This is a genomic window from Brenneria alni, assembly GCF_003666245.1.
In the GTDB taxonomy this organism is placed as follows: domain Bacteria; phylum Pseudomonadota; class Gammaproteobacteria; order Enterobacterales; family Enterobacteriaceae; genus Brenneria; species Brenneria alni.
The window spans coordinates 1-50,790 of sequence record NZ_MJLZ01000031.1 but is presented as its reverse complement, the minus strand read 5'-3'; the positions used below and the strand labels follow the sequence as shown (position 1 = coordinate 50,790).

General features: G+C 52.2%; 49 protein-coding genes, 4 tRNA genes and 1 pseudogene. 41 read left to right on the top strand and 13 right to left on the bottom strand.

The window, feature by feature from the left end:
* The first annotated feature begins 144 nt into the window (after positions 1 to 144).
* The 12 genes from BIY29_RS13780 (at position 145) to BIY29_RS13725 (ending at position 13,667) form a co-directional block, all read left to right on the top strand.
* Positions 145 to 759, top strand: coding sequence for a response regulator transcription factor (locus BIY29_RS13780; protein WP_121575682.1), 615 nt, complete (start codon positions 145 to 147; stop codon positions 757 to 759).
* Between the two features lie 640 nt (positions 760 to 1,399).
* Positions 1,400 to 1,476, top strand: a tRNA-Met gene (locus BIY29_RS13775).
* Positions 1,477 to 1,697: 221 nt separating this feature from the next.
* Positions 1,698 to 2,150 (top strand): ribosome maturation factor RimP, encoded by a 453-nt coding sequence (gene rimP / locus BIY29_RS13770; RefSeq protein WP_121575681.1) that lies wholly within the window; start codon positions 1,698 to 1,700, stop codon positions 2,148 to 2,150.
* Between the two features lie 21 nt (positions 2,151 to 2,171).
* A complete protein-coding gene (nusA, locus tag BIY29_RS13765) occupies positions 2,172 to 3,683 on the top strand; it encodes a transcription termination factor NusA (protein WP_121575680.1) in 1,512 nt (503 codons plus the stop codon).
* Between the two features lie 25 nt (positions 3,684 to 3,708).
* Positions 3,709 to 6,417 carry a translation initiation factor IF-2 gene (gene infB / locus BIY29_RS13760; RefSeq protein WP_121575679.1) on the top strand — a complete coding sequence of 903 codons (2,709 nt, stop codon included), beginning with the start codon at positions 3,709 to 3,711 and terminating at the stop codon, positions 6,415 to 6,417.
* A gap of 74 nt (positions 6,418 to 6,491) precedes the next feature.
* Positions 6,492 to 6,890 carry a 30S ribosome-binding factor RbfA gene (rbfA, locus tag BIY29_RS13755; RefSeq protein ID WP_121575678.1) on the top strand — a complete coding sequence of 133 codons (399 nt, stop codon included), beginning with the start codon at positions 6,492 to 6,494 and terminating at the stop codon, positions 6,888 to 6,890.
* The gene (gene truB / locus BIY29_RS13750; RefSeq protein WP_121575677.1) at positions 6,890 to 7,834 is read left to right on the top strand and encodes a tRNA pseudouridine(55) synthase TruB; all 945 of its coding nucleotides are present in this window, start codon (positions 6,890 to 6,892) and stop codon (positions 7,832 to 7,834) included. The genes rbfA and truB overlap by 1 nt, the downstream gene beginning before the upstream one ends.
* Before the next feature lie 122 nt (positions 7,835 to 7,956).
* Complete coding sequence (gene rpsO, locus BIY29_RS13745) at positions 7,957 to 8,226, top strand: 30S ribosomal protein S15 (protein ID WP_048636268.1); 270 nt, start codon at positions 7,957 to 7,959, stop codon at positions 8,224 to 8,226.
* Positions 8,227 to 8,478: 252 nt separating this feature from the next.
* On the top strand, positions 8,479 to 10,602 hold the full coding sequence (gene pnp / locus BIY29_RS13740) for a polyribonucleotide nucleotidyltransferase (RefSeq protein WP_121575676.1): 2,124 nt from the start codon (positions 8,479 to 8,481) through the stop codon (positions 10,600 to 10,602).
* A 122-nt stretch (positions 10,603 to 10,724) separates the two neighbouring features.
* Positions 10,725 to 11,609, top strand: a complete 885-nt coding sequence (gene nlpI, locus BIY29_RS13735) for a lipoprotein NlpI (protein WP_121575675.1) — start codon at positions 10,725 to 10,727, stop codon at positions 11,607 to 11,609.
* A gap of 104 nt (positions 11,610 to 11,713) precedes the next feature.
* A complete protein-coding gene (gene yrbN, locus BIY29_RS21010) occupies positions 11,714 to 11,788 on the top strand; it encodes a protein YrbN (protein WP_099049240.1) in 75 nt (24 codons plus the stop codon).
* The gene (locus BIY29_RS13725; RefSeq protein ID WP_121575674.1) at positions 11,781 to 13,667 is read left to right on the top strand and encodes a DEAD/DEAH family ATP-dependent RNA helicase; all 1,887 of its coding nucleotides are present in this window, start codon (positions 11,781 to 11,783) and stop codon (positions 13,665 to 13,667) included. The genes yrbN and BIY29_RS13725 overlap by 8 nt, the downstream gene beginning before the upstream one ends.
* A gap of 89 nt (positions 13,668 to 13,756) precedes the next feature.
* Here the strand turns inward: BIY29_RS13725 and BIY29_RS13720 are convergent, their stop codons facing one another.
* Positions 13,757 to 14,770, bottom strand: a complete 1,014-nt coding sequence (locus BIY29_RS13720) for a luciferase-like monooxygenase (protein ID WP_121575673.1) — start codon at positions 14,768 to 14,770, stop codon at positions 13,757 to 13,759.
* A 288-nt stretch (positions 14,771 to 15,058) separates the two neighbouring features.
* Between BIY29_RS13720 and BIY29_RS13715 the strand changes: the two genes are divergently transcribed.
* From BIY29_RS13715 to BIY29_RS13705, 3 genes are read left to right on the top strand one after another with little or no spacing between them, the layout of a single operon-like run.
* Entirely contained in the window at positions 15,059 to 16,030 is a 972-nt protein-coding gene (locus tag BIY29_RS13715; RefSeq protein ID WP_121575672.1) for an HlyD family secretion protein, read from the top strand.
* A complete protein-coding gene (locus BIY29_RS13710) occupies positions 16,012 to 17,166 on the top strand; it encodes an ABC transporter permease (protein WP_121575671.1) in 1,155 nt (384 codons plus the stop codon). The genes BIY29_RS13715 and BIY29_RS13710 overlap by 19 nt, the downstream gene beginning before the upstream one ends.
* Positions 17,163 to 18,299, top strand: a complete 1,137-nt coding sequence (locus BIY29_RS13705) for an ABC transporter permease (protein ID WP_121575670.1) — start codon at positions 17,163 to 17,165, stop codon at positions 18,297 to 18,299. The genes BIY29_RS13710 and BIY29_RS13705 overlap by 4 nt, the downstream gene beginning before the upstream one ends.
* A gap of 83 nt (positions 18,300 to 18,382) precedes the next feature.
* Here BIY29_RS13705 and BIY29_RS13700 read toward each other — a convergent pair whose 3' ends face one another.
* Positions 18,383 to 19,261 carry a U32 family peptidase gene (locus BIY29_RS13700; RefSeq protein ID WP_121575669.1) on the bottom strand — a complete coding sequence of 293 codons (879 nt, stop codon included), beginning with the start codon at positions 19,259 to 19,261 and terminating at the stop codon, positions 18,383 to 18,385.
* Positions 19,262 to 19,272: 11 nt separating this feature from the next.
* Positions 19,273 to 20,268, bottom strand: coding sequence for a ubiquinone anaerobic biosynthesis protein UbiU (ubiU, locus tag BIY29_RS13695; protein WP_121575668.1), 996 nt, complete (start codon positions 20,266 to 20,268; stop codon positions 19,273 to 19,275).
* A gap of 314 nt (positions 20,269 to 20,582) precedes the next feature.
* On the opposite strand from ubiU, the gene ubiT reads away from it, so the two are divergent.
* Positions 20,583 to 21,107, top strand: a complete 525-nt coding sequence (gene ubiT, locus BIY29_RS13690; RefSeq protein WP_121575667.1) for a ubiquinone anaerobic biosynthesis accessory factor UbiT — start codon at positions 20,583 to 20,585, stop codon at positions 21,105 to 21,107.
* Positions 21,101 to 21,604 (top strand): GNAT family N-acetyltransferase, encoded by a 504-nt coding sequence (locus BIY29_RS13685; protein ID WP_121575666.1) that lies wholly within the window; start codon positions 21,101 to 21,103, stop codon positions 21,602 to 21,604. Before ubiT ends, BIY29_RS13685 begins: the two co-directional genes overlap by 7 nt.
* Here the strand turns inward: BIY29_RS13685 and BIY29_RS13680 are convergent.
* Entirely contained in the window at positions 21,591 to 21,893 is a 303-nt protein-coding gene (locus BIY29_RS13680) for a GIY-YIG nuclease family protein (RefSeq protein ID WP_121575665.1), read from the bottom strand. The genes BIY29_RS13685 and BIY29_RS13680 overlap by 14 nt on opposite strands.
* Before the next feature lie 118 nt (positions 21,894 to 22,011).
* Between BIY29_RS13680 and BIY29_RS13675 the strand changes: the two genes are divergently transcribed.
* The 5 genes from BIY29_RS13675 (at position 22,012) to deoD (ending at position 27,058) form a co-directional block, all read left to right on the top strand.
* Positions 22,012 to 22,287, top strand: coding sequence for a metal/formaldehyde-sensitive transcriptional repressor (locus BIY29_RS13675; protein WP_121575664.1), 276 nt, complete (start codon positions 22,012 to 22,014; stop codon positions 22,285 to 22,287).
* Positions 22,288 to 22,422: 135 nt separating this feature from the next.
* Complete coding sequence (gene dmeF / locus BIY29_RS13670) at positions 22,423 to 23,391, top strand: CDF family Co(II)/Ni(II) efflux transporter DmeF (protein WP_121575663.1); 969 nt, start codon at positions 22,423 to 22,425, stop codon at positions 23,389 to 23,391.
* Positions 23,392 to 23,684: 293 nt separating this feature from the next.
* Complete coding sequence (gene deoA / locus BIY29_RS13665; protein WP_121575662.1) at positions 23,685 to 25,016, top strand: thymidine phosphorylase; 1,332 nt, start codon at positions 23,685 to 23,687, stop codon at positions 25,014 to 25,016.
* A gap of 60 nt (positions 25,017 to 25,076) precedes the next feature.
* Entirely contained in the window at positions 25,077 to 26,300 is a 1,224-nt protein-coding gene (deoB, locus tag BIY29_RS13660; RefSeq protein ID WP_121575661.1) for a phosphopentomutase, read from the top strand.
* A gap of 38 nt (positions 26,301 to 26,338) precedes the next feature.
* Positions 26,339 to 27,058 (top strand): purine-nucleoside phosphorylase, encoded by a 720-nt coding sequence (deoD, locus tag BIY29_RS13655; RefSeq protein ID WP_121575660.1) that lies wholly within the window; start codon positions 26,339 to 26,341, stop codon positions 27,056 to 27,058.
* A gap of 118 nt (positions 27,059 to 27,176) precedes the next feature.
* Here the strand turns inward: deoD and rimI are convergent, their stop codons facing one another.
* On the bottom strand, positions 27,177 to 27,620 hold the full coding sequence (rimI, locus tag BIY29_RS13650; RefSeq protein WP_121575659.1) for a ribosomal protein S18-alanine N-acetyltransferase: 444 nt from the start codon (positions 27,618 to 27,620) through the stop codon (positions 27,177 to 27,179).
* Positions 27,565 to 28,002: a DNA polymerase III subunit psi gene (locus tag BIY29_RS13645; RefSeq protein ID WP_121575658.1), complete on the bottom strand. Its 438-nt coding sequence runs from the start codon at positions 28,000 to 28,002 to the stop codon at positions 27,565 to 27,567. The genes rimI and BIY29_RS13645 overlap by 56 nt, the downstream gene beginning before the upstream one ends.
* 131 nt (positions 28,003 to 28,133) lie before the next feature.
* Here BIY29_RS13645 and rsmC point away from each other — a divergent pair, with 131 nt between their 5' ends.
* Positions 28,134 to 29,180: a 16S rRNA (guanine(1207)-N(2))-methyltransferase RsmC gene (gene rsmC / locus BIY29_RS13640; RefSeq protein WP_121575657.1), complete on the top strand. Its 1,047-nt coding sequence runs from the start codon at positions 28,134 to 28,136 to the stop codon at positions 29,178 to 29,180.
* Positions 29,181 to 29,183: 3 nt separating this feature from the next.
* Here the strand turns inward: rsmC and BIY29_RS13635 are convergent, their stop codons facing one another.
* Entirely contained in the window at positions 29,184 to 30,176 is a 993-nt protein-coding gene (locus BIY29_RS13635; RefSeq protein ID WP_121575656.1) for an aldo/keto reductase, read from the bottom strand.
* Positions 30,177 to 30,288: 112 nt separating this feature from the next.
* Here BIY29_RS13635 and BIY29_RS13630 point away from each other — a divergent pair.
* From BIY29_RS13630 to BIY29_RS13615, 4 genes and pseudogenes are all read left to right on the top strand, one after another.
* A pseudogene (locus tag BIY29_RS13630) lies at positions 30,289 to 30,624 on the top strand (LysR substrate-binding domain-containing protein); the annotation flags it as partial.
* Positions 30,625 to 30,740: 116 nt separating this feature from the next.
* Positions 30,741 to 30,827: transfer RNA gene (locus tag BIY29_RS13625), tRNA-Leu, on the top strand.
* A gap of 61 nt (positions 30,828 to 30,888) precedes the next feature.
* Positions 30,889 to 30,975 (top strand) — tRNA-Leu (locus BIY29_RS13620).
* Between the two features lie 46 nt (positions 30,976 to 31,021).
* Positions 31,022 to 31,108: transfer RNA gene (locus BIY29_RS13615), tRNA-Leu, on the top strand.
* A 30-nt stretch (positions 31,109 to 31,138) separates the two neighbouring features.
* Here BIY29_RS13615 and BIY29_RS13610 read toward each other — a convergent pair.
* Positions 31,139 to 31,429 carry a DUF1435 domain-containing protein gene (locus BIY29_RS13610; RefSeq protein ID WP_121575683.1) on the bottom strand — a complete coding sequence of 97 codons (291 nt, stop codon included), beginning with the start codon at positions 31,427 to 31,429 and terminating at the stop codon, positions 31,139 to 31,141.
* A 108-nt stretch (positions 31,430 to 31,537) separates the two neighbouring features.
* Entirely contained in the window at positions 31,538 to 32,431 is an 894-nt protein-coding gene (locus tag BIY29_RS13605) for a LysR family transcriptional regulator (RefSeq protein ID WP_121575654.1), read from the bottom strand.
* A gap of 130 nt (positions 32,432 to 32,561) precedes the next feature.
* On the opposite strand from BIY29_RS13605, the gene budA reads away from it, so the two are divergent.
* From budA to BIY29_RS13550, 11 genes are all read left to right on the top strand, one after another.
* Complete coding sequence (gene budA, locus BIY29_RS13600) at positions 32,562 to 33,344, top strand: acetolactate decarboxylase (protein WP_121575653.1); 783 nt, start codon at positions 32,562 to 32,564, stop codon at positions 33,342 to 33,344.
* 36 nt (positions 33,345 to 33,380) lie between these two features.
* Positions 33,381 to 35,060: an acetolactate synthase AlsS gene (gene alsS, locus BIY29_RS13595; protein WP_121575652.1), complete on the top strand. Its 1,680-nt coding sequence runs from the start codon at positions 33,381 to 33,383 to the stop codon at positions 35,058 to 35,060.
* Positions 35,061 to 35,233: 173 nt separating this feature from the next.
* Positions 35,234 to 36,025: a siderophore-iron reductase FhuF gene (gene fhuF, locus BIY29_RS13590; RefSeq protein ID WP_121575651.1), complete on the top strand. Its 792-nt coding sequence runs from the start codon at positions 35,234 to 35,236 to the stop codon at positions 36,023 to 36,025.
* A gap of 435 nt (positions 36,026 to 36,460) precedes the next feature.
* Positions 36,461 to 37,561: a glycine cleavage system aminomethyltransferase GcvT gene (gene gcvT, locus BIY29_RS13585; RefSeq protein WP_121575650.1), complete on the top strand. Its 1,101-nt coding sequence runs from the start codon at positions 36,461 to 36,463 to the stop codon at positions 37,559 to 37,561.
* 48 nt (positions 37,562 to 37,609) lie between these two features.
* Positions 37,610 to 38,008, top strand: coding sequence for a glycine cleavage system protein GcvH (gene gcvH / locus BIY29_RS13580; RefSeq protein WP_121575649.1), 399 nt, complete (start codon positions 37,610 to 37,612; stop codon positions 38,006 to 38,008).
* 107 nt (positions 38,009 to 38,115) lie between these two features.
* Positions 38,116 to 40,989 carry an aminomethyl-transferring glycine dehydrogenase gene (gcvP, locus tag BIY29_RS13575; protein ID WP_121575648.1) on the top strand — a complete coding sequence of 958 codons (2,874 nt, stop codon included), beginning with the start codon at positions 38,116 to 38,118 and terminating at the stop codon, positions 40,987 to 40,989.
* Positions 40,990 to 41,272: 283 nt separating this feature from the next.
* Entirely contained in the window at positions 41,273 to 42,145 is an 873-nt protein-coding gene (locus BIY29_RS13570) for a carbohydrate ABC transporter permease (RefSeq protein WP_121575647.1), read from the top strand.
* Positions 42,135 to 42,980 (top strand): carbohydrate ABC transporter permease, encoded by an 846-nt coding sequence (locus tag BIY29_RS13565; RefSeq protein WP_121575646.1) that lies wholly within the window; start codon positions 42,135 to 42,137, stop codon positions 42,978 to 42,980. The genes BIY29_RS13570 and BIY29_RS13565 overlap by 11 nt, the downstream gene beginning before the upstream one ends.
* Before the next feature lie 31 nt (positions 42,981 to 43,011).
* On the top strand, positions 43,012 to 43,845 hold the full coding sequence (locus tag BIY29_RS13560) for a phosphodiesterase (protein WP_121575645.1): 834 nt from the start codon (positions 43,012 to 43,014) through the stop codon (positions 43,843 to 43,845).
* Positions 43,836 to 44,924 carry an ABC transporter ATP-binding protein gene (locus tag BIY29_RS13555; protein ID WP_121575644.1) on the top strand — a complete coding sequence of 363 codons (1,089 nt, stop codon included), beginning with the start codon at positions 43,836 to 43,838 and terminating at the stop codon, positions 44,922 to 44,924. The genes BIY29_RS13560 and BIY29_RS13555 overlap by 10 nt, the downstream gene beginning before the upstream one ends.
* Positions 44,917 to 46,224 carry an ABC transporter substrate-binding protein gene (locus BIY29_RS13550; protein WP_121575643.1) on the top strand — a complete coding sequence of 436 codons (1,308 nt, stop codon included), beginning with the start codon at positions 44,917 to 44,919 and terminating at the stop codon, positions 46,222 to 46,224. Before BIY29_RS13555 ends, BIY29_RS13550 begins: the two co-directional genes overlap by 8 nt.
* A 77-nt stretch (positions 46,225 to 46,301) precedes the next feature.
* On the opposite strand, the gene BIY29_RS13545 is transcribed toward BIY29_RS13550, so the two are convergent.
* A complete protein-coding gene (locus BIY29_RS13545; RefSeq protein ID WP_121575642.1) occupies positions 46,302 to 46,910 on the bottom strand; it encodes an HD domain-containing protein in 609 nt (202 codons plus the stop codon).
* Positions 46,911 to 47,246: 336 nt separating this feature from the next.
* Here BIY29_RS13545 and trhA point away from each other — a divergent pair, with 336 nt between their 5' ends.
* Positions 47,247 to 47,894: a PAQR family membrane homeostasis protein TrhA gene (gene trhA / locus BIY29_RS13540; RefSeq protein WP_121575641.1), complete on the top strand. Its 648-nt coding sequence runs from the start codon at positions 47,247 to 47,249 to the stop codon at positions 47,892 to 47,894.
* Between the two features lie 75 nt (positions 47,895 to 47,969).
* On the opposite strand, the gene BIY29_RS13535 is transcribed toward trhA, so the two are convergent.
* The 3 genes from BIY29_RS13535 to ygfZ form a co-directional block, all read right to left on the bottom strand.
* A complete protein-coding gene (locus tag BIY29_RS13535; RefSeq protein ID WP_121575640.1) occupies positions 47,970 to 48,218 on the bottom strand; it encodes a DUF2442 domain-containing protein in 249 nt (82 codons plus the stop codon).
* Positions 48,202 to 48,444 (bottom strand): DUF4160 domain-containing protein, encoded by a 243-nt coding sequence (locus BIY29_RS13530; RefSeq protein WP_121575639.1) that lies wholly within the window; start codon positions 48,442 to 48,444, stop codon positions 48,202 to 48,204. Before BIY29_RS13530 ends, BIY29_RS13535 begins: the two co-directional genes overlap by 17 nt.
* Positions 48,445 to 48,619: 175 nt before the next feature.
* On the bottom strand, positions 48,620 to 49,606 hold the full coding sequence (gene ygfZ / locus BIY29_RS13525) for a tRNA-modifying protein YgfZ (RefSeq protein ID WP_121575638.1): 987 nt from the start codon (positions 49,604 to 49,606) through the stop codon (positions 48,620 to 48,622).
* 201 nt (positions 49,607 to 49,807) lie between these two features.
* Here ygfZ and sdhE point away from each other — a divergent pair, with 201 nt between their 5' ends.
* Together sdhE and BIY29_RS13515 are read left to right on the top strand one after the other, a co-directional pair.
* Positions 49,808 to 50,074 (top strand): FAD assembly factor SdhE, encoded by a 267-nt coding sequence (gene sdhE / locus BIY29_RS13520; protein ID WP_121575637.1) that lies wholly within the window; start codon positions 49,808 to 49,810, stop codon positions 50,072 to 50,074.
* The gene (locus BIY29_RS13515; protein ID WP_121575636.1) at positions 50,055 to 50,468 is read left to right on the top strand and encodes a protein YgfX; all 414 of its coding nucleotides are present in this window, start codon (positions 50,055 to 50,057) and stop codon (positions 50,466 to 50,468) included. Before sdhE ends, BIY29_RS13515 begins: the two co-directional genes overlap by 20 nt.
* Positions 50,469 to 50,790 lie beyond the last annotated feature (322 nt).

The window sequence follows — 50,790 nt, the reverse complement described above, 5'->3', positions numbered from 1 at the left end:
ATATTAGAGCATGCCCAGTGGTGTCTATAAGGTAAATGGCATATGCTAAATGACTCCGCTTTATTACTTTCATATAGGCTAATACTTTTTAGAGTGAAGTTTTTATCCACGGCATGTTCAATAATATGGAATGGGGATTATACGGTGAATATTGTGATTATTGATAAATCACCTGTTTTTATTCAGGGTTTATCGGCTGGCTTGAAGGATGTTATGTCTGGTGTGGATGTCGTTGGGGTAAAGGAAAAAGAAGAAGTATGGCCGATGCTCAACGAGATGAACAAGAATTTTATCTTATTTAGCTGTGATAAGGAACGTAATGATAATTATTTGTTTCTCGACAGGTTATATGAAGAAAGCATTGATGTTAGTGTTATAATTATGGTGGATTATATAGATAAGTATATTTTAAATTCTTTTTTGAAATACCATGTCGCGGGGGTAATTTTAAAAAGCTCGCCGATTGAATCCATAGCACAGGCATTAAGAACTGTATCCATGGGGATGGTCTGTCTGCCTGATGATGGCGTGATCTATGAAAAGTGGGGGATGGACAATAGTGTTAAGGGGAAACTGAGTGAAAGGCAGCATGAAATTTTACAGCTGATTGCCTCAGGAGCATCTAATAAACAAATCAGTCGCACCTTGAACATCAGCGCAGGGACGGTGAAATCACATTTGGAGTCTATTTTCAGGCGATTGAACGTGCGTAACAGGACACAGGCAGCCATTGTTTTATTAGAAGAAGAGCGCAGATAATATTTTATATTATCATTGTCCGTTGGTTTTGATGTGCAAACATCAGGGAAATAGAACAGAAGACCAGCTATTTTCTATCAATGGCGACTCGGCGTCGCAAATGATTCAGAGATGTACATTTCCCTGTTCAGCGAGAACCCGTGTGATATCCGTTGAGGGATTTTCCGGCGTAGGGTCGTATGCATAAAAAATACGTACAGGTTGCGAATGGTTGTCGGCACAGTGATTTTTTTGAGTGAGTGATCGTGCCCTTGCTTCACCCTTTTTCTTATATAAAGAAAGCATCTTCAAAGAAAAGCGGTCCTGCCCGGTCAATTCCTTACCTTACCTTGTTTGACGCTCATCGGGGACGAGCGCGTTGGAGCAGGATAATGTTTTGATTTTCTCCCGTACTATGGGTATGATGCGCCCGCTCGTTTGCTGGGCTCCGAGGGACATGACCTTTACATCGTATTGTGCGAGGTAAGTTGTGGCGTCATCCGGTTAATCGGTTCAAACAAGGGTAGATTGCATACAGGTTTGACGGATGCCTTTAGATATTCATTCGATGGGTTAAAACATCAAATCGGGTCCTCGTACCAATCCTATAGATAACTTGCATTTTTACGGTTGTCAGCGTAGTATTTGCCACGTTTTCGGACGCGGGGTGGAGCAGCATGGTAGCTCGTCGGGCTCATAACCCGAAGGTCGTCGGTTCAAATCCGGCCCCCGCAACCACTTAACTTTCCAGGTAGAGTTTTTTTTCAAATAGACTGTCCGTTAGTCTCTATCGCTTTCACAGTCATTTTTGAAAGAATCCTTAACCGAAAGTTATACCGTTTTATTCAGCGGTAATAGGGTCCAGTTGCATAAAGCCCCGATATATCGGGGTTTTTTGTTATTTGGTAACAGAATTACTGGGCTATTAAGCCCTTTTTTTATGTCTTGTGGGGGTGGGCTTGTCCACATTAGAGCAAAAATTAACAGAGATGATTTCAGCACCAGTCGAAGCATTAGGTTATGAATTGGTCGGTATTGAGTTCATCCGGGGTCGCCAATCGACGCTGCGTATCTATATTGATAGTGAAGATGGGATCACTGTTGATGATTGTGCTGATGTCAGCCACCAGGTCAGTGCAGTGTTGGATGTTGAAGATCCTATCACTGTTGCCTATAACCTGGAAGTATCGTCTCCGGGACTTGAGCGTCCTTTGTTCACGGTAGAGCATTATGCGCGTTTCATCGGTCAAGAGGTGACAGTGGTACTGCGTATGGCAGTCCAGAACCGCCGTAAATGGTTGGGGATTATTAAAGCCGTCGAGGGCGAAATGATCACCATAACAGTGGAAGGCAAAGACGAAGTGTTCGCACTGAGCAACATCCAGAAAGCGAACCTGGTACCCCACTTTTAAAGTTTGGATGAGGCAACTAGGATGAATAAAGAGATTCTGGCTGTTGTTGAAGCAGTTTCCAACGAAAAAGCCGTTCCGCGTGAAAAGATTTTTGAGGCGTTGGAAACCGCGCTGGCGACAGCAACTAAGAAAAAATACGAGCAGGAAATTGATGTCCGCGTCGGTATTGATCGTAAAACAGGTGATTTCGATACTTTTCGTCGCTGGTTGGTGGTTAATGAAGTAACCCAACCAACGCGTGAAATTACGCTGGATGCGGCACAGTTTGAAGATCCTTCTCTTAATTTAGGTGATTACGTTGAAGATCAGATTGAGTCTGTGACATTCGACCGTATTACCACACAAACAGCAAAGCAAGTTATTGTACAGAAGGTTCGTGAAGCTGAACGCGCAATGGTGGTTGATCAGTTCCGCCAGCAAGAGGGTGAGATTGTTACCGGTGTCGTGAAGAAAGTTAGCCGTGATAACATCTCTTTGGATTTGGGTAGTAACGCTGAAGCGGTCATTGGCCGTGAAGATATGTTACCGCGTGAAAATTTCCGCCCTGGCGATCGCATCCGTGGCGTACTTTACGCAGTTCGCCCTGAAGCCCGTGGTGCTCAACTGTTTGTCAGCCGTTCCCGTCCGGAAATGCTGATTGAACTCTTTCGTATTGAAGTGCCAGAAATTGGTGAAGAAGTCATTGAGATTAAGGCCGCCGCCCGCGATCCAGGCTCTCGCGCAAAAATTGCGGTAAAAACCAATGACAAGCGTATTGATCCGGTTGGCGCTTGTGTAGGGATGCGCGGTGCGCGAGTACAGGCGGTATCCAGTGAGCTTGGTGGTGAACGTATTGATATTATCCTGTGGGACGATAACCCCGCTCAGTTTGTTATCAATGCGATGGCACCGGCTGATGTTGTTTCCATCGTAGTTGATGAAGATACCTGCACGATGGATATCGCCGTTGAGTCCAGCAATCTGGCGCAGGCGATTGGCCGTAACGGCCAGAACGTGCGTCTGGCTTCCCAACTACTAAAACAGCATCGTTCGGACGATAGTTGGGAACTGAACGTCATGACCGTGGAAGATCTTCAGGCCAAGCACCAGGCTGAAGCACATGCTGCAATTGACGTCTTTACCAAGCACCTTGATATTGATGAAGAGTTTGCCACGGTGCTGGTGGAAGAAGGTTTCTCTTCGCTTGAAGAACTGGCATATGTGCCGATCAAGGAACTGCTGGCAATTGAAGGTCTGGATGAAGAGACCGTCGAAGCATTGCGTGAACGTGCTAAAGCCGCATTAACCACACTGGCGTTGGCACACGAGGAAAGTCGCGGTGATGGCCAACCCGCAGACGATTTGCTCAGTTTATCTGGTTTGTCGCGTGATATGGCATTTAAGCTGGCGGCACGCGGTATTTGTACGCTGGAAGATCTTGCTGAGCAGGGCGTTGACGACCTGACGGATATTGAAGAGCTTAATGATGAAAAAGCTGGCGAGCTTATCATGGCTGCCCGTAATATCTGTTGGTTTGGCGACGACAACGAATAACGAACTGTAGCAGGAAAGGAACAGCATGACAGATGTAACCGTAAAATCGCTGGCCACAGAGATTCAGACTTCGGTTGACCGCCTGATACAGCAGTTTGCTGATGCGGGAATTACCAAGTCCGCATCGGATTCTGTGACTCAGCATGAAAAAGAAACATTATTGACGCACCTAAACCGCGAACGCGGAAGTGCGCCAGGTAAACTGACGCTGCAACGTAAAACGCGCAGCACATTGAATATTCCAAGCACTGGCGGCAAGAGTAAGTCAGTGCAGATTGAAGTCCGCAAGAAACGCACTTATGTAAAACGCGATCCTATGGATGCCCAGCAGGCAGAAGAGGAAGAGCTGGCACGGCGTGAAGCGGAAGAACAGGCACAACGTGCTGCTGAAGAGCAAGCCAAACGCGAAGCTGAAGAGAAAGCCAAGCGTGAAACTGCTGAGAAAGCTAAACGTGCTGCCGAAGAGCAAGCCAAACGTGAGGCCGCTGAAAAAGCTAAACGTGACGTAGCGGAAAAAGAAAAAGTGATCAACCAACAAAACGAGAGTACGACCAAGCCTGCTCAGGCTGAAAAAGCGAAGCGTGAAGCTGAAGCCGCTGAATTGAAGCGTAAAGCTGAAGAAGCCGCCCGCCTTAAGGTAGAGGAAGAAGCCCGGCGTATTGCTGAAGAGGCTCGCCGTATGGCTGAAGAGAATGCCGGGCGTTGGGAAGCGGAAAGCGCCAAGCCTGAAGAGGCCGCAGATTATCATGTGACTACGTCTCATCATGCCCGCGAAGCGGAAGATGAAAGTGACCGTCAGGTTGAGGGTGAGCGCCGTAGCCGCAGCCGTGCCGGTAAAGTGACTAAGCAGAAGAAAGGTAATCGCCTGTCTGAGTCCAAAGCTGATCGTGAAGAGGCTCGCGCCGTTACCCGTGGTGGAAAAGGCAAGCGGAAACCAAGCACCTTGCAGCAGAGTTTCAATAAACCTGCTCAGGTGGTTAACCGTGATGTGGTGATTGGAGAGACGGTTACCGTTGCCGAATTAGCCAACAGGATGGCGGTGAAAGGCTCTCAGGTTATTAAGGCAATGATGAAGCTGGGCGCTATGGCGACGATTAACCAGGTCATAGACCAGGAGACGGCGCAACTGGTAGCTGAAGAAATGGGCCATAAAGTCATTCTGCGTCGTGAGAATGAACTTGAAGAAGCGGTAATGAGCGACCGTGATACCGGTGCTGCTGCTGAATCACGTGCGCCAGTTGTTACTATCATGGGCCACGTTGACCACGGTAAAACGTCACTGTTGGACTATATCCGTTCAACCAAAGTCGCCGCTGGCGAGGCCGGTGGTATTACTCAGCATATCGGTGCTTACCATGTTGAAACAGACAACGGTATGATCACCTTCCTGGATACTCCTGGACACGCCGCATTCACCGCAATGCGTGCCCGAGGCGCTCAGGCAACAGATATCGTGGTACTGGTTGTTGCCGCGGACGATGGCGTGATGCCCCAGACCATCGAAGCTATCCAACATGCCAAAGCGGCTCAGGTGCCGGTTGTTGTCGCAGTAAACAAAATTGATAAACCAGAAGCCGATCCTGATCGGGTGAAAACCGAACTGTCTCAGTACGGTATTATGCCGGAAGAGTGGGGCGGTGAATCTCAGTTTGTTCATGTCTCTGCCAAAGCCGGTACGGGGATTGATGAACTGCTGGATGCGATTTTGCTCCAGGCTGAAGTTCTGGAGCTAAAAGCCATTCGCAGCGGTATGGCCAGTGGTGTGGTGATCGAATCCTTCCTGGATAAAGGTCGCGGCCCTGTCGCAACCGTACTGGTGCGTGAAGGTACGCTGAACAAAGGCGATATCGTCCTGTGTGGTTTTGAATACGGTCGTGTGCGTGCGATGCGTGACGAACTGGGTCGTGAAATTACAGAAGCCGGCCCATCGATCCCGGTGGAAATTCTCGGCCTGTCCGGCGTGCCGGCAGCGGGTGATGAAGCGACCGTGGTGCGTGACGAGAAGAAAGCCCGTGAAGTGGCGTTGTATCGTCAGGGTAAATTCCGTGAGGTTAAGCTGGCTCGCCAGCAGAAATCTAAACTGGAAAACATGTTTGCTAACATGACGGAAGGTGAAGTTTCCGAACTGAATATTGTGCTCAAGTCTGACGTTCAGGGGTCTTGTGAAGCCATTTCTGATTCGCTGCAAAAGCTGTCTACCGACGAAGTGAAAGTGAAAATTGTCGGTTCCGGTGTGGGCGGCATCACAGAAACGGATGCCACGCTGGCAGCCGCATCGAATGCGATTATTCTTGGTTTTAACGTGCGTGCTGATGCCTCTGCCCGCCGTATCGTTGAATCGGAAAGCCTGGATCTGCGCTACTATTCAGTCATCTATGATCTGATTGATGAAGTCAAACAGGCCATGAGCGGTATGCTGGCGCCGGAATACAAGCAAGAGATCATCGGTCTGGCGGAAGTTCGCGACGTGTTTAAATCACCGAAATTCGGTGCGATTGCCGGCTGTATGGTAACGGAAGGTATGGTCAAACGTCATAACAAGATTCGCGTACTGCGTGAAAACGTGGTCATTTACGAAGGCGAACTCGAATCCCTGCGTCGCTTTAAAGATGATGTCAACGAAGTCCGTAACGGTATGGAATGTGGTATCGGCGTTAAGAACTACAACGACGTTCGTGCTGGCGATATGATCGAAGTCTTTGAAACGATTGAGATCAAACGCACGATCGCTTAAGTCGGCATTAAGCGATGCGATAAGTTATTCATAGGGGGGCCTTGTGCCCCCCGATTTTTACTTGAGGATTCAACATGGCAAAAGAATTCAGCCGCACCCAGCGCGTGGCGCAGGAAATGCAAAAAGAAATCGCCATTATTATTCAACGAGAAGTGAAAGATCCGCGCATCGGTATGGCTACCGTATCCGGTGTTGAAGTTTCGCGCGATCTGGCTTACGCCAAAGTTTTTGTTACATTTCTGAACGATAACGAACCGGAGCAGGTGAAGACGGCGATTAAAGCATTGCAGGATGCCTCTGGTTTTATCCGTGTGTTGCTAGGGAAAGCGATGCGTCTGCGTGTCGTTCCTGAATTGACGTTTTCCTACGACAATTCACTGGTTGAAGGGATGAGAATGTCCAATCTGGTCACTAACGTTGTCAGACATGATGCTGAACGTCGTTCTGCAACGGGCGAAGATCAGGAGGATTAATGAGCCGTCCTCGTCGACGTGGCCGTGATGTACACGGCGTATTATTATTAGATAAACCCCAGGGTCTGTCGTCCAATGATGTCTTGCAGAAAGTAAAACGGATTTTTAACGCCAATAAAGCTGGCCATACCGGCGCATTGGATCCGCTGGCAACCGGTATGCTGCCTATCTGTCTGGGTGAAGCGACAAAATTTTCGCAGTATTTGCTGGATTCGGATAAACGGTATCGCGTGGTTGCCCGCCTCGGCCAGCGAACCGATACCTCTGACGCTGATGGTAATGTGATTGAAACGCGTCCGATTGCTTTTTCTCCTGCGGAATTGGACGCCGCGCTGGAAAGTTTTCGTGGCACGACTCAACAGGTTCCTTCGATGTATTCGGCGTTAAAATATCAGGGGCGTCCATTATATGAGTATGCACGTCAGGGACTGGTTGTGCCACGTGATGCCCGCGAGATTACCGTTTACGAGTTGCAGTTTATCCGTTGCGAAGGCGATGAGCTTGAGCTGGAAATCCACTGCTCGAAAGGCACCTATATTCGCACCATCATTGATGATCTGGGTGAGATGCTGGGCTGTGGGGCGCATGTTATTTATCTGCGTCGTCTGCAAGTTGCGACCTATCCGATTGAAAAAGTGGTGACGCTGGAGCAACTGAATGCGCTGCTCGAACAGGCTCAGGCTGAAGAGCGTTCGCCAGCGCTGATTCTCGATCCCTTACTGATGCCGATGGAAAGTCAGGTCATGACGTTCCCCGAGGTGAATTTACTTCCCGTGGTCGCGGGTTATCTCAAACTCGGTCAGCCGGTTCAGACGGCGAATGCGCCTGTGGATGGAATGGTGCGTATTACCGAAGGCGATGAGCGTAAGTTCATCGGCATGGGTGAAATCGACGACGACGGACGCGTTGCCCCCCGCCGTCTGGTGGTCGAGTTTCAGGAATAAGTACGCCTGTTGCTACCTTGCTATCGGATGAGGCTAAGAGTAGAATAGCGCGGCTTAACTATTGGGTGGCTGAATTAGAGATCGGCGCCTGTTTTTTTATCTATAATGTTTGGAGTATTACTATGTCTCTAAGTGTTGAAGCTAAAGCTAAAATCGTTGCGGAATTCGGTCGTGGCGCTAACGACAGTGGTTCTACCGAAGTTCAGGTCGCTTTGCTGACGGCGCAGATCAACCATCTGCAAGGTCACTTTGCTGAACACAAAAAAGATCACCACAGCCGTCGTGGTCTGCTGCGTATGGTTTCTCAGCGTCGTAAGCTGCTGGACTATCTGAAGCGTAAAGATGTGGCACGTTATACCAGCCTGATTGAGCGCCTGGGTCTGCGTCGCTAAGTCTTCTGAGTTTCAGTAGAAAGGGGCCTCTTTTGGCCCCTTTCTTCTAGGAAGCGGCTGCAAGACAGAGTAATGTATTGTTGTTTTAATTATGATCTTTCATTACAGAGGTTCGCGCGGCTAATGAGAGGCTTTATCTGCATGAGCAGGGTAAAGGTTGTCATTAGTCGTGAGGATGTAGTGTAAAGATCGGGAGTTCACCGGCGCGCCTACTCAGAATAAGTGTGATGCGCCCCAGCTAAGGATATTATTTTGCTGAATCCGATCGTTCGTAAGTTTCAATATGGTCAACATACCGTCACGTTAGAAACCGGTATGATGGCTCGCCAGGCTACCGCCGCTGTAATGGTAAGCATGGATGATACCGCTGTTTTTGTTACCGTTGTTGGTGCTAAACACGCCAAACCGGGTCAGGGCTTTTTCCCGCTGACCGTTAACTATCAGGAGCGTACCTACGCTGCCGGTCGTTTTCCAGGCGGTTTTTTCCGTCGTGAAGGCCGTCCGAGCGAAGGCGAAACGCTGATTTCCCGTCTTATTGACCGCCCGATTCGTCCGTTGTTCCCGGAAGGCTTCCTGAATGAAGTTCAGGTTATTGCGACCGTAGTTTCCGTTAACCCGCAGGTAAACCCTGATATTGTGGCCATGATCGGCGCCTCTGCTGCGTTGAGCCTGTCCGGCATTCCGTTCGGTGGCCCGATCGGCGCTGCGCGCGTTGGTTACCTGAACGATCAATATGTGCTTAATCCGACTACTGACGAACTGAAAGAGAGTCGTTTGGATCTGGTGGTTGCGGGTACGGAGGGCGCCGTGCTGATGGTTGAATCCGAAGCGGATCTGTTAAGTGAAGATCAGATGCTAGGCGCTGTGGTGTTCGGTCACGAGCAACAGCAGGTTGTCATTGAAAACATCAACGCGCTGGTTGCCGAAGCCGGTAAACCCAAGTGGGAATGGCACGCGCCGGAAATTAACATCTCTTTGCAACAACGTGTAGCAGCGCTGTCTGAAGCTCGCCTGGGCGACGCGTATCGTATCACTGAGAAACAGGAACGTTACGCGCAGGTTGATGCCATCAAAGCTGAGGTTGAAGCGGCCTTATTAGCGGAAGATGAAACGCTGAACGCTGGCGAAATCCAGGAAATTCTGGGCAGCGTAGAGAAAAATGTGGTTCGTAGCCGCGTGCTGCGCGGTGAGCCGCGTATCGACGGTCGTGAAAAAGACATGATCCGCGGTCTGGATGTGCGTACCGGCGTATTGCCGAGGACTCACGGTTCTGCTCTGTTCACCCGTGGTGAGACTCAGGCGCTGGTTACCGCAACGTTGGGTACTGAGCGTGATGCGCAGACGATTGATGAACTGACCGGTGAACGTACCGATCGCTTCCTGTTGCACTACAACTTCCCTCCGTACTCTGTTGGCGAAACCGGCATGGTTGGTTCACCGAAGCGTCGTGAAATTGGTCATGGCCGTTTGGCGAAACGTGGCGTTCTGGCTGTTATGCCTAAAGCAAACGTATTTCCGTACACCGTGCGTGTGGTTTCTGAGATTACTGAATCCAATGGTTCTTCTTCCATGGCGTCTGTCTGCGGTGCGTCTCTGGCACTGATGGATGCGGGTGTACCGATTAAAGCGGCCGTCGCGGGTATTGCGATGGGGCTGGTAAAAGAAGGCGAAAACTTTGTCGTGCTGTCCGATATTCTGGGTGATGAAGATCATCTGGGCGATATGGACTTTAAAGTGGCCGGTAGCCGTGAAGGTATCACTGCGTTGCAGATGGATATCAAAATCGAGGGTATTACCCGCGAAATCATGCAGGTTGCTTTGAATCAGGCGAAAGGTGCCCGTCTGCATATTCTGGGTGTGATGGAACAGGCAATCAGCACGCCACGTGGTGATATCTCTGAATTTGCACCGCGTATCCATACCATCAAGATCAGCACTGACAAGATCAAGGATGTTATTGGTAAAGGTGGTTCGGTTATCCGTGCGCTGACTGAAGAAACCGGTACGACCATCGAAATTGAAGACGATGGTACGGTGAAGATTGCCTCAACGGATGGTGAAAAAGCCAAACACGCGATTCGTCGTATCGAAGAAATTACGGCTGAAATTGAAGTGGGCCGCGTTTATCAGGGCAAAGTGACGCGTATCGTTGACTTTGGTGCTTTCGTTGCCATCGGTGGTGGTAAGGAAGGTTTGGTACATATTTCTCAGATTGCAGACAAACGCGTTGAGAAAGTGACTGACTATCTGCAAATGGGTCAGGAAGTTCCGGTTAAGGTACTGGAAGTTGATCGCCAGGGACGCGTACGTTTAAGCATTAAAGAAGCAAATGCTCAACCTCAGGAAGCAGCGATACCGTCTTCTGAGGAAGAATAACTGTTAAAACAGTCGTTCAGCTCCTTACAATGTAAGGAGCTTGTATCATAAGGAACGGACACCCTTATGTTGAGCAGACCGGGACAGGATGTTCATCCAATGTTTGTCTTCGGGAGTGGGAAATGAAGCCTTTCTTGCGCTGGTGTTATGTTGCAACAGCACTTATGCTGGCAGGATGCAGCAACACCGACTGGCGTAAAGACGCAGTATTGGCCATTCCGCTACAGCCTGCTTTGCAGCAGGAAGTTATTCTGGCGCGCATGGAACAAATCCTTGCAAGCCGGGCATTAACCGATGATGAGCGAGCACAGCTATTATATGAGCGCGGAGTGCTGTATGATAGCTTAGGGTTGAGAGCATTAGCGCGGAATGATTTTTCACAAGCGTTGGCGATCCGCCCTGATATACCAGAGGTTTTTAACTATCTGGGTATTTACTTAACGCAGGCAGGCAATTTTGATGCTGCCTATGAAGCGTTTGATTCTGTACTAGAGCTTGATCCAACTTACAATTACGCGCGTTTAAACCGGGGTATCGCTTTGTACTATGGCGGTCGCTACCTGTTAGCGCAGGATGATCTGCTGGCGTTTTATCGAGACGATCCAAATGATCCTTTCCGTTCGTTGTGGCTGTATCTCGTGGAGCGAGAAATCAATCCGGAGACGGCCAGAGTAGCGTTGCAGAAACGCTATGACGGGGCGCAGAAAGGGCCGTGGGGATGGAATATTGTCGAATTCTACCTGGATGCCATCAGCGAAAAAATGCTGATGACACGTTTGCAGGAAGAAGCTACGGATAACACTTCGCTCGCTGAGCATCTCAGTGAAACTGACTTCTATTTAGGTAAGCACTACCTAAGTCTGGGGGACAAGAACACCGCTTTGGCGCTGTTCAAGCTGACGGTTGCTAACAATGTTCATAATTTTGTTGAGCACCGCTATGCATTGTTGGAATTGGCGCTATTAGGCCAAGAGCAAGACGACCTATCAGGATCGGACCAGCAATAGCTGACGAACAACTATATCAGCCCTAAAACTACGGTTATCACCTTTGCGGGTGAGGGCTCTTTTGTTCGCTTTTTAATCCAATTTGAGCCGGTTCACACTTTTCAATGAAAATGACTGAAAATTTTCTCGACGAGTTATGTAGACTGGCCGCCATTTATGAGGCACGTGTACATGACTGAGTTTGAAACCTCTTTTGCTGACTTGGGGCTGTCTGCTCCAATCATCAATGCCCTGACTGATCTGGGCTACGAAAAACCTTCGCCGATTCAGGCGGAATGTATTCCCCATTTGCTGAGTGGTCGTGATGTGCTGGGTATGGCACAGACCGGCAGCGGTAAAACCGCGGCGTTTGCGCTGCCATTACTGAACAATCTGAAGCCTGAGTTGAAAGCGCCGCAGATGTTGGTGCTGGCACCAACTCGTGAACTGGCGGTACAGGTTGCAGAAGCCTGTAATGATTTTGCTAAACATATGCACGGTGTCAACGTGGTCGCCTTGTACGGCGGGCAGCGTTACGACGTGCAATTGCGCGCCTTGCGCGGTGGAGCGCAGATCGTTGTCGGTACGCCGGGACGTCTGCTGGACCACCTGAAACGCGGCACGCTGAATTTGTCCAACCTGAGCGGGCTGGTGCTGGATGAAGCCGATGAAATGTTGCGTATGGGCTTTATTGATGATGTTGAAAACATCATGGCCCAGATCCCGGCGGAACATCAGACTGCATTGTTCTCCGCCACTATGCCGGAAGCGATTCGCCGCATTACGCGTCGTTTCATGAAAGATCCGCAGGAAGTGCGCATTCAGTCCAGTATTACTACCCGCCCTGATATCAGCCAGAGTTACTGGACTGTTCAGGGAATGCGTAAAAATGAAGCGCTGGTACGTTTCCTTGAAGTCGAGGATTTTGATGCAGCGATTATTTTCGTACGTACCAAAAACGCCACGCTGGAAGTAGCCGAAGCCTTAGAGCGCAGTGGCTATAACAGCGCCGCGTTAAACGGTGATATGAACCAGGCTCTGCGTGAACAGACGCTGGAACGCCTGAAAGATGGCCGTTTGGATATTCTGATCGCCACTGACGTTGCTGCCCGTGGTTTGGACGTTGAACGTATCAGCCTGGTGGTGAACTACGATATCCCTATGGATTCAGAGTCTTACGTTCATCGTATTGGCCGCACCGGTCGTGCCGGTCGTGCCGGTCGCGCATTACTGTTTGTAGAAAACCGTGAGCGCCGCTTGCTGCGTAACATTGAACGGATAATGAAACTGACCATTCCTGAAGTTGAATTGCCAAATGCGGAGTTGCTGGGCCAACGTCGTTTGGCGAAGTTTGCTGCCAAAGTACAGCAACAACTGGAAAGCAGCGATCTGGATATGTACCGCGCTCTGCTGGCTAAATTACAACCGCAGGAAGAATTGGATATCGAAACCTTAGCCTCCGCGTTGCTGAAAATGGCGCAGGGTGAACGTCCGCTGATTCTGCCGCCGGATCCGGTATTTGATCGTCGTCCGCGTCGCGAATTCCGCGATCGTGATGATGCGCGTGGCGACCGTCGTCGTGAGCCTCGTGAAAGCCGTGATGGCGATCGTCCGCCGCGTCGTGAACGTCGTGATGCCGGTGACATGGAGCTGTATCGTATTGAGGTGGGCCGTGATGATGGCGTGGAAGTTCGCCACATTGTCGGAGCTATTGCCAATGAAGGTGATATCAGCAGTCGCTATATCGGCAACATCAAACTGTTTGCTTCTCACTCAACGATTGAGTTGCCGAAAGGGATGCCGGGTGATTTGTTATCCCACTTTACCCGTACCCGTATTCTCAACAAGCCGATGAACATGCAGTTACTGGGTGATGCCCAGCCGCATGAACGTCGTGAAGGAAACGGTGGCGAACGCCGTGGTGGTCGTCCTGCGGGTGGAGAGCGTCGTGAAGGTGCGCCTCGTCGCTCCTATAGCAACGGTGAACGCCGTGACGGGAACGGCGGTGAGCGTCACGAACGTACTTTCAATCGTGATGCAGCGCCGCGTGCGCCACGTCGTCGTCCGGCTGATGCTTAAGGGCGTTTATACAGGAAATAGAATATCTATAATGTAGATGTTTAATAACCTGGCGTGAGGGATGCAGAAATGCATCCCTTTTTCTTTGGTTATGCCTGCAACGCCTGTCGTACACTCATTGCGATCTCAAACGATTGCAGACGAGCCTGATGGTCAAAAATCTGGCCGTTGATCATTATTTCATCTACCTGCGTTTCGCGTAGCAAACTCTGCAAACCGTGTCTGACTTTTGCCTGATCGCCGACGATCGATAGGCGTAATGTTTGCTCAACACCATACTGCTCCGCAGGAGACCAGATTGCAGCCATATTTTCTACCGGAGCAGGTAACGGACCGGGTGTACCACGGCGCAAGTTAATGAATTGCTGTTGCATTGAGGTAAAGAGGAAACGGGCATCACGGTCGCTGTCGGCGGCAACCACGTTAATGCAGATCATGGAATAAGGCTTGGGGTGTGTGGCCGATGGTTTAAACGTGTCACGATAAACCTTTAACGCTTGCAGCAACATATCGGGGGCAAAATGGGCGGCAAAAGCAAAGGGTAATCCTAACGCGGCAGCCAGTTGTGCGCTGTACAAACTTGAACCCAGCAACCAGATGGGAACTTGTAAACCCTGGCCGGGTACGGCCTGAACGGTCTGGCCCGGCTGTACATCGGCAAAATAGCGTTGTAGTTCCTGTACATCCCGTGGGAAATCATCAATTTCGGCGTTCAGATGACGCCGTAGCGCTATCATGGTGCGCTGATCGGTGCCTGGCGCACGACCCAGCCCGAGGTCGATACGGCCCGGATAGAGGGACTCCAGCGTACCGAACTGTTCGGCAATGACCAGCGGAGAATGGTTAGGCAACATGACGCCGCCAGAACCAAGCCGGATGTGTTGCGTACCGGCGGCGAGATAGCCAATCAGCACCGAGGTCGCGGCGCTGGCAATGCCGGTCATATTGTGGTGTTCCGCCAGCCAGTAGCGGTGGTAGCCCCATTTTTCCGCGTGCTGCGCCAGGTCCAGTGAATGAATGAAGGCATCCTGTGCTTTAAACCCGACCGGTATCGGAGCCAAATCCAGAATAGAAAAGGGGACAGATTGAAGATCTGCGGACATAGCGTGTGCTCACTTTATCAGGTATCCAGATACTCTTGAGTATTGCGCTGTTTGGCGCAATTTTATACCCCGGACTGGAATTTACTGTTATCAACCCGTAGCCCAGGAGCCGGATTAGCACTGATAAAACAACCTTACTGTTTTATGTTTCAACCTGGAGCCGGTATCGCGCTACAATGTAAACGACTTGTTTTTAATATTGTTTAATTGTTTCTATATGATGGTGATAAGGCGTGCTGTGCACCGCAACGAAAGCGATCTGCGGCAGGATAAGCCTGGAGCTGATAAGTGAAAAAAAACACGCGATTTACGTTGTTACTGGTAGTGGTGGTTATTGCGCTGGCTGTCCTGTTCAGGGCCAATAATCAGGATATTCTGCTGCAAGGCGAAGTGGATGCGCCTGAGGTTATTGTAGCTTCCAAAACATCCGGGCGGGTTATCGCGCATCATGTGCAGCGCGGTGATGAAGTGAAGTCCGGTCAATTGCTGATTTCTCTGGAAAATGCGGAGTTAATTGCGCAATTGCGCGCGGCGGAAGCCGCCAGAGATCAGGCTAAGGCGTTGCTGGAGCAGTCTGAACACGGCACGCGGGAAGAGAGCATTCGTAATTTGCGGGCTACGTTGGCTCAGGTTCAGGCGGAATACCAGCAGGCTTTGCATGAATATAACCGCCAGAGCAGTATTGCGACGAAAGGCTATGTCTCTGCCTCGGCGCTGGACAGTGCCCGCCAGGCACGCGATAGCGCCTGGCAGCAGGTACAGGCCGCACAGGCTAGTCTGGATCAGGGCTTACATGGCGATCGGCCTGAGCAGCGGGCGAACTATGCTGCGGCCCTGCGTCAGACTGAGCAGCAATTACAGGAAATCAACGTTCTGGTGGATGAACTACAGGTGAAAGCGCCGGTGGACGGCGAGGTTGGGCCGATCCCGGCTGAAGTGGGCGTGCTGCTCAGTGCCACCAGCCCGCTCATCACGCTGGTGCGCATACCGCAAGCCTGGTTTGTATTTAATCTGCGTGAGGATATTCTGGCGGGTGTGCGCAAAGGTGACCGCATCGCGCTGCGAGTACCCGCGTTGAATAACCGTATGATTGACGCCGAGGTTCGTTATATTGCACCGTTAGGCGACTACGCCACTAAACGCGCCACGCGGGCTACGGGTGATTTCGATCTAAAAACCTTTGAGGTCAGGCTTTATCCGCTGCAACCGCAGGAAGGACTGAGGCCAGGAATGAGTGCGCTATGGCAGTGGAAAGAGTAAGCGCCGCATGGCGTTGTTTCAACGCTTCATTCCGGCTGGAGGTCAACACAGCGCTGCGCAGTCCGGTGGTGCATTGGCTTGGCTGGTGCTTTCCTTTGCTGTTGTTTATTCTGCTTGGTAGTATTTTTTCTGTCGGCACGATGCAGGATTTGCCGGTGTCGGTGATCGATAATGATCACAGTGCGCTGTCCCGTGATCTGATCCGTAAGCTGGATGCCGGTTCCCATGCTCGTATCGTGCCTGTTTCCGGGGGGGTAGACGAGGCGCTACAGCGATTACGCAGCGCTCAGGATTACGGCCTGCTCTATATTCCAGTGGATTTTGAAGCGGGGGTACTGGCTGGCCATCAACCCAGCGTGATTTTCTATTATAATGCGCTGTTTTATGGTGCCGGGCTTTATTCCACGCAGGATTTCAGCACGCTGCTGGCCGAATTCAACGTTCACTATCGTAGCATTATCGCGGCGGAGTCCAGCCATACTCTGCCAGCGCTGGCCGATGTCGCTATGGCGTATGGCAGTCTGTTCAACGCCAGCGGCAGCTACGTCTACTATCAGCAGTTCGCGGCTACTATTCATTTAATTCAGCTATTTGCCGTCACCTGCATGATCTATGTGCTGGCACGCAGCAAAGATATCGTTAACCGTCGCCCTTTTGTGCTGGCTATGCTGGGAAAAATGGCCCCCTATACCCTGTGTTATACCGTACTGCTGATTGTGGAAATAGCCATTCTGGTATGGGTTTCCGATGCGCATGTAAGCGGTAATCCGTTGTATATGCTGCTGGTCGGTTTTTTCTATGTGATGGCGGCGCAGAGTATCGGGGTGCTGCTGTTTACCTTTACCCGCACGACACTGACGGCCTATACCATGATGGGGATCATCGTCAGTATCGCGCTGACATTTTCCGGTCTGGCGGTGCCTGAACTCTCCATGCCGTTGCCAGCGCAGGTTATTGCGCAAATTGAACCGTTGACGCACGCGCTGTACGCGATGTTCGATATCTTCCTGCGTCAGGTATCGCTCTCTTCGATCCTCGGGGTTTGTTGCCTGCTGTCGGTTTATCCGTTAGTGACCGGTCTGGTGGTGCGTAACCGTCTTTATCAGCGCTTAAGCCAGCGGGAGGAAGGGCCGTGAAAAGTTACTGGCAGACATTCAGCCGGGTGCTGATGGGGATGCTGGAACGTCCCATGTGGATGATGCTGCTGGTATCGCTATGTGTGATGAGTTTGGTGTATGCCAATCGCACCGTGTGGGATTTACCGGTGGCGGTGATCGATCAGGATCACAGTCATGCCAGTCGTCAACTGAGCCGCGAGCTGGATGCTACGCCGAAAATTGCGGTAAGAAATTACAACAATCTGCCGGAAGCGCAGCGTGACCTGGTGAGACGCCAACTGTTTGCCGTCATTATCCTGCCGCCAAATCTGGAAAAAAAGATCCTGGCGGGTGAGACCATTACTATCCCCGCCTACGGTGATGCCACTAACCGTCTGGCAAACGGGCAGATTCAGCAGGACGTGCTGGCCGCCTGGCAGCAACTGCTGGCGGGTTATAACCGGGATCTGCTGTTGCGCAGCGGGTTTAGCGATCAGCAGGCCGAGGTGGTGCTGATGCCGGTGGTGGGGCAGACGCAAGGCCTGTTTAATCCCGGCATCAGTTTCGCGGCGATCATTTTCCCCGGCCTGTTGGTGATGCTGTTGCAGCACTCGCTGCTGATTGCCTGCGTGCGGGTGAGCATTGCGCTGAAGAGTTCCCCGCAGGGTAAGCCGACAATCCCTGTCTATCTGGGCGGCCTGTCTGCGCTGTTGCCAATTTGGTTTTTTCTGTCGATTGTGTTGTTTGTACTGTGGCCCTGGGTACTGGGTTACCGACAGACGGCGAATATCGCGGAAATTCTGCTGCTGACTTTTCCTTTTTTACTGGCCGTGCTGGGGCTGGGCAAGCTGCTGACAGAGTGCTTGCGTCGTGTAGAAATGATTTATCTGACGCTATCGTTTCTTACCATGCCGGTTTTTTACCTTTCCGGCACCATCTGGCCTGTGCAGTTGATGCCGGGCTGGGTACGGGCGATTTCATCGATGTTGCCTTCAACCTGGGCGACCAGAGCGATTGCTGGCGTCAACCAGATGAATCTGCCGTTGAGTGAAGTGGGGCCTGATGTGGTGATGCTGCTGGTGTTGGGAATGGTTTATACCCTGCTTGGCATTGGCGTGGGGTTACTGCATAACACGGCTCAACTGCGTGGGCTGTTACGTCGTCGTGCCTGATGCGAACTGCCTGCCTGGCAACGTCATACCGCGCCGGGAGTAGGTTTTTGATTTGGGGCTGGCTGCGCGCCAGCCCCCAGGCGTCATTGCATTAATTCTAGCCCTGCCACCCGTTGCCAATAACCGTTACAGTCGGCATTTTTCTCCAGCGTCAATGGCGCCTTGCCGTTTTCGTTAGCCCGGAATGCATCAACCATCGTCAACGTCTCTATCCCTTGCGGTGACAGACGAACGATATCCACCAGTCCCGCCATGCCTGCAAGCTCGTTTCCCAGGTTATAGCAATAGCCGCTTTGCGTTTGGATACCGTTGAGAACGAAAACCGGCTGATTTTCCTGAGACAGCACTTTACGACCCTGCGGATAATTGATGCAGCAGGTTTCGCATTCATCCTTGGCCCGGTTTTCTGAGCGGGCCGTAAAACAGCGGGCTGAATAAGCCAGGGGCAGGTGGCCGTAGCTCAGTACTTCGACTTCGAACTGATGACGAAATCCGAGTTCGTCACACTGGTTGAGCAGGTTTTGTAACCAGTCACGGGAGAGTTCTACCGGCATACACCAGCGCACCATACCCTGCTTATGCAGTAAGCGCAGGGTGTAGGCGTTATAGCAATTGAGAGCATGTCCGGCGACAAAAGGCAGATGGCGATCGGCAGCCATATTGACGGCGCCGAGATCGTTCGCTTCCAGCAGGAAGTCGCCGTTTTCGACGTAACGTTTCAGCTCATTCAATTCTGACGGCGCCTGGAGTAGCGCCAGCGTGGAAATCACTACCTGTTTGCCCCTGTCGGCGACCTGCCGGGCGATGTCAAACCAGTCAGTGACTTTCATCGAACGGCGTTTGCTGCATACCGTTTCGCCAAGATAGATAATGTCCGCGCTGCTGTTCATGGCTGCCTGATAAAAAGCGGCAATATCGTTTTTGGGCCAGTAGTAGAGGATGGCGCCCAGTGCGTATTTCATAGTATCTCCTGCTACTGCCATTTGCGGTGATAGGCGCCCAGCGTGGTTTGTGTGCCTTCCGCCACGGCGCCGAGGGCCTCCATCCACTCCTGTGTCGGGCTGAATGCAGCGGGATTGGACATGCACCGATCAATAGCCTGTCGCCAGACGCGGGTGATCTGGCTGACATAGGCGGGGCTGCGCTGTCGTCCTTCTATTTTTACCGACGCAATACTGGCAGCCAGCAGTTCGGGCAGCAGCGCCAGCGTATTCAGACTGGTGGGTTCCTCCAGAGCGTGATAACGCTGCCCATCCACCAGATAACGTCCTTTGCATAATGTTGGATACCCTGCGTTTTCATCATCCTGATAACGGTCAATCAACACGTTATTCAGGCGGGACTCCATACCTTGCTCGGTTTGCTGCCAGCGCACAAAACGCGCTGGCGAGCAGGCGCCCACTGTGTTTGGCGATTCGCCCGTCAGGTAAGAGGAAAGATAGCAGCGGCCTTCCGCCATGATGCACAGGCTACCGAAAGCAAACACTTCCAGCGGAACCGTGCTGCTGCGGGCCAGTTGTTTTACCTGATGCATAGAAAGCACCCTGGGTAGAACAATGCGCGAGACATCAAAATGACGTTGGTAAAACGTAATCGCTTCGGTATTGGTTGCGGAGGCCTGCACAGAGACGTGCCGTTCGATATCGGGATAGCGCTCTGCGGCGTATTCCAGCATGGCCAGATCGGCAAGGATCAACACATCCGCGCCGATTTGCGCTGCCATATCCACGGCATGTTGCCAGCGTTGGTAACCATCGGGGTGGGCAAAGGTATTGATGGCGATATGAAGTTTGCGTCGGTGGCGGTGCACGTAATCACGCGCTTCCTGTAGTTTCTTATCGGTAAAGTTAAGCCCGGCGAAGTGACGTGCGTTGGTATCATCTTTCAGGCCGATATAGACGGCATCTGCGCCATTATCAATAGCAGCTTTCAGTGCCGGAAGGTTTCCGGCGGGGCAAAGCAGTTCCATACACTTTCCTTCATTAATCAAAACTATCGGATGAGTAAACGCGCCGATACGATCAATGATGTTAGTAGACCAATGAGGTTTTTGATCAGTCGATAAATGTTTTTAACGATAGAGAATCTTAATTAACCTGATAGGGCAGGACTTTGATTTAAACCAGCTAATCGTGTAATGAAGGATACGGACTGCATCCACGTTGGTGGTATATATGGAGAACAGGCTAAATTATTGACGTAGACCTCGGCTGCTTTTGTGTGATGTGGCAGAATGGCTACAGATTGTCTGAACAATCGGATTGCGTTAAGAGGAGTACGCCAGTGTTGGAAAAACTACGGGCGCAGGTTGTGCGTCAAGGGCCGGGCTTATTGGGTAAGCCATTGAAGTTCACTCCTTTTGCCTTACAGCGTCAGGTTCTGGAGCAAGTGTTGAGCTGGCAGTTTCGTCAGGCACTGGCAGAAGACGAACTGGCGTTTCTGGCAGGTCGCTGGTTAAAGATTGACGTTCGGGATGTCGGGTTGCAGTGGTTTATGACGCTGCGTGATAACCAACTGGTGGTGAGCGATCGGGAGGCGGCGGATGTCAGCTTTAGCGCTAATGCCAACGATCTCATTTTGATCGCGGCGCGTAAGGAAGATCCTGATACGCTGTTTTTCCAACGCCGTTTGCGCATTGAGGGCGATACAGAGCTTGGGCTGTACGTAAAAAACCTGATGGATGCGATCGAACTGGAAGCCATGCCTGCGCTGTTGCGTATCGGGTTGTTGCAGTTGGCTGATTTTATCGAGGCGGGATTACAAGAGGGCGTGGTTCAACCCACCAATCACGCATCTGCCTCATGTTAGTCCGTGTTGAAATCCCGGTAGATGCCGCCGGTATTGACAGCCTGCTGCGCCGGGTATTTCCGACTGATGCAGAAGCCGATCTGGTTCATCAACTGCGCGAAGATGGTCAACTGACATTAGGCATCGTCGCCACCGATGATGAAGGCGGCGTGGTGGGATACGCCGCATTCAGTCCGGTGTTGATTGAAGGCACGGATCGTCAGTGGGTGGCGCTGGCGCCGTTAGCGGTGGAAGAGAGCCTGCGTCGGCAAGGGCTAGGCGAACAACTGGTGTATGAGGGGTTGGATGCGCTGAATGAGTTCGGCTATACCGCTGTGGTGGTGCTTGGCGATCCCGCCTATTACTCCCGCTTTGGTTTTGTTCCCGCCGTTGAACAACAACTGCATTGCCGTTGGCCTGAGAGCGAAACGGCCTTTCAGGTTTATCCGCTGGCGGATAACCATTTTGAAGGCGCGAGCGGGTTAGTGGAGTATGCCGAACCCTTTAATCGTTTCTAGTATGAACAGCAGATAACGACATGGGCTGGTCTTGCACCAGCCTTTCTTTTTGACCCTTGTTCAACTGCTTAATACGATATTCCAGCTTTAATGCACTTGAGCGATTGCCCGCCAGACACTGGAACACCAAAGTTAACTCGCCTTTTCCCCGCAATGCTTTCGCCCCTTTGCCTGATTGGTGCTGAACAAGGCGGCGAGTTACATCAGTGGTGATGCCGGTGTATAGCAGGCCTGTCGCTGTACGCAGAATATATAGATACCAGCAGGGTTCAGCGGGCTGTGCGGTCATGGTTTTATTTATCGCTTTTGTCACATGGGGTTCTGGGGCATTTTACGGTGCGATCTTCACAGATTGAAGTGCTGCGTTATACTCTGCCCCAGTATTGATGGCTTATTTTGGAGAAGGTATGTCGCATACCATTAGGGGTAAGAAGAAGCTGCTGGCGCGCGTCAGGCGAATAAAAGGCCAGACGGAATCCATTGAAAAAGCACTGGAAAGCGGGACTCCCTGCCTGAATATTTTGCAGCAAATAGCGGCGGTTCGCGGTGCAATCAATGGGCTGATGACTGAGGTTCTGGAAGGGCACATCCGTGAACATTTAATGGATGAAAGTCATTCATCACAAGAGCGCAGCAGCGATCTTGAAGAAATTGTCTCAGTGATCCGTTCCTATATGAAGTAAACGTTCCGCGCCATGCCGCCTGTTTTATGTTCTTCCGTTTTCCCCACTATTTAAATTTCTGATGGTCATGATTAGGTTCACTGTTTTATTACGTGTAATATACTCAGGGGGAGTATATTAAAGGAGACATAGTTAATGTCATTAACACAGGTAAGCGGATCGCATTCTCATGTTTTTAATGAGGGTAATCCCCTGGCGGAAAGAAACACCCGGTACGCCACGATATTGACGGCGGTAATGATGGTGGTTGAAATTCTGGGGGGCTGGTATTTCAACTCTATGGCGCTGCTGGCTGATGGCTGGCATATGAGTTCCCATGCGCTGGCGCTGGGGCTTTCGGTCATGGCCTATGCGGCGGCCAGACGGTTGGCATCGGACAATCGTTTTACTTTCGGCACCTGGAAGATCGAAATTCTGGGGGGCTTTACCAGCGCCATTTTACTGGCGATCGTTGCCGTGGTCATGTTGTATGAATCCGTAGACCGGTTACTTAATCCGGCGGTGATTCACTACAATCAGGCGATTATGATAGCGGCGGTTGGTTTACTGGTTAACCTGGCCTGCGCCTGGCTATTGCGTGACCATCATACTCACGATCATTCCCATAGCCATCACCATGCAGATCATTCTCACGATCATCACTCGTCGGCTTCTCATCCGCATCACGGGCATCAGGATCTAAATCTGCGCTCGGCCTATATCCATGTGATTGCCGATGCGGCAACCTCCGTTCTGGCTATTGTGGCGCTTATCAGCGGTAAGTTCTGGGGAGCGGCCTGGTTGGATCCGGTTATGGGTATTGCAGGTGCAGTCCTGGTTGCCGTGTGGGCGTATGGGTTGATTCGTCAGACGAGCCGCGTCTTGCTGGACGCTGAAATGGATGCGCCGGTAGTGAGTGAAATCAAGGAGGTGATTGCGGCCAGTCCCATTACCGCTGAACTGACGGATCTGCATGTATGGCGGGTGGGAACGGCAAAATATGCCTGTATCCTGAGTCTAACAACCAATCAGGCTGTCAGCCCTGACTATTACAAGCGGCAACTGGCCATACATGAAGAACTGGTTCATATCACTATAGAAATCAACTTCATCACCAATAAATAACGTGCTGATTTCTTTGGGTGAGAGCGATGGTCAGCCGCATTTCTGACCATCAGCTTTCTTCCGCGTTGCCGGTGTTGGCCGCGATGATTAATGGGTGAAATAAATCAGGAATACGTCATTATATGTGATCAAAATCACATATAATTCCATCCCATTACATCACTCTTACATTAAGTGTGAATCACAAGACAAAATAACCCGGCGCGGCATGTTCAAATACTGACGATGGTATCCGGTATTTGAATGGTCACGGTGTGGCCCACTCTTTTATTCACTCGTCAGGAGAACATGCTTTGTTTCTGATTCAGGAAATCATTCGTAAGAAGCGTGACGGAAAACCATTGAGTGATGAGGAGATCCGCTTCTTTATTAACGGTATCCGCGATAATACGGTATCGGAAGGGCAAATTGCCGCGCTGGCAATGACCATCTACTTTCATGATATGTCGATGGCGGAGCGCGTTTCCCTGACGTTGGCAATGCGTGATTCCGGCACGGTGCTTGACTGGAAGAGCCTTGATCTGCAAGGCCCGCTGGTGGATAAACACTCCACCGGCGGTGTCGGGGATGTGACATCGTTGATGCTGGGGCCGATGGTTGCCGCCTGTGGGGGATACATACCGATGATCTCCGGGCGTGGATTGGGGCATACCGGCGGTACGCTGGATAAGCTGGAGTCTATCCCGGGGCTGAATATTTTCCCTGATGACGTTACCTTCCGGCAGATCATTCAACGGGTGGGCGTGGCGATAATTGGCCAGACCAGCTCATTGGCGCCAGCGGATAAACGTTTTTACGCCACCCGTGACATTACTGCGACGGTGGATTCCATCCCGCTGATCACCGCCTCCATTCTGGCGAAAAAACTGGCCGAAGGGCTGGATGCGCTGGTGATGGATGTTAAGGTCGGTTCCGGCGCTTTCATGCCGACCTATGATCTCTCGGAGCAACTGGCGCAGGCGATTGTGAGCGTTGCCAATAATGCGGGTTGTCGCACCAGCGCATTACTTACCGATATGAATCAGGTACTGGCTTCCAGCGCCGGTAATGCGCTGGAGGTGCGGGAGGCGGTGCGTTTCCTGACCGGCGAACAGCGTAATCCGCGCTTGTATGAAGTGACGATGGCGTTGTGCGAAGAAATGCTGTTGGCGGGTGGACTGGCCGTCTCCGCCGCAGACGCCCGTGCCCGTCTGCAAACGGTTCTGGATAACGGCAAGGCGGCAGAGGTGTTTGGCCGCATGGTGGCGGCCCAGCGTGGCCCTGTTGACTTTGTCGAGCATTATGCGCGCTATTTACCCGTCGCTACGTTAAGTAAGCCCGTTTTTGCTGAACGCGAGGGGATCGTTACCGCTATGGATACCCGAGCGTTAGGTATGGCGGTGGTGGCATTAGGGGGTGGGCGCCGTCAGGCCAGCGATGCGATTGATTACAGTGTGGGGATGAATGAAGTGGCTTGTCTGGGCGACCGTGTCGACAGTCAGCGTCCGCTGGCGGTGATCCATGCCAATACGGAAGCACAATGGCAACAGGCGGCGAATGGTGTGCGGGCTGCCATTACACTGGGTGATAAGGCAGCGAAAAAAACGCCTATTATCTATCGTCGTATGAGTCCTGATGGTGAGTAATATCTATTTTCCAACGCTGACAGGCTTTGCTTGCAGCGTGTAACAGCGCAGGAGTAAACAATGAAACGTGCCTATATTATGGTGCTCGACTCGTTTGGTATCGGTTGCAGCGCTGACGCGGAACGTTTTGGTGATGCCGGTTCGGATACGCTGGGCCATATCGCGCAGGCTTGTGCGGCAGGCAAAGCCGACCAGGGGCGCAAAGGGCCGCTGCATTTGCCTAACCTGAACCGGTTGGGGCTGGGGAAAGCGGCTGAGGCATCCACCGGTACTTTTCCTGCGGGTCTGGATCCACAGGCTGACATTATTGGCGCTTATGCGTATGCCAGTGAAATCTCATCGGGTAAGGATACGCCATCCGGCCACTGGGAAATCGCCGGGGTGCCGGTGCTGTTCGACTGGGGATATTTCAAGGATGAAGAAAACAGCTTTCCACAAGAGCTGTTGGATACGCTGGTAAAGCGCGCCAATCTGCCGGGATATTTGGGCAACTGCCACGCTTCCGGTACGGTGATCCTGGATAAACTGGGCGAAGAGCACATGAAAACCGGCAAACCGATTTTCTACACCTCCGCCGATTCCGTCTTCCAGATTGCCTGCCATGAAGAGACGTTCGGTCTGGAGAAACTGTATGAACTGTGTGAAATCACCCGTGAAGCACTGACCGAAGGCGGTTACAACATCGGGCGGGTGATTGCCCGTCCGTTTGTGGGCGATAAACCCGGTCACTTTGAACGTACCGGCAACCGGCACGATCTGGCGGTCGAGCCGCCGGCGCCGACTATGCTGAAAAAGCTGGTGGAAGAAAAGGGCGGAGACGTGGTATCGGTCGGCAAAATTGCCGATATTTATGCGCATGTCGGTATTACCCGGAAAGTGAAAGCCACCGGTATTGACGCGCTGTTTGATGCCACGCTGAAAGAAATGGACGACGCGGGAGATAACACCATCGTGTTTACCAACTTTGTCGATTTTGACTCGTCGTATGGTCACCGCCGGGATGTTGCGGGCTATGCCGCTGCGCTGGAGCTGTTCGATCGCCGTCTGCCGGAGCTGCTCTCACGCGTGACGGGGGAGGATATTCTGATCCTGACTGCCGACCACGGGTGCGATCCCACCTGGCATGGCACCGAGCATACCCGCGAACATGTACCGGTACTGATTTATGGCCCGAACGTGAAACCCGGTTCATATGGGCACCGAGGGACGTTTGCGGATATCGGTCAGACGGTAGCGACGTATTTTGGTTTATCGCCGATGGAGTATGGGAAATCTATCCTGTAACCGCACCGATTTGAACTTGATTTATAAGGAATAAAAGCATGGCTACGCCACATATTAATGCAGAAATGGGTGATTTTGCGGATGTCGTACTGATGCCGGGCGACCCGTTGCGCGCCAAGTATATTGCCGAAACCTTTCTGGAAAATGCCCGCGAGGTGAACAACGTTCGCGGCATGTTGGGTTTCACCGGAACCTATAAAGGGCGCAAAATTTCGGTAATGGGCCACGGGATGGGGATTCCTTCCTGCTCCATCTACGCCAAAGAGCTGATCACCGAGTTTGGCGTGAAAAAGATCATTCGCGTTGGCTCCTGCGGCGCGGTACGCAGCGACGTAAAACTGCGTGATGTGGTGATTGGCATGGGCGCCTGTACCGACTCCAAAGTGAACCGTCTGCGTTTTAAAGACCATGATTACGCCGCCATTGCGGATTTCGACATGGTGCGTAATGCCGTTGATGCCGCCAAAGCTCGTGGCGTGACCGTTCGCGTCGGCAATCTTTTCTCCGCCGATCTGTTCTATACGCCGGATCCGCACATGTTCGACGTGATGGAAAAGTACGGCATTCTGGGTGTGGAGATGGAAGCCGCCGGTATTTACGGCGTCGCGGCGGAATTCGGCGCTAAAGCGCTGACCATTTGCACCGTGTCCGACCATATCCGCACCCACGAACAAACCACCTCCGATGAACGCCAGACCACCTTCAACGATATGATTGAGATTGCGCTGGCGTCTGTTCTGTTGGGCGATAACGAGTAATAACGTTTGCAACGTCTACTCCGGCCCTGCCGTGAGAGGACGAGGCTTTTATCAGCCTCGTCCTCTCCTCCATTTTCTCCCGCCTCTGGCGGGCGGCATGAACAATTGGCTGCTGCCGTCATCCCAGCGGCAGCGCCATGATGATGGCATCTTCGCGGCCTGCTGCGGTGGGGTAATAGTCACGTCGCAGCGATACCTCGTTGAATCCCAGACTTTCGTACAGATTAATCGCCCGTTGGTTTGAGGCCCGCACCTCCAGCCACAGCGTGAGAATGCCGCGCTGCTCCAGCGACTGAATCACATGCTCCAGTAACTGACGGCCAAGACCGTGACGCTGATGATCCGGGTGTACGGCAATATTGAACAGCGTGGCTTCATCCAGCACCAACTGGGTGATGGCGTAAGCCGCCATCTGCCCGTTATGGCTCAATTTGAGGTTGAAGTAACGCTCGCCTTGATTGCTGGCAAAGGTTTTTTCCGTCCAGGGAAAGGCGTGGCTGGCTTGTTCAATCTGAAAGGCTTGCGCCAGATCGGCTGGTGTCAGGGTTGATATCACGTTCATATTGACAAATCTGCTGCCAAAGCGCCCGTTTGGCGTCGGCGTTGTGGTAAAGCTCGGTCAGTGCCGGGCTGGTGAATTGGACGCCTTGCAGCGCGAGGGGTTCATCAACGCCCAGACGCCAACTAGGGCAGCGGGCGTTTTCGGGCAGCATGACGACCTGTTGCGGCGTCAGGTTGACCGTTTGTTCGGGTGTGAGCGCCAGACTGTGCAGAATGTCGGCCAGCAGCGGGTCGTCGCTGGCGGGCGGTTCGGATGATACAATCACCAGGCGAACCTGAGCAGGCAGACTGACGGCGATTTCACCCTGCAACACGCTTGGGCGCTTCAGCGTCCACTGGGTGATGCCCAGTTGTTGTAGCAGCCAGTCACGTCTTGATTCCATGCTTTATCCTGTCTGGAACGCTGTTATATCGCGCTATGCTAACAAACCCATCGAACATGCGCCAACACCGCTGCAACTTCAGGAGTGATGAGTATATAATCCCCGCTCAATTATTAAGGAGCTTCAGCCTGATGTCTGCATTAACCCCAGCCAGTGAAGTCATACTGCGCCATAGCGACGAGTTTATCCCACGCCGGGTATTGTTTGCCGGTGATTTACAAGACATCTTGCCTGCGCAGTTTGCGGCGGCGGATGTTCGCGTCCATGCCACGCAGTTTCACCACTGGCAGCAACTGCAACGCACGCTGGAGGATAATATTCAGTATGGTCTGGTGGCGGATGCCGCGCTGGCGGCGGATTGCGACACGCTGATCTATTACTGGCCGAAGAGCAAACAGGAAGCGGAGTTCCAACTGGTTAACCTGCTATCGTTGTTGCCGGTTGGCTGTGAAATTTTTGTGGTGGGTGAAAACCGCAGCGGCGTGCGCAGCGCGGAAAATATGCTGGCCGATGTTGCGCCATTAACCAAAATCGACAGCGCCCGGCGCTGTGGGCTTTACCACGGGCGGGTTGAAAAACAGACCTCTTTCGACCTTGCTGACTGGTGGGATGAGTATGTGATTGATGGTGTGACGGTGAAAGCGCTGCCCGGCGTATTCAGCCGCGACGGACTAGACCCGGGGAGCCAGTTGCTGCTTTCCACCTTTGAACCACATATGAAAGGCAAAGTGCTGGATATTGCCTGCGGCGCAGGCGTGCTGGCCGCAGTGCTGGCGAAGCAGTCGCCTAAAATCCGCCTGACGCTCAGTGATGTCAGCGCCGGGGCGCTGGCTTCAAGCCGGGCGACGCTGGCTGCTAACCAGTTGGAAGGTGAGGTTATCGCCAGCAACGTTTACTCTGAGATTACCGGTCGTTTTGACCTGATCGTCTCCAACCCGCCGTTTCACGATGGCTTACAAACCAGCCTACAGGCGGTGGAGATGCTGATCCGCGGCGCGGTGGCCCACTTGCCGATTGGCGGGCAGTTGCGCATTGTTGCCAATGCGTTCCTGCCTTATCCAGCGCTGCTGGATGCGGCGTTTGGCAGCCATGAGGTACTGGCGCAGACCGGGCGCTTTAAGGTCTATCAGGCAACGGTCGGCCGGCCGCCGCGCGCCACCGGCAAAGGCCGTCGCTAATCCTTAAGTATTAATCGTCGCCATTCCCTCTTTGCCGTAGCGTTCCCCTGCTGCGGCATTAAAGGGGAAGATAGCTTCAATTTCCGCCAGATCGTTAGCCGTCAGGCTGACGTCCAGAGCGGCAACGTTCTCTTCCAGATAACGGCGTCGTTTGGTGCCCGGAATCGGTACGATGTGCTCACCCTGCGCCAATACCCAGGCCAGCGCCAATTGCGATGGGGTGATGCCTTTTCGCTGGGCCAACTGATTAACTTTCTCCACCAATTGCAGGTTCTTGGCAAAGTTATCGCCAGCGAAACGTGGATTGCTGCGGCGAAAATCATCGGCGGCCAGATCGTCCGGGCTGCGGATGGCGCCGGTCAGAAAGCCGCGTCCTAACGGGCTGTATGGCACGAAACCCACGCCAAGTCGTTCGCAGGTGGGCAAAATGGTGGCTTCCACATCCCGTGTCCACAGCGAGTATTCGCTTTGTAAGGCGGTGATCGGGTGCACCCGGTGGGCGCGCTCCAGCGTGTCGGCGGAGGCTTCACTTAATCCGATATAGCGAATTTTCCCTTCCCTGACCAACTCGGCCAGTGTGCCGACGGTTTCTTCAATCGGCACCGTAGGGTCGACGCGATGCTGATAGTAGAGGTCAATCACTTCTACGCCCAGCCGTTGCAGGCTGCCTTCAACCGAACGGCGAATGTATTCCGGTTTACCGCATACGCCACGCTCATCGAGGTTAGTCGAATTACGCACGATGCCAAACTTGGTGGCAAGAAAGACCTGCTGGCGCTTGCCCTTGATGGCCTTGCCGACCAGCAGTTCATTGGTGTGGGGACCGTACATATCGGCGGTATCGAGCAGCGTGATACCCAATTCCAGCGCCCGATGCAGGGTGGCAACAGACTCTTTTTCATCCTGTGCGGTAAAATAAAAGTCACTCATGCCCATGCAGCCCAGCCCAAGCGCAGAAACCGATGGGCCATTAGTACCTAATTTACGCTGTAACATTGTGTCGTCCTCATGTTGGTATTGAGAGCAAGATGAGTGTGGTTGTTTATTGAATAAACATAAATAACGCATTTCGTGCAACACTATTCAAAAATAAACAACAATGGTGGCTATCGGCTATTTTTCGCTACGTACCGGCCAGCGCTATCCGCTGGAGTTTATGCACCACGGTGAATGTATTACTCATATGTTGCCTGGCAAGCTGAATGTGAACGGGGCTGATGCTTATATTGCGGGCTGCCGCGCCGGGTTAGGGTTGATTCAGGCGCCGCGCTATGGTTTACAGCGCTGGCTGGACAGCGGCGAGCTGGTTGAAATTCTGAAGGATACGCCACCGCCGGATATGCCGCTGTTTGTGATGTATCCGCCTGGGCGTTTTCTTGCTCCGCGCATCCAGATATTCATTGAATGGCTGGGGGAATGCTTTGCCCGGCCTTTGCCATATTAAGGTGATGAATTTTGCAGCAAACCCCGCCATTCAGCGGAAATAATCATTGACCTTGACGTTAAAACCTCTAGAATTCGCCCCCGTGGTGGCATTGCGTAACGTAATGTTGCTGGATTGCGAAGGTGGCGGAATTGGTAGACGCGCTAGCTTCAGGTGTTAGTGCCTTAACGGGCGTGAGGGTTCAAGTCCCTCTCTTCGCACCACATCACCACTGTTGTGTTTCATCATGTGTTTCACAATAATTTGTATCGCACAGCATTTATTGCGAAGGTGGCGGAATTGGTAGACGCGCTAGCTTCAGGTGTTAGTGTCTTAACGGACGTGAGGGTTCAAGTCCCTCTCTTCGCACCATGTTGTGGCTCGGATTGGGCGGTGATACATATTGAACTTTATCTGTGCGAAGGTGGCGGAATTGGTAGACGCGCTAGCTTCAGGTGTTAGTGCCTTAACGGGCGTGAGGGTTCAAGTCCCTCTCTTCGCACCACTCCTCTCTCAAGGTTTTTCTCTCTTTTGATTATCCCAGCGTTAAATTAAATACAACGGACAGCGCTGCCAGTCCACCTGCCAATGCAACGCAGGACGGTAATAGCAAATAATGTCGCAGGCGGTGATGAAATAACATCACTAACGTTGCCAACAGCGCGATGGCGATAATCACTTTCAGGTGTAGCAGATTAAGGTCAAGCATGGCCAGTAATGGCATGATGGCGCAAGGCAGCAAGACTCCCCAGCCGCTCGACAGATGTTTCCCCATACACCAGCTCGCACCCCATAAACCACATGCGGTAATCATCGCGATCAGCATTTTATTATCGCTCAACATGATAATGATAATTAGTATCATATAAGAATTTATATCAATTACCACTCTTTTGGCAACAGTCCGGTCAGCGGGGCGTGCGGGGGATACGGCTCAGTTTTTCCGTAAGTGAGTTCGCAATAATTGCACTAAATTCATGATCATAGGTGAGTGTTCATGCTGGCGCCAAACCATGATTATCTGGGTCTTAAGGCGGGCATCTTCTATTGTGTGGTAGGACACATTGCCCATTTTGATACAGGAAAGCGACTTGGGAATGATGGCGATACCAAAGCCTGCCGACACCATACCGATGGTGGCTGGTAGCTGAGGCGCCAGTTGGCTCAATGTTGGCTGATATCCCGACAGATAACAGGCGCGGATAATCATGTCGTGCAATCTGGGGGAAACTTCCCTTGGGGAAATAATTAGCTGTTCCTGCTTCAGTTCACTCAGGTGGACGCTTTTTTTGTTGTGCAGGGGGTGATCGGCGGGCAGCGCCAATTCCATTGACTCTTCAGCCAGTATTTCACTATTGAATTCGCTACTGATATCACACGGCAGACGGAGAAAAGCGACATCAAGATTTTTGTTGTGCAGTTCGGTAAGCAACAGCGGGGAATTTTCTTCACATGGGTTTAATGACACATCCGGATAGCGTTGACGATACACATGCAGCAACTTTAATACAGTGGGATGAAAGGATGAAGAGGAAGAAAAGCCGATGTTGAAACTGCCGGCTTCCCCTCTGGCAATACTTCTTGCTCTGTCAATGGCGGCGTCAGTGAGTTTCAGGAGTTGACACGCATCGACATATAACACTTTCCCCGCTTCCGTCATTTCAACGCTGCGGGTGAGTCTCTTGAACAACGGCGTTCCTATCTCATGCTCAAGTTTCCTGATTTGCTGACTCAACGGGGGTTGCGATATGCCCAGGTATTCTGCCGCACGGGTGAAATTTCGGGCAGTGGCGACGGCAACAAAATAACGCAGATAACGAAGTTCCATTAAGACAAATCCATATCTTTCAGATCTTGAAATGACGGTATTTATATATTGGAACTTTGTTTGTGCTCGCGTCAATATTTAAACAAGAATTAAAAAAATTTAAGTAATAACACATCGGAAGGGAAGATATATGAAAGAAGATATAGGCTTCAACCCCTGTGAGGAAGAGATGAAAAATTATGTGATGGATCATCAACGACGCCATCCTGACGGCGTTATTTATCAAACCTCATTAATGAGCGGGCTGATAAATGGCGTATATGAAGGTAGCCGGACGATGGAGGAATTATTGGAGCATGGAGATTTTGGATTAGGAACGTTTAACAATCTGGACGGTGAGCTGGTGGCTTTTAATCGACGCATTTTTCAGTTGCGTTCAGACGGCAGCGCACGTTCGGCCATGTCGCACCAGAAGACTCCTTTCGCGGTAATGACGTTTTTCCGACCGACGGAAGAAATCCATTTCAACAGAAGGATTGAGCGCAACAGCCTCCACCAGAAAATCGATAGCCTGATCGGTACGGATAATCTGTTTTGCGCCCTGCGGATTGACGGCCACTTTGAGTATGTTGAAACCCGCACCGTGCCACGCCAGCAGCGTCCCTATAAACCGATGTTGGAGGCGATTGCCCGGCAACCGACGTTCCATTTTGAACACTGTCAGGGAACCGTGATTGGTTTTCGCAGCCCGGCCTATACGCAGGGCATTAACGTTGCTGGCTATCATGAACATTTTATTACCGACGATCGCCAGGGTGGTGGACATATCCTTGATTATGAAATGGAAAGCGGAGTTTTGACGTTTGGGGTTATCTCCAAACTGATTATCGATCTGCCACGGGAGCAGGATTTCCTCAGCGCTGATCTGTCACCTGACAACCTCGATAGCGCTATCCAGTCAGTTGAAGGCTAAGTAAGAACAAACCACGAGTCATTCTGGAGTAAGACAATGGAAAATTTAACAGGTCAACAGCGTTGGAACTGTGGAGCTTCCCTGATAGTGAAACACCTAGAATGGCAGGGAGTGCAATATGTATTTGGTATTCCGGGAGCGAAAATCGATCGCGTTTTTGATGCGTTGGTCGACTCGCCGATTAAAACAATTCCGGTACGGCATGAAGCCAACGGCGCTTTTATGGCGGCGGCGATCGGACGACTGACCGGAAAAGCCGGTGTGACGCTGGTGACCTCGGGACCAGGATGCTGCAATCTGGTGACGGGATTGGCAACGGCAACGGCGGAAGGCGATCCTATGGTGGCTCTCGGGGGGGCGGTCAAACGATCTGACAGCCATAAACTGACGCATCAAAACCTGGACGCCGTCAGCCTGTTTCAGCCAGTCACCAAATTCAGTGCGGAAGTCAAAGCGTCATCGGCGATTTCCGAGGTGCTGGCAAATGCGTTCCGCACGGCGGAGATGGGCTATCCTGGGGCATCTTTCATCAGTCTGCCCCAGGATATCATCAACGAGCCGGTGACCAGCGCTGTACTGGTTCGCCCGGATTTACCCCTGCTGAACAGTGCGCCCCAGGCTGAGATTGAGAACGCCGCCCGGATGATCCAGCAGGCCAGCAATCCCGTTTTGCTGCTGGGATTGCTGGCAAGTCAGCCTAAAGCCGCCGCCGCAGTACGCCGCCTGTTGCATCAAAGCCAGTTGCCTGTCACCAGCACTTATCAGGCCGCCGGCGCCGTTGATCAGCGGCATTTTGATCATTTTGCCGGGCGCGTCGGTCTGTTTAACAATCAGACCGGGGATAAGCTGTTGCAGCAAGCCGACCTGATCATTACGGTCGGTTTTAGCCCGGTGGAATATGACCCGGTATTGTGGAATAGCGGTAAAGCGGCGTTGGTGCATATTAATGCGGTGCCTGCCAATATTGACGGCGCCTATCTTCCCGATGTGGAGCTGATTGGCGATATCACGGCAACCACTGATGCGCTGACCCGCTGTATCCGTGCGCCGCTAGCGCTGTCGCCGCAGACGCAGGCTATTCTGCGTGAACGCTGTCAGCAACGTCACGATCTGGCGACGCGCGGCATGAATATGCGTGGGTTTGCCATTCATCCGTTGCGGTTGGTCAGGGCGATGCAGGACATTGTCAATCATGACGTGACGTTGTGCGTCGATATGGGCAGTTTTCATATCTGGCTGGCACGTTATCTGTATAGCTTCCGGGCGCGTCAGGTACTGATGACCAACGGCCAGCAAACGATGGGCGTCGCTTTACCCTGGGCGATTGCCGCATCACTGATTCGCCCCGCTCAGAAGGTGATTTCTGTTTCAGGCGACGGCGGTTTTATGCAGTCCAGCATGGAGCTTGAAACGGCAGTGCGCCTGAACAGCAATCTGTTGCATATTATCTGGGTGGATAATGCCTATAACATGGTTGAGATTCAGGAAGAGAAAAAGTATCACCGTTGTTCCGGCGTCAAATTTGGCCCGATAGATTTTAAAGTGTATGCAGAAGCGTTCGGCGCGAAAGGATTTGCGGTGGAATCGGAAGAGGAGCTAGTCAGTAAAATGCGGCAGGCTATGGATGTTCAGGGGCCGGCGGTGATCGCCATTCCGGTGGACTACTCAGATAATCCGCGCTTAATGGAGGAGCTGAATATTAGCCAGCTTCTATAACTCGCCGGTATTACCGCCTTGTATCCTTTGGCGTCAGCGGCAAAGGCAGGTTTCCGCAGGGGACGAATCAACCGAAACAGCGGGGTTTGTCATTATTGATAAACCCCGATACTATTGGTAATAGTTATCATTTTGTTTCTTATTTATTCGGGCGCCTTACCGGAATCTGCCTTATGCCGACAGTCAAAAAAATCGTCAGTAGCGTTGAGCATCCGGCGTTTTCCGCTTGTGACCAGACGCTGGCTGCTGCATTGCGTGCCTTGTTGCGCCAGTATCGTCCCCATTGTCTTGATAGCGTTAAATTTGGCGAACCGCCTCCGGCGGGCGCCATGACACTCGCCGAGTGGTCTCAGCCTGCGGTGTTTAACCAACTGATACGGCGCTATGGTAATGAAATGTATCAGGAATACCCGGATAATATTCGTGAAGAAAAACCGCTGCAATCATTGTGGTCACAGTGGTATTTTGGGCTACTGGTGCCACCGTTGATGTTGGTATTGCTCAAACACGCGACGGTGTTGGATTGTTCGCTGAAACAGATATACGTCGGGTTTCATAGCAAAGGGCACCCGGCGGTATTTTATATTGCGACGCAGGCGCTGCCGTCAGCGATGACCGCTGACTCGCCGCGAGCGCGGCTGGAGACGCTGCTGCATCAGCACATTGTTCCGGTTATTAACACGCTGGATAGCTTTGGTGAACTGAATGCCCGGCTCACCTGGAATAATACCGGCTATCTGATGCACTGGTTTCTGGGAGAGATGGCGGCGCTGCTACCACAGGATGAACTCACCCTTCTTCGTAACGATCTGTTCTTTTCCCGTTCACTGCTGGATGGCAGTGAAAATCCCCTCTATCGCACGGTGATTCCCCGTGGCGGCATCATTCAACGCCGTAGCTGTTGCCAGCGTTACCGTATTCCCGGTGTCAAACGTTGTCAGAGCTGTACATTGAATGAGGTTTAGTACCTCAGACTGGATGGTTCATTCTTTCAGACGTGCGTGTTTACCCATCCTCCGCCGGTTTCTTCTTCAACTGTTGCCGGTGGCGGCATTTTGGTTGAAAAAATCTAATTTTAGTGTATTTTTCGCATTACTTTAACTAATGCTTTATGATTTTTTTTACTCCTGTTAGTGTTCAGCCGATCCATTTTTCATATTAATAATTCGCTACTCTTTTCTTATCACATAGTTTTTATGCTTAAAATACCCATTTATTTAGACTATTTATCTGTTGTAGGTGATGGCATAACCCGGATGTCAGGGGAGGTTCCATATAGTTTAACTTATGCCTGTGGGTATAGTTTCACCTGCGTTTCGGTGGTAAGTTCATTATCAAGATATCGTTTGCGCGGCGGTTTTTTTACCGCCTGAACGCAATACTCCGAACAGAGGGAAAAGATGGCAAAGCAAACTCCGTTGTATCAACAGCACCTGACAGACGGCGCCAAAATGGTTGATTTCCACGGCTGGATGATGCCACTGCATTACGGCTCCCAGCTTGATGAGCATCACATTGTGCGTCGTGATGCCGGTATGTTCGATGTGTCCCACATGACTATCGTGGATTTGCACGGCGCCAGAACCCGCGAATTTCTGCGCTATTTGCTGGCGAACGATGTGGCAAAGCTCACTCAGCCAGGTAAGGCGCTCTATACCGGTATGCTGAATGCGTCCGGTGGCGTTATCGACGATCTGATCGTTTATTTTATGACGGAAGATTATTTCCGGCTGGTGGTGAATTCGGCAACCCGCGACAACGATCTGGCCTGGATCACCCGGCACGCCGAGCCTTTTATGATCGATATCCGCGAGCGCGACGATTTGGCTTTAGTGGCCGTTCAGGGCCCGCTGGCGCAGGAGAAGGTACAGCGTTTGCTGGGTGATGCCCAGCGTCAGAAGATCGCGGGTATGAAGCCGTTTTTCGGTGTTCAGGTTGATGACTTTTTCATTGCCACAACCGGCTATACTGGCGAAGCAGGCTATGAAATTGCGCTGCCGCAGGAGCAGGCGGTCGGTTTTTGGCAACAGCTTTTATCGGTGGGCGTCAAGCCTTGTGGATTAGGCGCGCGCGACACGCTGCGGCTGGAAGCCGGGATGAATCTTTACGGGCAGGATATGGATGAAGGCATTTCGCCGCTGGCCGCCAATATGGGCTGGACGATCGCCTGGCAACCGGAAGATCGCCAGTTTATTGGCCGCGAGGCGCTGGAGGGTCAGCGTGAAAAAAGGACTGAGCAATTAGTCGGACTGGTGCTGACTGAAAAAGGGGTGTTGCGTAATGATTTACCTGTGCGCTTTACTGATAGTGAAGGGGTGATGCAGGAAGGGATCATTACCAGTGGATCGTTTTCACCTACACTTGGGTTGAGTATTGCACTGGCGCGTGTCCCGGCGGGTATCGGCAAGCAGGCGATTGTCCAGATCCGTAACCGTGAACTCCCTGTGCATGTCACCAAACCCGGCTTTGTCCGTGCCGGAAAACCCATTGTTCAGTATTAATTAACCATTTGGTTTTAACCGTTTTGTGAAGGAAAGGAGAGGGTGGCGATGAGCGATGTACCAGCAGAATTAAAATATACCGCTTCACACGAGTGGGTACTGTCTGAAGGCGAAGGCATTTATAGCGTCGGGATTACCGAACACGCACAGGAATTATTGGGCGACATGGTATTTATCGATTTGCCGGAGGTGGGCACGATCGTTTCCGCCGGTGATGATTGCGCCGTGGCCGAATCGGTCAAGGCGGCTTCTGATATTTATGCGCCGATCAGCGGTGAAATTATCGAAGTCAACGAAGAGTTGGCAAATGCACCTGAATTGGTTAACAGTGCGCCCTATACCGATGGTTGGCTGTTCCGTATCAGATCGTCCGACGAATCCGACTTGAATGAGCTGCTTGATGCCGAGGGATATCAGGCCACGCTGGAAGAAGAAGAAGACGAATAATGACTGCGCCCGGACTCTGCTGAGGCGGGCGTTTTATTTTGTTCCCTCGCTCTGTGCTATCCCGCCGGGTGTGATGCAGAGAATGTTTGATGCAGGAAATTTCCGTAATGACCCAGACTCTCAGTCAACTTGAACATGACCGCGCTTTCGTTGAACGCCATATTGGTTCCTCAGCCAGCCAACAGCAGCGTATGCTGGCGGCGGTCGGCGCGGATTCGCTTGACGCATTAATCCGGCAGATTGTGCCTGCTGATATTCAGTTACCCAGGCCGCCTGCGGTCGGTGAGGCGGCGACGGAGCATCAGGCGTTGGCTGAGTTGAAAACCATTGCCAGCCGTAATCAGCGCTACAAAAGCTACATCGGCATGGGCTATAGCGCGGTGCTGATGCCGCCGGTGATTTTACGTAACGTGCTGGAAAATCCGGGTTGGTACACCGCCTATACGCCATACCAGCCGGAGGTTTCGCAAGGGCGTCTGGAAGCATTGCTGAATTTTCAGCAGATCACTCAGGATTTAACCGGACTGGAACTGGCGTCAGCCTCGTTGCTGGATGAGGCCACCGCTGCCGCAGAGGCGATGGCGATGGCCAAACGTATCAGCAAGCTGAAACAGGCCGATCGTTTCTTTGTGGCTGATGATGTTCACCCGCAAACGCTGGATGTGGTGCGTACTCGCGCACAGACGTTTGGTTTTGACGTGGTGGTCGGTAACGCGCAAGATGCGCTGACCGATGACCGCGTGTTCGGTGTGTTGTTGCAACAGGCCGGAACGACCGGCGAACTGCATGATTACCGCAGCCTGATGGCCGAATTGAAACAACGCAAGGTTATCAGTTGCGTCGCCGCCGATATCATGGCGCTGGTGCTGTTAACCGCCCCCGGTAAACAAGGGGCCGATATCGTCTTCGGGTCAGCCCAGCGTTTTGGCGTGCCGATGGGCTACGGCGGCCCACACGCGGCGTTTTTCGCCTGCCGTGATGAGTACAAACGCGCCATGCCGGGGCGGATTATCGGCGTATCGCGTGATGCCGCAGGCAACACCGCGCTGCGTATGGCGATGCAAACCCGCGAACAGCATATCCGCCGCGAAAAAGCCAACTCCAACATCTGTACCTCACAGGTGCTGCTGGCCAATATCGCCAGCCTGTATGCGGTTTTCCACGGCCCTGAAGGGTTGAAACGCATTGCCGGGCGTATCCATCGTTTGACGGACATTCTGGCGCTGGGATTACGTCAGGGCGGGTTAACGCTGCGTCATCAAACCTGGTTTGACACCTTGACCGTTGAGGTGGAGGACAAAGCCGCGGTGTTGAGCCGGGCGTTAAGTTTTGGCATCAATCTGCGATGCGATCTTGATGGTGCGGTCGGGATCACGCTGGATGAAGCCACCAGTCGGGAAGACGTATTGACGTTATTTGCCGTACTGCTGGGATATGCCCACGGGCTGGATATCGACACGCTGGATCTGGCCGTCAGCCAGCAGGCGGCGTCAATTCCCGCCGCGTTACAACGTGATGATGCCATTCTTTCCCATCCGGTATTTAACCGTTACCACAGCGAAACCGAGATGATGCGCTATCTGCACCGTCTGGAACGTAAGGATCTGGCGCTGAATCAGGCGATGATCCCGCTGGGTTCCTGCACCATGAAGCTCAATGCCGTCGCTGAAATGCTGCCGATTACCTGGCCGGAATTTGCCGAACTGCATCCGTTCTGTCCGCCTGAGCAGGCGCTTGGCTATCGGCAGATGATCGAGCAACTTTCCGGCTGGCTGGTGCAACTGACCGGCTATGACGCCGTGTGTATGCAGCCTAACTCTGGCGCACAGGGCGAATACGCCGGGTTACTGGCGATTCGCCGCTATCATGAAAGCCGTAATGAAGCGGCGCGTGATATTTGCCTGATCCCCAGTTCCGCCCACGGCACCAATCCTGCTTCGGCACAGATGGCGGGGATGAGCGTGGTGGTGGTGGCTTGCGATAAGCACGGCAATATCGACCTGCACGACCTGCGTGAAAAAGCACAATCAGCGGGCGATCGGCTGTCCTGCATCATGGTGACTTATCCATCCACCCACGGGGTGTATGAAGAAACCATCCGTGAAGTGTGCCAGATCGTGCATCAGTTTGGCGGTCAGGTGTATCTGGACGGCGCCAACATGAATGCTCAGGTCGGGATCACCTCGCCGGGCTATATCGGCGCGGATGTTTCCCATCTCAACCTGCATAAAACCTTCTGTATTCCGCACGGCGGCGGCGGCCCGGGTATGGGCCCGATTGGCGTAAAAGCCCATCTGGCGCCGTTTGTACCGGGGCATCAGGTGGTGAAGATTGACGGTGTGCTGACTGAACAGGGGGCAGTATCCGCCGCGCCGTTTGGCAGCGCCTCTATTCTGCCGATTAGCTGGATGTATATCCGCATGATGGGCGCGGAAGGGCTGAAACAGGCGAGCCAGATGGCGATCCTCAACGCCAACTACATCGCTACGCGGTTGCAGTCGGCTTATCCGGTGTTGTATACCGGACGGGATGGCCGTGTCGCCCATGAATGTATTCTGGACATCCGTCCGCTGAAAGAAAACAGCGGCATCAGCGAGATGGATATCGCCAAGCGTTTGATTGACTATGGTTTTCATGCGCCAACCATGTCGTTCCCGGTAGCCGGAACGCTAATGGTCGAGCCTACTGAATCAGAAAGTCAGGCCGAGCTGGATCGGTTTATTGATGCCATGTTGTCGATTCGCACGGAAATTGATCGCGTGATTAACGGCGAGTGGCCGCTGGAAGACAACCCGCTGGTAAACGCACCGCATACGCAGGCTGAACTGGCCGCAGACTGGCCGCATCCATACAGCCGTGAGCTAGCGGTATTCCCGACAGGCAGTGACAACAAATACTGGCCTACGGTAAAACGTCTGGACGATGTCTACGGCGATCGTAATCTGTTCTGTTCCTGCGTACCGGTGGCGGATTACCAGTAACCCATCCCCTCAGAAATAGGCCCGTCTGCTACCAGGCGGGTCACGTTCACCTCAGCACTGTTTTAACGCCATAATAGTTATCGGTTAAAAATAACATATTAAATATCATTATCTTATGGATAACGGTATAAACAAAACACCTTTATGGGTAATGATTAGCATTAATATTATTTCAATGAAAAATATTTCACCGCAAACAAACTGTCACTGAATTGTCGCCCCCCTGACATACAACGCCCTTATGGTGATTCTTCCCTGTTTCACACTCAGTGACTGATGTGTTATGCGTGTAAAATGGTTTCCTTACCTTGTGCTGTCGCCAACGCTGATTTTTCTTTTCGCCTTTACCTATTTCCCTTTACTGCGTTCGGCTATCGACAGTTTTTATGACACCCGGATGAATGCCAACCAGCCGCCATTCGTCGGTATGGATAATATTGTCCGCCTGCTACAGGATGCCGTGTTCTGGCAGGCGCTGTGGAACAATGTGCTGTATATCCTGATGACGGTTATCCCCGGCGTGCTGTTGGCTCTACTGCTGGCTGTGATGCTGTGGGAAAATTCGCGTATTAACCGCTGGCTGCGCACCGCCTTTTTCTTTCCGATGATTGTGCCGCTGGTCAGCGCGGCGACGCTGTGGCTGTTTATCTTCATGCCGGGGCTGGGCCTGCTGGACTACTATCTGGCGAAGATTTTCGGCCCGATGAACAATAATTACCTCGGCATGAGCGATACGGCATTGGTGGCGGTGAGTGTCATCGGTATCTGGAAGTTTGCCGGTTATTACATGCTGTTTTTCCTGGCCGGGCTGCAATCCATTTCCACCTCGGCACGTGAGGCCGCCATCATGGAAGGGGCGTCGAAATCTCAGGTTTTCTTCTATGTCACCCTGCCGTTGTTGCGGCCCACCATTGCGTTTGTCGTCACCATTGCCTTTATCTACGCCATTACCCAGATCGACCATGTAGCGGTGATGACGCGCGGCGGGCCGAACAACGCCACCACCGTTCTGCTGTATTACATTCAGGATCTGGCGAACGACACCCATGATCTCGGCAAAGCCTCCGCCGCGACCTTCCTTACGCTGCTGTTGCTGTTTGCGTTCTCCGTGCTGAACCTGAAAGTGCTGGAAAAAGGAGCGCACTATGAGCGCTGAACACCGGCACCCGCTGCGGGTGACCACGCGCCTGACGCTGCCGCTGCTGTTGATCTGCGCCGCGCTGCTGTGGGTCAGCCCGTTTCTGTGGATGCTGTCGTCGTCCGTCAGTACCAGCAGTTTTGGCGCCGATATGGCATCGGTGCTTCCGCGCTTTCCACTGACGCTGGATAACTTTCGTGAGGCGTGGCACAGCGCCGACTGGCTGCGACTGTATACCAACACGCTGATTTTTGCGCTGGGCACCTTTCTGGTGCAACTGGTGACCATCACGACCGCCGGCTACATTTTCGCCTACCACCAGTTTCGCGGTAAAACGCTGTTGTTCTATCTGTTGCTGATTCAACTGATGATCATGCCAGTGGTCATGATGGTGCCGAACATGATGACGCTGAAACAACTGGGGCTGCTCAACACGCTGACAGGCGTGATGATGCCGTATTTTGCCTCGGCGTTCGGCGTGTTCATGATGCGTCAGGCGTTTCTGAATATCGCCAAAGAAATTGAAGAGGCGGCGCTGATGGAGGGCTGCCGCTGGTGGCAGGTGGTGTTTCACGTGCTGATCCCCATGACCTGGCCGTCGATTCTGGCCTTTGCCACCGTTAGCATCACTTACCACTGGAATGAATATCTGTGGCCGCTGATGGTGCTCAACGATCCTGATAAACAGGTGCTGACCATCGGTCTGGTGTCGTTTGCCATGGGGGCGGAGTCCGGTGGGCAATGGGGACTGATTTGCGCTGGCACGCTGCTGGTGTGTTTGCCATTGATGCTGGCCTTTGTGCTGTTCCAAAAACAGTTCCTGAGTAGTTTTGGTTTTTCGGGTATCAAGTAAGCGCCTTTCAATCGGCGCTGGGAGAGAGGCGATGTTACTGGCACAGATTTCCGATCTGCATTTTCGCAGTGAAGGCCGTAAGTTGTATGAGTTTATTGATGTCAACAGTCAGAACGCGGAAGTGGTCAATCAGTTGAACGCGTTGCCGGAGCTGCCGGACGCGGTAGTGATCAGCGGCGATATCGTCAACTGTGGTTCTCCGCAGGAGTATCAGGTTGCCCGGCGGGTGTTGCAAATGCTGGACTATTCGCTGTATGTGATCCCAGGTAATCATGACGATAAACGCCACTTCCTCGATGCCATGCGCCCGCTATGTCCATTGCTGGGCGACGATGCGGAAAATATCCGCTATGCGGTGGACGGTTTCCCGGTGCGTTTGCTGTTTATTGACAGCAGTCTGGCAGGGCAGTCAAAAGGCTGGCTGACGCAGGCAACGCTCGGCTGGCTGGAGCAACAACTCAGGGATCATCCGGATCGGGAAAGTGCGGTTTTTATGCACCATCCGCCGCTGCCGCTGGGCTGCGCACAGATGGACCCTATCGCCTGTGAAAATGGCCATGAATTGCTGAAACTGATCGACCGCTTCCCTCAATTGACCCGGATTTTCTGCGGCCACAATCACCGCCTGATCGTCGCCCAATACCGTCAGGCCATAATTGCCACGGTGCCGGGAACGGTGCATCAGGTGCCTTATTTACATCATGACGACACGCCTTACTACAACCTTGAACCGGCTTCCGTCGTTATGCACCGCTATGTCCCGGTTACCGGACTGGTCAGCTATTGTCAGTCGCTGGCGCAATTTGCCGGTCCTTATCGTTACGATCCCTCTATCAGTTGCCCGGTGGATGAATCATGGCTGTGATTCAGTTGCGCAATATCAGCAAGCAGTTTGAACACACTCAGGCGCTGAAATCGCTGTCGCTGGATATTGTCGATGGAGAATTTCTGGTGCTGGTCGGCCCGTCTGGCTGTGGCAAAAGCACCTTGTTGCGTATGTTGGCCGGGCTGGAGAGCGTCAATACAGGGCAAATCCTGCTTGGGGATGAGGAGATTACGCACTGGAGCCCGAAACAGCGTAATTTTTCGATGATCTTCCAGAACTACGCGCTGTTTCCACACCTGACGGTGGAGCAGAACATCACCTTCGGTATGCGTATGCGCGGTGAGCCAAAAGCTGAGTATCCGGCGCGGGTACAGCGGGTTGCCAGCCTGCTACAGCTTGAACCTTTGCTGCATCGTAAGCCGGGCAAACTCTCTGGCGGCCAGCGGCAGCGTGTGGCGATGGCGCGGGCGATTGTGCGCAATCCCCGTCTGTTTCTGATGGATGAACCGCTGTCGAATCTCGATGCCCGACTGCGCAGCGACGTGCGGGACGGGATCATGGCGTTACATCAGCAACTGAAAACCACCACGGTTTATGTTACCCACGATCAGATTGAAGCCATGACTATGGCCGATCGGATCGCTGTGCTGGATCAGGGCGAGTTGCAGCAGGTCGGCACGCCCGAACAACTCTATGCCCATCCTGCCAATGTATTTGTGGCGGGATTCATCGGCACCCCGGCGATGAATCTGATCGCTTTGCCCTGTACGTCCGGTCAGGCCGTGCTGTTGGATCAGCACATCAGGCTGCCTGAAACGGACGAAACCCGCGCCATGACGGCGGTGCTGTTAGGCATCCGTCCCGAACATATTACCGAACAGGACGCATCAGAAGGCCGGGTGCAACTGCCGGCAACGGTGGTGCAGCGGGAACTGTTCGGCGCCGAATATCTGATGCAGGTGGATACGCCGCTTGGCCCCATCCGCTATCGCCGGGCCAATCGCCACGGCGTGCCGGGTATCGGCGCGGCGCTGCTCCTCAGTTTTTCCCTACAGGATTGTCATTGGTTTTCCGGGCGCACCGCCCGCAATTTATCCCAGGAGAAAATAGATGCGTAAATATCATATTGCTGCGCTGGCTATCGCGCTGCTCAGTGCGGGTCAGGTGCTGGCAAAACAGAGTATTGATTTCATGTTTCCCGCGCCGGTGGACGGCAAGCTGACGATGGAAATGAAACAGATCATTAACGACTACAACACATCACAGGATCAGGTCGAGGTACGCGGTATTTTTACTGGCGGCTACGATACCACCAAGGTCAAGGCCGAAGCTGCCGCCAAAGCGGGGGAGCCACCCGCGCTGGTGATCATGTCGGCCAACTTCACCGCCGATTTGGTGATCAAGGATCAGATCCTGCCGATGGATGATCTGTTCAAATACGGCAACGAAAAAGCCACGCCGTTTCTGACCAAAAATTTCTGGCCTGCGCTGCATCAGAATGCGCAAGTGATGGGCGTGACCTACGCCATCCCGTTCCACAACTCCACGCCGATCCTGTACTACAACGAGAATATGCTGAAGCAAGCCGGGTTCAATGAACCGCCGAAAACCTGGGATGAAGTGGTCAGGATAGCCAAAAAACTGACCGATCCGGCGAAAGGGCAGTGGGGCCTTATGATCCCCTCCACCAACGATGATTACGGCGGCTGGATGTTGTCTTCTCTGACTCGTGCCAACGGCGGAGCTTATTACAACGCGGATTATCCTGGCGAAGTGTATTACAACACCGCCTCAACCAAAGGGGCATTGCAGTTCTGGCGCGATCTGGTGTATCGGGACAAGGTGATGCCGGCGGGTGTGCTGAATTCCAAGCAGATCAGCGCGGCTTTCTTCTCAGGTAAGTTGGGCATGGCCATGCTGAGTACCGGGGCGTTGGGCTTTATGCGCGAGAACACCAAAGATTTTCCGCTCGGCGTGGCGATGATGCCGGAAAAAGTGCGCCGTGGCGTGACCATTGGCGGCGCCAGTCTGGTGAGTTTTAAAGGGATTTCAGAACAACAGAAAAAAGCCGCCTGGCAGTTCCTGAGCTATCTGGTCAGCCCGGAAGTGAATGGGCGCTGGAGCCGGTTTACCGGCTATTTCGCCCCGCGCATAGCCGCCTACGACCTGCCCGATATGAAAGAGTATCTGGCGCAGGATCCGCGGGCGGCGATTGCGCTGTCGCAACTACAGTATGCTCATCCCTGGTATGCGACCTATGAGACTGTGGCGGTACGCAAGGCGATGGAAAATCAGCTCGCCGCCTTGCTTAACGATCCCAGCGCCAAAGTGGATGACGCCGTGATCCGCGCACAGCAGGAAGCGGATACCATTATGAAGCCGTATGTTGAGAAGACTGCGCTTAAGCAAGCGGAATAAGGCTGTTGTTTGCATTATCCAGGCGTGGTGCGGGTTTCGGGCGTAACTCTATCTGGAGCAACGCCCGACAATAGCGCTTAAAGCAGCCAACCCCTGGCTTTCGCCGTTTCCAGATGCTGTTTCAGGTGTTGCCACAGTTCAGGATTGATATTGGCAATGAAATCGGCGCGGCCTAATACCTGATCCAACCGGATGCCATTTTCCACCCAGCTTTGGCCCTGATTATACAAATTCATCAGTACCGGCATGATGCGGTCGATCATCAGGGCAAATTGGGCATTGGCGGTTTCGCCCGCTTCGTATTCCAGCCAGAGATCGTGGAATTGCTGGCGTTGCGGTTCTGGCAACAGACCGAAAATCCGCGCTGCCGCCGCCACTTCCTGCTCGTGTACGGCGACACGGGCAGGCAGGTCATAAACCATGACGTCGCCAGCATCAATTTCGACGATATCGTGAATCAGCGCCATTTGGATCACGCGGTTAATATCGACGTCTTTCCCGGCATAAGGCGCCAGGCTCATGGCGGCGACGGCAAAATGCCAGCTATGTTCAGCGGAGTCCTCATGGCGTGCGCTGCCAATAATCTTTGAACGGCGCTGCACGCTTTTTAGCTTGTCAATTTCCATCAGAAAGCCGATTACATCGGTCAGCGAACCGAAATCAAGAACAGTTGAAGCAAACGACATTAGAACAACCTCTCTCAGTTAAAACCGGACAGCACTTCATAATGAGAGCGCTTTAAAAGCGGACAATTGTAGGGGATGTGACCGGATATTTATATGCATGATTGCAGCTAATATAGAAATGGTATACCCCTCATCTTTCTAGTCGCAGGTGTGTTGGCTGCCTTCCTGCGTCTTGAAATCTATTGGGTATAGGTGGTGCGGGATTATTTTAGCTTACACGTGTACACTGAAAATATTCTCAGTTAAGCTGCTCAAAGGTTATTCACTCGGTGAGTCATGTTGCGCCTGCGGCGCGTGACGTCTGGATGGGGCAATAAGCCGCTAATTAAGGTAAACATGTCAAAGAATTTGTGGGAGTCGGGATATTCGCTGGCAGAGGAAATCGCCAACAGCGTCAGCCACGGAATCGGCCTGGTTTTCGGTATTGTCGGTCTGGTTCTGTTGTTGGTGCAGGCGGTGAATAATGGTGCGGATAGCATAGCCATCACCAGCTATAGTCTTTACGGCGGGAGCATCATTCTGTTGTTCCTGGCGTCTACGTTGTATCACGCTATTCCCTCGCCGCGTGCCAAACCCTGGCTGAAGAAGTTTGATCACTGTGCGATTTACGTGCTGATTGCCGGCACTTATACGCCTTTCTTACTGGTGGGGCTTAACTCACCGCTGGCCCAGGGGCTGATGGTGGTGATCTGGAGTATGGCGCTGATCGGCGTCATTTTTAAGCTGGCGTTCGCTCACCGTTTTGAAATGCTCTCGCTTATTACCTATCTGGTGATGGGCTGGTTATCATTAGTGGTGATTTATCAACTGGCTATGACGTTGTCCATAGGCGGCGTGACGCTGCTGGCGATAGGTGGCGTCATTTATACGCTGGGGGTGATCTTCTATGCCAGTCAGCGTATTCCCTACAACCACGCCATTTGGCACGGTTTTGTGCTGGGCGGCAGTGTCTGCCATTTTCTGGCTATTTATCTTTATGTGTAAATTCAAGCAGATTATGGATGAACGAGGTTTTATTCTTATGTCGCCATAACTCCTCATATAGAGATAATCAAAAGATTATGCTGCATGATGAGGTCGGTGAGTAACATCACCCCGGCCATCCAACAAACCTTCAATAGAAATGTCTTCGCCAAGTTTATCCCAGTGTATTCCGCGAGGACTCAACTCATAGTTATTCCGCTCTGCTTCTGTTGCATGTAACAACCGAGGAAACCAGACTAACGGAACACCAAGGGTTCGGGCATCACTAAGCTCCACCCACATATTGAATTCATCGAAACGAACCTGTTTAGCTGAAATAGTCATTCCAAGCCTCCAAAAATGACGTTTTGTTAGTATCAATAATTTCAGAGAGTTCCTTCAATACCCGGGCGTTAAACCCATCATTTCGAGCAAGTTTACTCTCTGGTATTAACCAGAATTTGGCCTCTGCTTCTGAGTTCCGCACATGAATATGTGCTGGTTCCTGAGGGTTGCCCTCATTCGAGTAGAAGAAAAACGTAAAACCTCTGAATCTCAGTATCACAGGCATAGGTGCCCTTCCATATACTCTGGATTATGATGAATAAAAATTCGCCAGTCAAAGTCTGGTTCATCAGTTTACGAAATCGCATAGCGCTAAGGTTGGGAATGCTCTATGCGCGAGGATGAGTTCAGCGGCGAAGATTGTTGCCAATCTCTGATGAGTGTCGGCGTTATTATGGCTTTCAATCTTCAAGCGTATACGGCAAGGGTTGAATCGCCAGCGTACTGTCGGCATCGTCCCGCACGCGCAGGGTGCTGTCGGCCTCAAGATCGTTGTTCAGCACGGCCTGTACCCATACCCTTTCATCCTGCAATCGGCAGGCTGCCAGTACGGTGCCGGTCCGGCGCCAGTTTTCCCCCAGCCGTAATTCCAGATCTTCCCCAACGTCGGGAACCCTGCCTGCCTGACCGGCCAACCAGTAGAGCGCCCGTTTGTTGGCGCCCCGGTATTTGGCGCGGGCAACCATTTCCTGCCCGGCGTAGCATCCTTTGCTGAAACTGATCCCATTTAATGCCTGTAAATTAGCCGCTTGCGGGATGAACTGCGCACTATTTGCGCTATCAATGATCGGCAGACCGGATTCAATATCCAAAGCCAGCCATTGGCGGCTATCATTTAACCCAGCCTTGCCTTCAAGTCGTTCCAGCAGCGTAGTGCATTGCTCTGTGGTCAGTACCAGCAGGAAACGTTCTTCGGGATGCGGAAAATGGAGTAGGGTAGCCTCCTGATGGTGAACAACCGGGTGCTCGGCGTCCGGCAGGGTATCGAAAATCAGGCGCAGCTTTTCACGGATCTGTGCGCCAGCGGCACCCAGCAGTACGAGATTGTCGTCTGCGGCGATCGTCGTTTTGGAGAAAACAGCGTATTTTTTCAGCTCATTGAGTTGGATGTCGCGCAGGTTACGGCGTTCAATAAAAGCAAACCCCTCTCCGCGTTGGAATAAACGCAGAGCGCTCCACATTTTTCCCTTGGCGTCACAGTGCGCACAGAGTACATGCTGGTCGGCGGGTAGCGCTGCCACGTCGGCAGTGACCTGTCCCTGAAGGTACTTGACGGTGTCGGGGCCGGTTAATGTGACCAGCGCCCAGTCATCAAGCGAGATCAGGGTCGCGGGGAGATGAGAAGAAGCAATCGGTAGTTGTGAGGCAAAAGCGGGTTGATTGGGCATAGTACAATCCTGCGCGGCGATGCAATAAGCGAATGCCCTAATGGTAAAAGAGCGGTCAGGGTTTGCAAGTGGTTATTGTGCGGGTGGGCGGTATGGCTCAATATCCCGGTAAAATATGTCAAAGTGTTACTATTCGTTGAATACCCGTTGCTGAAATCAGGTTACACTGATAGTCAGCATCGATAATAAGGTGGTATAAGCATGGAAATCGATAATAAATCACGGATTCACTGGGCATGTCGGCGCGGTATGCGTGAGTTGGATATTTCTATCATGCCTTTTTTTGAGCATGACTATGACGCATTAAGTAATGATGACAAGCGAACCTTTGTTCGCCTGTTGCAGTGTGACGATCCAGACCTGTTTAACTGGCTGATGAATCACGGTGAACCGCAAGATCAGGATCTGAAACGTATGATCTCCCTTATCCAGACACGAAATAAAGACCGTGGCCCAGTGGCAATGTGACCTTCGCGTTTCCTGGCGTATGCAGCTTTTTTCACTGGTTGCGCACGGACTACTGGTTTTACTGATACTGCTGGCGCCCTGGTCGGACAGTTATACTGTGCTGTGGCTGGGGTTGGTCACGCTGGTGGTGTTCGGTTTCATCCGCAGTCAGCGGAACATCAAATCCCGTCAGGGGGAAATTTCATTACTCGGCGCAACGCACCTGCGTTGGCAGCAACAGGAATGGCGGATTATCAAACGTCCGTGGATGCTGAAGAATGGCATTTTACTGTCACTTAGGGCGGTTGATGGTAAAAGGCGACAGCGACTGTGGCTGGCATCGGACAGTATGGGGAATGAAGAGTGGCGTCACCTGCGCCAACTGTTGTTGCAGCATAAACGCTGGGTGAGGTAATTGCCTGGCGGTTCACTATTTTCTGTTTTTGGGCGCGATATATATGTTTATTGCCTGCATTTGTTTTTGATATCCGCATAATGCCTCACCCCGCCATGATTGGATGAAAACCATCCTCCGCAAAGATATAAAATTTCTCTTAATAGAGCGGTTTTTTAATTGAAAACTTGGTCACAAGTAGAATTTCAGCAGGTAAATTCTGTAGTTCGTGTTAAAAGAGTATATCAACAGAATATTAAAATAAATTGAGTGCAAACTGTAATATTGCTTTTTACGATTATTATCGGTAGTCCTTACCATAATGTGTTAATAATCCCAGTAA

What these genes read in the sequence shown, in the direction of transcription:
- nusA (WP_121575680.1), top strand. Translation starts at nt 2,172, where the DNA reads ATGAATAAAGAGATTCTGGCTGTTGTTGAAGCAGTTTCCAACGAAAAA.
- infB (WP_121575679.1), top strand. Translation starts at nt 3,709, where the DNA reads ATGACAGATGTAACCGTAAAATCGCTGGCCACAGAGATTCAGACTTCG.
- rbfA (WP_121575678.1), top strand. Translation starts at nt 6,492, where the DNA reads ATGGCAAAAGAATTCAGCCGCACCCAGCGCGTGGCGCAGGAAATGCAA.
- truB (WP_121575677.1), top strand. Translation starts at nt 6,890, where the DNA reads ATGAGCCGTCCTCGTCGACGTGGCCGTGATGTACACGGCGTATTATTA.
- rpsO (WP_048636268.1), top strand. Translation starts at nt 7,957, where the DNA reads ATGTCTCTAAGTGTTGAAGCTAAAGCTAAAATCGTTGCGGAATTCGGT.
- nlpI (WP_121575675.1), top strand. Translation starts at nt 10,725, where the DNA reads ATGAAGCCTTTCTTGCGCTGGTGTTATGTTGCAACAGCACTTATGCTG.
- BIY29_RS13725 (WP_121575674.1), top strand. Translation starts at nt 11,781, where the DNA reads ATGACTGAGTTTGAAACCTCTTTTGCTGACTTGGGGCTGTCTGCTCCA.
- BIY29_RS13720 (WP_121575673.1), bottom strand. Translation starts at nt 14,770, where the DNA reads ATGTCCGCAGATCTTCAATCTGTCCCCTTTTCTATTCTGGATTTGGCT.
- BIY29_RS13710 (WP_121575671.1), top strand. Translation starts at nt 16,012, where the DNA reads ATGGCAGTGGAAAGAGTAAGCGCCGCATGGCGTTGTTTCAACGCTTCA.
- BIY29_RS13700 (WP_121575669.1), bottom strand. Translation starts at nt 19,261, where the DNA reads ATGAAATACGCACTGGGCGCCATCCTCTACTACTGGCCCAAAAACGAT.
- ubiU (WP_121575668.1), bottom strand. Translation starts at nt 20,268, where the DNA reads ATGGAACTGCTTTGCCCCGCCGGAAACCTTCCGGCACTGAAAGCTGCT.
- BIY29_RS13685 (WP_121575666.1), top strand. Translation starts at nt 21,101, where the DNA reads ATGTTAGTCCGTGTTGAAATCCCGGTAGATGCCGCCGGTATTGACAGC.
- BIY29_RS13680 (WP_121575665.1), bottom strand. Translation starts at nt 21,893, where the DNA reads ATGACCGCACAGCCCGCTGAACCCTGCTGGTATCTATATATTCTGCGT.
- BIY29_RS13675 (WP_121575664.1), top strand. Translation starts at nt 22,012, where the DNA reads ATGTCGCATACCATTAGGGGTAAGAAGAAGCTGCTGGCGCGCGTCAGG.
- dmeF (WP_121575663.1), top strand. Translation starts at nt 22,423, where the DNA reads ATGTCATTAACACAGGTAAGCGGATCGCATTCTCATGTTTTTAATGAG.
- deoB (WP_121575661.1), top strand. Translation starts at nt 25,077, where the DNA reads ATGAAACGTGCCTATATTATGGTGCTCGACTCGTTTGGTATCGGTTGC.
- deoD (WP_121575660.1), top strand. Translation starts at nt 26,339, where the DNA reads ATGGCTACGCCACATATTAATGCAGAAATGGGTGATTTTGCGGATGTC.
- rimI (WP_121575659.1), bottom strand. Translation starts at nt 27,620, where the DNA reads ATGAACGTGATATCAACCCTGACACCAGCCGATCTGGCGCAAGCCTTT.
- BIY29_RS13645 (WP_121575658.1), bottom strand. Translation starts at nt 28,002, where the DNA reads ATGGAATCAAGACGTGACTGGCTGCTACAACAACTGGGCATCACCCAG.
- rsmC (WP_121575657.1), top strand. Translation starts at nt 28,134, where the DNA reads ATGTCTGCATTAACCCCAGCCAGTGAAGTCATACTGCGCCATAGCGAC.
- BIY29_RS13635 (WP_121575656.1), bottom strand. Translation starts at nt 30,176, where the DNA reads ATGTTACAGCGTAAATTAGGTACTAATGGCCCATCGGTTTCTGCGCTT.
- BIY29_RS13610 (WP_121575683.1), bottom strand. Translation starts at nt 31,429, where the DNA reads ATGCTGATCGCGATGATTACCGCATGTGGTTTATGGGGTGCGAGCTGG.
- BIY29_RS13605 (WP_121575654.1), bottom strand. Translation starts at nt 32,431, where the DNA reads ATGGAACTTCGTTATCTGCGTTATTTTGTTGCCGTCGCCACTGCCCGA.
- budA (WP_121575653.1), top strand. Translation starts at nt 32,562, where the DNA reads ATGAAAGAAGATATAGGCTTCAACCCCTGTGAGGAAGAGATGAAAAAT.
- alsS (WP_121575652.1), top strand. Translation starts at nt 33,381, where the DNA reads ATGGAAAATTTAACAGGTCAACAGCGTTGGAACTGTGGAGCTTCCCTG.
- fhuF (WP_121575651.1), top strand. Translation starts at nt 35,234, where the DNA reads ATGCCGACAGTCAAAAAAATCGTCAGTAGCGTTGAGCATCCGGCGTTT.
- gcvT (WP_121575650.1), top strand. Translation starts at nt 36,461, where the DNA reads ATGGCAAAGCAAACTCCGTTGTATCAACAGCACCTGACAGACGGCGCC.
- gcvH (WP_121575649.1), top strand. Translation starts at nt 37,610, where the DNA reads ATGAGCGATGTACCAGCAGAATTAAAATATACCGCTTCACACGAGTGG.
- gcvP (WP_121575648.1), top strand. Translation starts at nt 38,116, where the DNA reads ATGACCCAGACTCTCAGTCAACTTGAACATGACCGCGCTTTCGTTGAA.
- BIY29_RS13570 (WP_121575647.1), top strand. Translation starts at nt 41,273, where the DNA reads ATGCGTGTAAAATGGTTTCCTTACCTTGTGCTGTCGCCAACGCTGATT.
- BIY29_RS13565 (WP_121575646.1), top strand. Translation starts at nt 42,135, where the DNA reads ATGAGCGCTGAACACCGGCACCCGCTGCGGGTGACCACGCGCCTGACG.
- BIY29_RS13560 (WP_121575645.1), top strand. Translation starts at nt 43,012, where the DNA reads ATGTTACTGGCACAGATTTCCGATCTGCATTTTCGCAGTGAAGGCCGT.
- BIY29_RS13555 (WP_121575644.1), top strand. Translation starts at nt 43,836, where the DNA reads ATGGCTGTGATTCAGTTGCGCAATATCAGCAAGCAGTTTGAACACACT.
- BIY29_RS13550 (WP_121575643.1), top strand. Translation starts at nt 44,917, where the DNA reads ATGCGTAAATATCATATTGCTGCGCTGGCTATCGCGCTGCTCAGTGCG.
- BIY29_RS13545 (WP_121575642.1), bottom strand. Translation starts at nt 46,910, where the DNA reads ATGTCGTTTGCTTCAACTGTTCTTGATTTCGGTTCGCTGACCGATGTA.
- trhA (WP_121575641.1), top strand. Translation starts at nt 47,247, where the DNA reads ATGTCAAAGAATTTGTGGGAGTCGGGATATTCGCTGGCAGAGGAAATC.
- BIY29_RS13535 (WP_121575640.1), bottom strand. Translation starts at nt 48,218, where the DNA reads ATGACTATTTCAGCTAAACAGGTTCGTTTCGATGAATTCAATATGTGG.
- BIY29_RS13530 (WP_121575639.1), bottom strand. Translation starts at nt 48,444, where the DNA reads ATGCCTGTGATACTGAGATTCAGAGGTTTTACGTTTTTCTTCTACTCG.
- ygfZ (WP_121575638.1), bottom strand. Translation starts at nt 49,606, where the DNA reads ATGCCCAATCAACCCGCTTTTGCCTCACAACTACCGATTGCTTCTTCT.
- sdhE (WP_121575637.1), top strand. Translation starts at nt 49,808, where the DNA reads ATGGAAATCGATAATAAATCACGGATTCACTGGGCATGTCGGCGCGGT.